Raw genomic sequence first — 55840 nt, forward strand, 5'->3', positions numbered from 1 at the left:
TGATGCGGCAGCGGCTGAACCAACGAGGTGTGCACTGCAAGCAGGGGATCGAACAAATAAGCCAGATGGATGCGCATCGCCTCGGAGACCAGCCGAAAAGCGTGGCCATCGCCGTCGAAGCTCCAGGGCCGCCCCTCCTCGGCGATTTCCAGTCGGGGCTCATCGTGCCGATACAGGAGCTCGTTGGCGACCTTGCCGGCTTGATCCTTGTAGGTCAGTTCGAGCGCCTCGGAGCCATACCATTGCACGCTCACCACCGTGACCATGCTGGTCGGAAGCACACCGCGAACGGCGGCATTCGGCTTGAGGTCCTCAAGCGCGGCCATTCGAGACTCCAATGTCGAGATTCTCTAATTCTGCCAAACCAAGTGTCCCGGAGTGACGAGCGTGTGCGGCGGCAGCCAACGATTGGCTCATATCACTATCGTTGCGAAGGCAGGGAAGCGGCGATCGAATTTCGGCGGAAGGCGGTAGTTGCGAATTTTGGGTGGTCCTCCCTTAGCATCGGGCGCGCATAATGCCCGGGCCACGCGCTATGGTCGACTCCTTCTTTTGGCGCAAGCGGGAGGAAACCTCATCAGGGTTGGTAGATATCCACAATTTGACGTGCATTAACGAGGAAAACGGAACCCAAGCCTGCGTGAGTGGCGCTGGTAGACGGCGTGCCTTCCATACCGTTGCTATCTCTCTTTACGCTCTTGACAGAGCCAGAGCGCTCCGCCCCGACGGAGCTCTTACGGGCGCGTGCTGGCGAGCGCCGCTTCAAGGCTGTCCGTTCCCGTCAGGCGCAGAATCTCTGCCTCGTATCTCGGCGAGAGTGGCGTTTGGATGCCGTACTTCTTCGCGTTTATCAAATAGCTGATCCCATCTTTGCCGTCGTGCAGGGCGCGCGCGCTATTGACAGCAAGTTCGGCGAGTTTGGTTGCCGTAGGCCCTTCTATGTTCGGACCTATCTTTGTGTAGAGCACGGTTTCTACGCCCTCGATGGATCGGAGACTTTCGACGACAACCGTGTTCAGCGTTGCTGCTTTGGGAGGAGCATACAAAATATTCAAATCAGCTTTTCGGGTTTCGCGGCGATAGAGCCGGTTGGTCGCCTCCTTGAGCGATAGATCGACCACCAAGATTTGCGCTGCGACCTCCGAACCGTCCTTACAGGGCACGAGAGTTGGTCCGCCCTTCCGCGTTCTGCTCGTGCGAGCGAATTCCACTTTGAATGGCGTGAGGCAAGAAATTCGGTGCGTAATATGCGGCTCGATCTCGGTGCCGGGATCGCCGATCAATGAGCCGTATGCGAGTATCCCAACCGTATCCGCCATCGTGCACCCTCTTAGGTTATTGTCCTTCAACGATAAGCGACCTAGCGCTCAACTGGCGTGTGTCGCCGCGTTCAGCGCCTCGCAACACCCTGAACGAAAGTCCCGAAAATCTGCATCATTTGCTGTTGGTTGGCTTGGCTAATGCGAGCTTGGTTGGCCTTTTGCAGCTCTGACTCATATCCTCTTTGAGCACCCGAATGCCCCAACTCTGCCGCTCGTTTTAATAAGGCCAGCTTCGTTTGCTCTGGATTAGGATTCGAAATAAGCCCCTTGTCGATCAAATCGACAAGGCTCACCATCGAGTCGGCATCGCCAAGTTCGCTGCCGCGCTTGAATAGTCGGATTGCAGTGGGGGTATCATTACGGCCATAGTACATTCCTCCGAGATTGTCGAACGCCGCAGCATAATTTGCCTGCACCAGTCGCGTGAAAATCTCGAACGCTTGCTTCTTGTCCTTGAACTGTGCCGCGCGGCCGAGCTGATATTGATATCGCAGTTCCGAGGGAAAGGTCTGCACCGCCTGCGAGCACGACTCGAATGCCTGATCCGCTTGGCTCTTTAACAGATCGAACGGCACCCCTTCACTTGCCTTCCTTGTGTCAGTAGGATTGGCGGCGAGCCGATCACATTCGTTTGCGCTTTGCTGGTGTCTTTGGAGAGCTGCTGCGGCAGCCTCCCTCGCCAACCGGTCCCGCTCCGCTGCTTCCCGAGCCTGTTGGGCCTGGCGCTCAGCGCGCTCGCGAGCTTCGGCTGCGGCAGCCTCTGTCGCAAGCCGGTCACGCTCCGCTGCTTCTCGAGCCTTTTGGGCCACGCCTTCAGCGCGGTCGCGATCTTCTCGTTCCTTTTGCTCCTGTTCCGCTCGCGTCTTAGCGGCAGCAATTTCCAGCTGCTGGCGCCAGTCGGCGATTACTTCTCGCGTAATGACCTTAAATTGATCCCCGGTGCGAGCGTGATAGCCCGGTCCATCATAGAACTCATATTCGCTGGCTTCGCTGCGCCAATACCACACTTTTGCAGCGCCCGTGACCGGATCAAAAAAGCCGAATTTGTCAGGATCGGGTACTCGGTCGGGTGTGCGCCGAACCACCTTTTCGCTCTGCGTCTTCCAATCGTCGGCGACCTGCTTTGTAACGGGAGTCAGTTCCGCGCCGGTTTTCGGGTGGAAGCCCATCAAATCGAACAGTTCAATTTGTCCCTGATCGTTTTTCGAATACCAAATGACCGGCTCACCGGTTACGACATCGAAAAACTTCGGATCATTCGACGTGAATTGAGTAGGACGATGTCCGTTTCTGTACTCTTCCAGCTTCTCTACGATCTGAGGCGTAAGGGGTCGACAGTCGAGCCCCGTGTCCGGATCGATCCCAACGCGGTTCAGTGTCTTTATTGTTGTCCGGGTCATTACATAGCATTTTTCGGCAGTCCCGTTGCGGAAGTTTGAATCAATCCTTCCAAGCAAAAGCGAGTGTCCGATGACAAGCGAGAGGAGACCGACATATCCTATTCGGCGTTTTTGTTTGGAGAACGAAAACGTCAAGCCAGCAAGGACGACTACGGTCGCGAAGCTGGCCCACAAAATGCCCCGCGTGACGCCTCGGTTTAAGTCGTAAGCGTCCGCCAGCTCTTGGGTATAGCTGCGGGCAATGAAAAAATAGACCAGCTCGCTGCAAAGCCAGAAAATAAGCCCGCCAGCCACCAGGCACGTCAACAGGATGACCGCGATCCGGCCCAAGAGTCTTAGTTGCCCGAGCGATTGTCCAACCCTGCTGCGTAATTTCTCAACCAACTGCACTGCAGCCTCCTGCATCCGATTGCGGATGAATGATGTTTCTTACGGCGATCTAAAAAGCACTGCGCCACCAAACGGAGCCTGTTCGCTTTGGCGGTAATCCGACGAAGGTCCGCCCGAGGAAAGATGGTGTAATGCCTGCATCGCCAGCGCAATGATGATCCGGTTGCGGTCCATATTCGCGGGCGAAAACGAGGTGCCCTGCGACATCCACGTGCAATCCGGACCACCGTTGGAATCCGAATTCACGCATTGCTTGCGTGGATTGCTTTACGAGAGTGCAGTGGATGATAGGTTGATCGCATCAGCGATCATCGTAGGATGTCCTGCTGATACCACATCGCGGTGATGCTCTAAACCCAGGATTGTTGTCGGTGCGGGCCAGAATGTTGTGATTTCGAGCCAGGCAGGGGGCGGGTGCGAAAAAATAGGACCGGCAGCATTTCCGAGCGCGGAGCCGGTCGGAATATGTTAGAATTGGGTAAGAACATTCGCGAGGGAAATTGGTGGCCAAAAAACCTCCGACGCTCACGGTGATCGACTCGGCATCGAAGCCAGACTCGCTGGCTCCGCCTGTTTGCTTGGGCGAGGCTGGCCGCAAGTTGTGGGGTGACCTTCACCATGATTACGTAATCGACGATGCCGCTGGCCAGCAAATGTTGCTTCGAATCTGTCAGGCCGCCGACAACCTCGCCGGCTATGATCAACAAATCAAGAGCGATGGCCCGACGATCCGCACTGCTTCCGGTCTTCGTGAGCATCCTCTGTTAAAAATTCGATTGGGCACTCAGAGCTTTATTCTGCGAAGTTTGCACCGGCTGAATCTCGATGTCATCCCCGGACGGAGTGAGGCTGGAAGGCCGAGCGGCGGCGGAGCCTATCGAGGAGAAAGCAGATGAGCACGGTTAGGCGGCGTCGGCGTTTATCGCGCATGAACCTGGGCCCTTATCGGAGGCACGAACTGCTGGGCGGCGTGGCTGCCTACCCGGTGCAGGGCTATGACGGCTATGGCGATGGTGGCGACACCGACATGAGGAAATTCGTCTCCGACGAGATGCGCCGCGACTGGGCCACCAATCGCACGGCGCTGTTGGAATTCTGGAAATCTGGAAAGTCGGATGCCGAAGCTTTTCCGAACGATGCGTTGCCGTGGCTTTGCACGTACATTGCTGCTTGCGATTTACCGTGGGCATGTCGGCATCTGGACTAGGCACGGCAGCCGGTCGGGCAATGCCGGTGCCCGATCCGTTTGAGGCGATTTCAGAATGCCGAGGCCGGGCGAAGGGCGATGTCCGCTTTGGTGCGAATAATGGACTCAAAGTCGGACAGCGCGGCATGTCCGCTAAGTGCCAACGAATTATGCACGCAGGTTACTTCCAACTCCCCCCTTCTCTGGACGACCCCAGGGCGCTTCCTTGTTGGTCGTCACCGTAACGGCCGTCACGCCCGCGAACCCGGCGTTGCCGAAATGGAACGCGCGTTCAGAGCGATCGGCGCCGTGGTGGACAATCGGCGTGGCCGCTGGGTCACTGCTTCAGCCTAGCTGCCGCGCATGAGGTTGTGATGTTTCCTACTTCAAGGAGCCATGTTCTCCCAGCACAAGACCCATATACATTGGGAAAGAAGACCCCGCAACGAACTGGCACCAGTCGGTTCCTTGGAATTCGTCACGGTTACTGTCTGCCCGAGCGACAGCCTTGTTCAGGGTCCCGCGGTCGATACTGTCCACTGCTCCATCCGCCCACGTCTGCAGATCAGTCGGAACTTGCCCATCACAGTTTCTCGCGTACAGGCTTATGACGCTGATGAAATAGGCTCGCTTAAAGTTGCGGTCGTCATCTTTATGCTTTTTGCGCGTCGTCTCATATTCACTTTCCTGCCGGTCGTGCGCAGCGACTTCCTGTTTCATCCAATCGGAATTACCGGCGGCGACACTGCAGGTCGTCGGAGTTGGTTTCCGCTCGGAGGCTAGTTTGTAGTACTCCATGAAGTACTTCTTCATCTTCGGATTGTTGCGGTACTTGGCATCCAGCTTGGCCCGCAATCTCGGATTGGTCACGGTCATGCCGGGACACGCTTCGAAAGCCGCAGTGTCGTAGCCGTGGTTACATGCGTTTTCCTTTTCCTCGCTATACGGACCATCAGTGCACCCGGCGCTGGCCTTGGTGATCATGGCGAGAGCGATAGCGGCGGAGGCTAGTAGGCGTTTCATTGTCGATCTCCCGTTGACAGATGTTTCTGCCAGCTCAACCCGCATCGCCTTTTGCCGGCTTTAGTTCATTGTTGTGCCGATGCTGCAGGTAACTTCGTCGGTCTTGTCGATTTGCAGACCCATCACCGCGAGCGGCTTGGTTTTGCCTGGGTACAGGTTGGCAATGATGCCACCACCGCTGCCGACCTGTTCGCCCTTGTAGTGGAAAGCGCAGTCAACATTGACGAACGACCACTTACCGCGGCCATTGTTGGTGATGGTAAGGTTCTGGCTGATGCCGATGCCGTACGCGTTACTGCGCTTGCCGAGCTTGATCTTAAAGCCGTCGACGCCCTGATCCTCGCTCGCGTCCATCTTGGCCAAGGCGATTGCAGTTTCCTTGCGACTCTCGGCTGCCCTGGTCGACCATTCTTCGGCTTCGGTGGTGCACACCAGCGTCTTCAAACCAGGCTTCGGATTGCTAGTGAGTTCGCCAGTAGTCTTGGCAGCTTGGTGTTTTCCTTCGCTGTCAGTGTACGGATTGACGCAAATCTCCGCGATCTTGTCGGCGGTTATATTGGCCGGGACAACCGATATGATGGCGCCAGTGCCGTCTTCCATTTCAACGGAAAACTCCTTACCCCCGTCATAGTCGAACGAACGACCAGGCACCTTGTCGAGATAAGGGTTGATCATCTTGCCAAACATAGCCTTGGCGGACTTGATCTGCGCGGAGCTCAAGGGGTCGGCAGTTGCGCCGTTAGTCAAAGCAACGCTGACAGCGATGGTGGCGAGCAGGCGTTCCATTTAATGTCTCCTTCTCGGGTTTTCCTGCTACCGCCTTTGGTGGGGCGGGCACAGAACCGGCCTCGCGGTTCAACGCAACGAGTGGCTTGATTTAGATCAAAGCCGACCCCCGACCGCCGCTAACGATGACGCATGGCATGCGATCCACAACGGACTTCATCCAGGAAGCGGCGAGGATTGCGGCTGCGTCACGGAATCCGAGCGTGGTTTCGAGAAGCTTCCGGCATTTTATTACAGTCAAAAGCGCGATGACCTTTTGAGCGCTGCTGCGGCCGCATCCTTGGCATTTCAAAAGCGATACGATAATGACCCAGTTGGCGCATGTGATCAGGCTCGTTCGCGGCATGGAATTGCTTTTGAGTAACGCCACAAAGGCCGAAGGCCGGAGGCCGGATCGCCTTTGAACATGCCGCTGAAAACTTCGTGGATGATCAGCATGGCCGTGCTCTTCATCAAACACGCGAGCGGCTTCGTCGGCCGCCCAGTTTCTGGGGTAACCGCGCGTTAAAAGCGTTAAATGTTTCAATGGGGGTTTATGGTCACCCCCGCGACCTTAAGCATTTGGAATTGCGGGCCTGTTTGTGAACTGCCGGGCCCACCAGCCTTTGAATGAGAGGGGATTGCGTCTCGCATCGCTATCTCTCCAGCTATCTTCGAAAGAGTTGACGGGCGCTTTGACAGCAATAGTGACCCGGGAGACCTTCCGTCTCGGCAGGCGTTTGTGCACCGCGTCGAACGAGCGGCGATGTGCTGCTGCACGCTCCTCGGGGAAGCCCCAAAGCCGATTCCGTCTATATCCCTGCGCGAGAAAATTCGTTGTTTACGTAACGGCTGCTAGCGAGAGACACAGATCTAAAACAGGGGAATACGCCTTTTGCATAAGGAGAGAGGGGCAAGAGATCGGATACACTAACCAAAGATTCGCGCATTGATTGCGGTACCGAAGCGCAATCTTTGAGCCGAAGCGGAGGGGGGTCATGGAAGGATTCGATCTGGGGCGGCTGAACCCCATCTCGTTTGAACGACTTGTGCGAGCTCTTTGCTTTGCAAAACTAGGACCCGCAGGTACGGTTTACTCTTCAGGGCCTGACGCCGGTCGAGACTTCACATATGAAGGTTCAATTGCTGGCTATGAAGGCAAGAAGTGGGACGGGTATCTTGTCATCCAGGCGAAGTTCAAAGACCCGATGTTGTCGCAAACAGACGACATCAAGTGGTTAGCCACGCAGCTGAGTGATGAGTTCGAGAAATACACACGTGGTGGCTCGGCACTACGGAAGCCCCAGTACTACATTCTCGCAACCAACGTTCGACTATCAGGCGCCGATGGCGCTGCTAAGAAAAAAGCGGGACGCCAGCGAAAAGGAGGCATGACCAAGGTCTTGGAGCTATTTGGCCCGTGGAAGCAAAAGCTAAAGCTGAAGGATGTCGATGTTTGGCCTCATGACAAAATCGTTGATCTACTTGTTGGTAATCCAGATATCCGAGAAGCGTATGCTCAATGGGTTACCTCAGGAGACGTTCTGAGCAAAGCACTCCAGCAATTCAAATCAAGACAGCCAAACTTTGCTGAAGTAACAAGTCGCGCGCTCAAGAACTCGCTACAGCGTGATCAGTTTGTTCGCCTTAAGGATGCTGGCAGTGTCGGCGACTTACAGATACGCACCAGCCAAGTGATCGTCGACCTCCCGCTCGCCAACAATGAGACTACTGGTCGATTTAGAGCGATATCCGAGCTAAGTGAAGAAGTTCATTATAAATACCTTGACGACGAGTCCGAGATACCGCCCGATAATGCTATTGCAGAACTTGTCGAACGCACGAGAGAAAAACTAGACCCAGAAACGCTGCTGGAGGACGACGAGGACCGGCAACCGTCCCGAAGCAGAATTGTGCTACTGGGGGGGCCGGGACAGGGAAAGTCGACCATAAGCCTCTTCCTTGCCCAGTTATTTCGGGCTGCCATACTAAAACGGCAATCAACGCTGCGGCGCGATCAGACTGTCACTCGACTTGTCGCGGAAATTTTGAAGCGAGCGGAGAGTGAACGGATCTCGACATCTTTTCCATCGCGTTTTCCATGTCACGTTTCGCTTCCAAGATTCGCCGACGTAGTCAGCGCCGCTCGCCAACGAAGTATCCTTCCCCCCTCGCTTCTCACTCATATTGCGAGCGAGATCGGTTCTGCCGGAGATGATGATGTCGATCGTGGCGACCTGCGGAACTGGCTCAGAAACTACCCTTGGCTATTAGTGCTTGATGGGTTGGATGAAGTCCCGCCGACCGGCGAGCGCCCTGCAGTTCTGGAAGCTATCAACTCATTTTTGACCGAAGTTAACGAGTTGAACGCAGATATCCTGGTCCTCGTTACAACGCGACCGCAAGGCTACAACAAGGACCTAGATGAGAAGATCTGGGAACACTGGCGGCTAGCAGACTTGCAGCCTGAGCAGGCCCTTCGATATGCGAAGGCCTTCGGCGAAGCTCGCTATCCGGACGATTCTTTGAGGCGGGCGGACGTTCATTCTTCGCTTGCTGTAGCAGCGGGCCAGGCAGCTACCGCGAGGCTTATGACTTCGCCGCTCCAAGTTACGATCCTACACTTCATAGTCGACACTGGTGGCGGGGTCCCTACCGCGCGATGGACGCTATTCCACGAATATTTTGAAGTACTCAAGAAACGCGAGAAAGCGAAGGGCGGAGAACTTCAGAAAGTTTTAGAACGGCACTGGGGCCATTTGGGTCCAATACATCACCGCGCCGGGCTCGTTCTGCAAACTGACAGCGAACACGGTGGCGGCGCGGGAAGCCGCTTCACGCAGGAAAGGCTTCGCCTCCTGATCCATAATTATCTGCACTCGGAAGGCTTTGCAGGTGCTGAGCTATCTCACCGAGTGGAAGAGCTAATGAAGCTGGCGATAAATCGCCTCGTTCTACTGTCGCAACAGATTGAGGGCACGGTTAGCTTTGACGTTCGGTCCCTGCAGGAATTTATGGCTGCAGCAGCCATCACCTCAGGCGACCAGGCGGAAATGGACAAACGCCTGTCACATATCGCAGGCCATTCGCATTGGCGTCACGTCTTCCAAATTGCTGCCAGCCGCTGCTTCGCAGATGACACTCATCATTACCGACGGTCGATCATTACTCAAATAGCTAGACAAATGGACACGACTGAACCTGACATGGTGTCCAGAAATGGAGCGCGCCTTGCTTTGGATTTGTTGGCGGACGGCGTTGCGTTGGACCACCCGAACTTCAGGCGCCCCTTACTTCAGCATGCACTTGAACAACTTGATTTGGGGAAGGACGTCATAGACGATTATCGGTTGGCCACTGTCTGTGATGACAGCATGGCCGAGCTTTTGCGTGACGACCTCGCTCGTCGAATAGTGGAAGGCAGCCGAGCAACAGCACTGTCCACTTGGAAGCTGGTTTTTCAAATCAGCCAACACGGTAAGGATTGGGCAGATGATCTCATAATTCAACTATGGCCTACTGACGGAACAATCGACGTTGACGCCTGGGACGAGATTGCCTTTCCTCTTGGAAGTCAACGTGTGACTGATCATCTGACTCTGGGTCTCTCAAACGCTGGCCCAACTTTGGGGCTGCTGCTACATGGATTTTCAAGTCGGTTGACGCGACAAAAGCGAGATGAGCGCCTTGACTACACTCGTCTCCGCAAGATGAATTTTGCGGATCGCGTTTTTACGGGTGAGAAAACACCGCCCTGGCGGGGTATCCGGTTGCTGGACACCGAATTTCCAAAAGCGTGCGACTTGCGATTCGTTCCTATTCACAGTCCGATTGGAGCGTTTGACGGCAATGATTTCGCTAATCCCGCATGGGAGGCAATGCGACTTGCCGCGCAATTCGCGAGTTCCCCGGGCAAGCAAAGCTTGGCGGTTTGTATAAGGGCGTTCGCCGACAGTAAGGTAAGGTCGGTCCGCACGTTGTCTCGCATTTTGCCGTGGCCTATTTCGACGCTGCTTCGGGAGGCTGCGGGAACGACAGATCATCTTCGCAAGCTTGCTTCTGAAGTTGAGGCAGGATCAAGGGGTGATGTGGATCAGTGGACCGCCGCGGAAAGGCGTTGGAAAACGATTGGGCTTGTCGAGAATGATTTTTGCTGTGCGACAGATATAGGTTGGTTCGGAACTGAGATCGCCGAGCGAGGAGCACCTCTATGGCTCGACGGGGTCGACCGGCCTAACGCCGTCCCGTTGGCCATGATTAAGCGGCTAATTGCTATCTCTGGGAAGGTAGAGAACGGCAAAATGCGTGCCGCACTTCGTGACACAGGAGCGTTCTTAAGTACGTTTGGGCCTCGCCGAGATATTCCGTCGGAAAGTGACGCAGAATTTATATTGGATCTTCTGGATGGTAGCAGGTACCGATATTCCCAAGTTGCAGTTGGTTTTGCGATAGGAATGGACCAGCAGATGTGGAGCCTGCCCAAAATCGCAAATAAGCTGGGAAATCTGCTTTCGCTAACTGAAAGCTATGAGACCGGCCATCCCGCAATTCGTGACGCGCTTTTGAGAGCAGTTGAAGAAAATCCAAACCTTGAAGGATTGCTCTATCCGGCAGCCCTCGCCCTATGTAGCGAAGATCTCACCGGAAGCGCTAGACTATTGCAACTCTTCTCAAGAGTCGGTCCATTGAGCGAAGGGAGTAGTCTCAATGCGCGGCTCGCCTTAGCTATTGTTAGGCTCCTGGATTGTCCCAATCTAGATGATTGCATCGACGATGTATTGGGCATCTCCGACCACTCAGCATTATTCAATGCGCTCTTATCCGGAGAGCTGCTCGAAGTCGAGCGTCGGTTGGATATTCTAACAATGGTAATAAAGAAGCTGAGGCAAAGTAACTCGTCAAAATGGAGGGACTATATTGCACCCGCGCGGAAGGCACTTGATGCGCGCAAGTCGGAGCTTACCAACGCAACCGTTTGGAAGGCTTTGGAGCTACCACAGGAGAGCTTCGAGGTGCTATTACCTGTGGTCTCGACAGGTCATTAGCTTGCGCCGCGTCCCGGCGAATGAGTGCAGAGAACGTACAGCATCATGTTTTTTTATCGGATGTCGCATGCACAGAGCGCGCAGATTGAACGTGCAATAAACCGGCGCTTCCTGACTACAAGCCAATCTACAGATACAACGAACGTTTCCTCGGGACACCGTGCACGTTCTATAAGCGCCCCCGTCAGCCTTGCGGGATCGAGTCGTTCTCGAAGGAAAAACGGGGCGATTGCGACACGCGATGTCCGCGAGCGCATCCGGCGGCGGATGTGTGGCGCCGCTCCGGCCTCTCTCATTTCAGGACTGATGATGCGAAAGCTTCTGGCGATTTTGGTGATCTCGTGCTGGGCCGGTTTGGCTTACGCACAAAAGGCCGACCTCGTTGTCACGAATGCAAAGCTCGTGACCCTGGATCCCGCATCGACGATCGCGCAGGCTCTCGCGGTCCGCGACGGCAGGATCATCGCGATTGGCGGCAACGATGCCATGGAAGGCCTGATCGGGCCCGCGACGCGCCGTGTCGACGCGGGTGGACGCACACTCATTCCGGGATTGATCGATTCCCATATTCACGCCGTGCGCGCCGGCCTCACCTACGCGACCGAGGTCAACTGGATCGGCGCAAAGACTATCCCCGAGGCCATGGAACGCTTGCGCCAGGCGGCAAAGGCACGCCCGGCGTCCTGGATCATCGTGGCCGGTGGCTGGAGCGAATTGCAATTTGCGGAGAAGCGGCGGCCAACGCTCGCCGAAGTGATGTCGGCCGTTCCCGACAATCCGGGCTACATCCAGCTTTTCTATTCGGCGGTGCTGATGACGCCCAAAGCGCAACAAGCCCTCGGGATCTCCGCGGATCAGCTGCCGGCCGGTATCACTGCCGCGTCGGGCGACGCCACGGGCTGGCTCAACGGCTCCATTGTCAGCATCTCCGCGCTGTTCGATCGGCTGCCGAGGCCGAATTTCGACGAGAATGTCGCGGGGACCCGGCAGTTCTTCACGGAGCTCAATCGTCTTGGCGTGACCGGGATCGTGGATCCCGGCGGCTTCAGCATCTATCCCAGCCATTACGCCGCCCTGCAAAAGCTCTGGCGTGACAAATCGCTGTCGGTTCGGGTTGCCTACAGCCTGTTCGCCCAGAATGTCGGGGCGGAATTCGAGGAGTACAAGTCTCTGACGCCGTTCCTGCCGATGGGATTCGGCGACGACATGCTGCGGTTCAACGGACTAGGCGAGCGGATCACCGGCGCCATGTACAACAACAATGCGCCCGACGCGGCCGCCAAGGACAAGTTCCGCGAGATCATTCGCTGGGCGGCCAAACAAGGGCTGACCGTCACCATCCACTGGCAGGAGGACAAATCCGTCCATCACCTCCTGGACCTCTATGACGAGGTCAACAAGGAGACGCCGCTCGCGCCGTTGCGCTGGTCCATCGCCCATCTCGACAACACCTCGCCCGAGACGCTGGCGCGCATGAAAGCCCTTGGCGTCGGCTGGACCATGCAGGACGCGATGTATCTCGGAGGCGACCGTATCGTGGCGCAGGTGGGCGAAGCCGCGCGCAGCATGCCGCCCATCGTCACGGCGTTGCGCATGGGGGTCCATGTCGGGGCCGGCACGGATGCGCATCGGGTCGCATCCTACAATCCGTTCGTGGCGCTGCAATGGATGCTCGACGGCAAGACCGTCGGCGGACTCTCGACGCGCGGCCCGGACGAAACACCCAGCCGCGAAGAGGCCTTGCGCCTCTACACCGTGGGAAGCGCGTGGTTCTGCTTCGACGAGACGCGGCGCGGCACGCTGGAGACCGGCAAGCTCGCCGACTTCGCGATTCTCGACCGGGATTTCATGTCCGTCCCCGTCGAGCAAATTGGCGCCGCATCGTCTCTGCTGACGGTCGTGGGCGGTAAGGTCGTCTACGCAGCGGATGCTTTCTCGGGCGCAAAATAGGAGCTGGAGGGCGACCGTGCTGCTCTCACGAAATCCCGGCCTGTTGTCCATTGCAGCGACATGCTCTCGGCCCACACATGCAGCTTCGGCGGCCGAGCCGGATGGCATACCAATCTCGCCGCCTGCTATCCCTGCGGCATCGATATGGTGATTGTGCACTCAGTGAGCCCGCCCCCTTTTGGGCTACGAAGACTTTGAATTAAGTGCACTGTCACCGTAATCCTTTATTGCAGACGCGAATGAGAATCTACGCACCACGACGAGACGTGCTCACCTCGTGCGCGGCTGCCTTTTTGAAGCTGTGACGGCGAGACCATCGCCGAAAACGCACATAGACCCCCGCGGCATACCGGCCCATATTACCCAGGCATCACTTTGTTCGACGAGCAAGGGAGCCACCGCATGTACGCCAACATTCTCTTGAGCACGGACGGATCGGACGTCGCGACGAAGGTTGTTGAGCATGGCATTGCCCTGGCGAAGGCCTTGAACGCCAGGCTGACGATCATCACTGTGACGGAAGCACTGCCGATCGACTATGGGGGCGGACACGACTCGGGATGGATTCCGACGCAGGACGAGATCGATAGCTTTGACGCGGCCTGCAAGGTCCGCGCGGGCAAGGTGCTCGATCAAGCGCGCGCGATGTCGGAGCAGATCGGCGCGCCTGCAGAATTCTTGCACGTTCCGAATGCGCACCCGGCGACTGCGATCATTGAAACAGCCAAGCTCGGGGGATACGACCTGATCGTCATGGCCTCTCATGGACGACGCGGCCTCAGGAAGCTGTTTTTGGGCAGCCAGACATCCGAGGTCCTGGTGGACGGCAGCGTCCCGGTGCTGGTGGTGCCGAAGCCGGCATCAGTGTAGGGATTATTGGCACCACTCAGCTGATCCGCTGAACGACCGCACAAGACCGCTCTCCCGCGGCAGGAGCCATCCATGACCAGTGAAAAAGGCCCGAACATCAAGAAGAAGCAGAAATGCAAGAACTGCGAAGGCAAAGGCCTGCTCAAGAAGGGCGACAAGGTGGTGAAGTGCCAGCGCTGCAAGGGCACGGGCGTGCGGTGATGGCCTCCCCGCCGCGCTAATTCGCGCGGACCCCGCCGGCGAAGTGCTTCTCGACGATGTACTTCGAATGCACCACGATCGGCTCGACCAGTTCGAAGTCGGTGGCGCCGCCGACATAGAACGTCCGGTCGGCGCCCTGCATGCGGGCAAGGTCGGCGTAGATGCCGGTCTTGATCTGGTCCGGCGTGAAGTGCTGGAAGTAGGTGAACTCGTCGAAGGTGTGCCAGCGCGGCTGGCTGGTGTCGATGGTGCCGCCGAGAAGCTTGGTCAGGCGCTTGACCTCCCCGATGACCTCTTCGCCGGTCTGCTTGTCCCTCGGGCGCGTGTAGAACTGCGTGAACATGTTGCCGCTGTCCTGGAACTGCCGCGCGACCGCCCACGGCGTGCCCTGCTCGGTGAGCGGCAGCACCGGCGCGACCGGCGCATCCATCGTCATGTCGATCCAGAACGTCGTCATGCAGTACGGATTGAACTTGATCTCGTGATTCACTTTCTGCTCCGCGGCATTCGGAGCAAGGCCGAGCTGCGTGAACACGTCCTTTGTCAACGGACAGGCGAGCACCAGATAATCATAGAGCTTGCTGTCCTTGACGATCTTGAGCTCGTTCAGATCCTGCTCGGGATATTCCATGTCGATCCGGACGCCGGCCGCCGAGCGCTCGATTTTGGTAATGTTGACGTTGAGCCGGACGTTGAGGCGCCACGACACCCGCTCCCACAGCCGCTGAAAGCCGTCGGTGAAGCGCCGCGGCCAGCTCCCGATGATCCAGTTGACCGGGCCGAGCCCGAACACCATCGGAAAGAACGTCCGAACCGACATGTAGCGCAGCGCGTAGGGCGTCGCGATGTCGTCGAGCTGGCCGTAGCCCATGATCGTGATCGGAAACTGGAACAGCGTTGCCAGCGGCATCAGATCCTGTTTTGCAAGCCAGGACTTGAAGTCGACGCAGAGCTCGGGGCGCTCGTGGATCTTGTCGAGATAGTCCGGCGCGTCGATGACGCCGCTGAGCTGCCAGCGGATATAGAGATATCGAACCGCCGCCCAGAGGAAGGTCCACAACGAGATCGTGGATTTGGTGTAGGGGTCGTAGAGCACGGCGTCCCTGAGCGATCGGTAGGTGAAGCTGTTGCCATCAGGCGCGATGTCGATCGAGGTGTAGGGCTCCTCGGCATAGGTGGTCGCGCCGACCTCTGCCGCGATCTCCAGCGTCTCCTGGTAGGCCCAGGTGACGTAGTTGGCACCGAGGTCATAGCTCATGCCGTCGACGGTGAGGCTCTTGCAGAGCCCGCCGATCTGGCCGAGCTTCTCCAGCACCGTGACGTTGTGAAACCCGTTCTTCGACAGGAACCATGCGGTCGACAGGCCCGCCGGGCCCGCGCCGATGACGGCAATGGTCGCGTGGCAGTCGACTGCGTCGATGCGGGTCATGAGGTTTCCTGGATGAAGCGCGGATGTGTCGGGCCGATCCCGGGACGATGACGCCGTGATGCGGCGGCATCGTTCAACTTGAGATCGACCATGAGCCGACATGCATACTGCTGGTTTTCCAGCGGTCGCGCAAGCTCTGGTTGTGATCAATTCCGCCGTCCCGCAAGTGGGGCCGTCTCGGCGAGTGCAACCTCGATTGGCACTTCCTGCGGCAAGGCGCGTTGCGGTCTTTTCGAGGGAGCTGCAGATGACCAACACCGACGCGCAAGGCGCCAAGACCGGGACATCGACCGGGACATCGCCGACGGGTCCGGCAGCGCTCAACCCCGGCGATGAAGCCGCACCGGGAACGACGGGCACGGGCGAAGATGTGTGCCCCGATTGCCATGGCAAGGGGCGGATCGACGGCGCGCCCTGCGCGACGTGCGGAGGCAGCGGGACCGTGATCCGGGCCGTCGGCGGGGCCTGAGCAAAGCGCGGGGCGCGCGCGGCGCTTGAGCCAGGCTGTGGCTTTCGATCGCAGCTTCATTGTTCCAGCAACGAACAGCCTGCATCCGTGTTTTCCGGGATGCGAGAAACAATGAGGCGCGCCATGACCAGGGATCCCGGACTGAAGCCCGACGATTTTCCCATCGAAGCCGACAAGGACAAGCTCAGGACTCACAAGGGCGAGCCGGTCGCCTCGGCCGAGTCGGACAAGATCGCGGATCAGCTCGCCGAACGGCTGAACGAGCATGCCCACCAGGAAGAGCAGGATCGTTGGTCGGCCTAGACGCTTCGCCTTTTCCGGCACCAATCCGGAATTAACAACGGCCGATAGGAACGGCTTTGGGCCATTGCGTATTGGGCCGCGCCGGGTCCTTGCGATTCCGGCAATGGCGGCTCGAAGCCCCGCCCCCGGGCCACAGGCCGGGGCCGCCTGATGGAGGACTGCGCGAGAGACCATGGAGGCGCCCACACCAGGGATGCAAAACCCGCTTCGACAGGCGCGGCTCTACGGCTACCTGATCGAACGCGAGGGCGCGCTGTTTCATCCCGGCGGCAGCCATCCGCTGTGCAGCGCGGGCATGACGCGACGCATGATCGAGGCGGGCTGGCTGGTGAAAGCCGGCGACCGCTACGAGCTGACGCCGGAAGCGCAGCAACGGATCGCCCCGGGCGCGATGAGTCCGGGGTGACTTGATCGTCGCTGGTGCGGCATTTCCGCTCCCGCGCAGGAACAGGTGCATCCCCAAATCTTTGCCCCGGCACGGCATGTGACGACGTCAAGCAAAGGAGCGGACATGAAAAAGCTGGTTCTCGCAGGGCTCGTTGCGGCTCTCGCACTTCCCCCTGCCGCATTCGCGCAAGGCGGCACGGGTGCGTCCAGGACCGGGTCGAGCATCGACTCCTCCAGCACCGGCGGCGCGACGGGAGCGGGAGCCTCCAGCCTCAACACGTCATCGGACAACAACGGCGGCGGCGCGAACGCGCCGGCCAAATCGTCGACGACGCGGCCAGGCGACAACGATACAAGGCAAACTCAGGGCGGCCAGCAGGCCATGCCGGGTTCCGGCTCCACGGGAGCAAACCGCAAATAGGCGCGCCGCGAACGCGCATCCAGTGGATTGTCCTCACGCAAAAGGCCCGGACCATCGTCCGGGCCTTGTCTCGTCACCACCAGGGATCCCAATAGGGCGGTGGAGCGTAGGCATAAGGCACATAATAGGCCCGCCGCACGACGCGCGGCCCGTAGTAGCCGTAGGGCGGGCCATAGTAGCGCGGGCCATAATAGGCGTCGGCCGCGAGCCCCGCCGCAAGCGCACCGGCAACAAGACCGAAGCCGATACCGGGGCCTCCCCAATGGCCGTGCCAGCCGCCGCGCCAGCCATGGGCTTCCGCCGGCGAAGCGGCCGCCACGAACAGGGCCGAGATCAACGTCAGGACTAAAGCAAGTTTCTTCATGTGCGACTCCCAGAACTTGGAAACCGACCGCAAAACGCCAGACCGGAATTGAAGTTTCCGAGCGGTCCGGAAAATTTTGCCAGCAAGACGACGGACGCGAATGCGCGCGCCGGCCGGAAAGCGGGCGAGAGCGCTGGCTCCCGCCCGCGTCATGCTTACTTGCCGTTGATCGCGATGCGCTTCACCTTCTGTTGTGCCGCCGGTGACTTCGGCAGGGTGACGGTGAGAACGCCGTTGTTGAAGGAAGCCGCGACCTTGTCCTGGTCGACGTCATCGACCGGAATGCGCCGCTCGAAACGGCCATAGTAGCGCTCGCTGAAGAGACGCTCCTTGTCTTCCGTTTCGCTCTTCTTCTCGCCGCTGATCGTCAGCACGCCGTTTGCAAGCTCGACGATGACGTCCTTCTGTTCGAGACCGGGAAGCTCGGCGACAACCTTAACTTCCTTGTCGCTCTCGTCGAGTTCGACGTTCGGCCAGCCCATTGCGGTCGAGGAGCCGAGCGGACCGAGATCAAAGCTGCGGAAGGCGTCGTCGAACAGCCGGTTCATCTCGCGATGAAGCGCAAGCAGCGGGTTGCCGGCTTCGCCGCGCTGAACGGCCATGTTGCGTGAGCCGTTGTTCCACGGGATGAGATCGCGTAGTGCCATTGTCGTTTCTCCTTCTCTCTTCTCTCGATTGGCGCAGCTCAGCGCGCGGCGAAGGCCACGCAGCGGCGCTGCAAAGCCTGGACGATCAACTCGTCAGGCCGCCTGCTTGTGCTCGATGTTTCGGTCGGGGTTGCCAAAAGAATTAGGAGGCGGCGATTTGGTTTCAAGAGGCGGCTGCCAGGCGTCGCCCGATGGCAGCCCGAACCTTTTCGAACGCGCGCATTTCGATCTGCCGCACCCGCTCGCGTGAAACGCCATACCGTGCCGCGAGCTGCTCGAGTCTCAGCGGCGGCTCGGACAGCCAGCGCGCCTCGAGAATGTCGCGCTCGCGCGGCTTGAGGACGTCCAGCGCGCCGGCGAGGGCTTCACGCCTCCGTCTGGTTTCTTCCTGCTCGGCGTACGCAGCTTCAGGACTGGACGCGGGGTCGACGAGCCAGTCCTGGACTTCGCCGCCGTCGGCGTCGCGCACCAAAGCATTGAGCGACAGGTCGCCGCCGAGGCGGCGGTTCATCTCGATCACGTCGTTCTCCTGCACGCCGAGCCGCCGCGCGATCTGGCTGGCGTGCTCGGGGCGGAGATCACCATCCTCGAGGGCGGAGATTTCCGCCTTGGTCCGGCGAAGCTTGAAGAACAGCTTCTTCTGCGCGCCGCTGTTGGCAATCTTGACCAGCGACCAGGACCGCAGGATGTATTCCTGGATCGACGCCTTGATCCACCACATCGCGTAGGTCGCAAGCCGAAAGCCCCGCTCCGGCTCGAAGCGCTTGACGGCGTGCATCAGGCCGACGTTTCCTTCGGAAATGATGTCCGCAACCGGCAGGCCGTAGCCGCGATATCCCATCGCAATCCTGGCAACGAGCCGCAGATGGCTTGTGACCAGATGATAGGCTGCCTCACGGTCGCCGTGCTCGCGCCATCGCTTGGCGTAGGCGATTTCCTGGTCGGGCCGCAGCATCGGAAACTTGCGAATTTCCGCCAGGTAATGTGTCAATCCGCCCTCAGGCGACAGCATCGGAACAGTTGCAGTGCTTCCCATTGCCCACCTCTTCGAGTTGGCCTGCTTACGCTCCAAAATCGACATGACAAAAAATGACTTCGGCCGATGATGTTACGACTGGTGGCGCCGGCGCGTGAGTTTGCGGCGGCTCTGGCCGCGTCACGAGATAGAGCTCGCCCGCCACCAATAGGAGGGCAGCGACGGCCAGGGCCAACATGCCGAGCACCAGATCGCTGTCATCATCCATGCGCGTTCGAGACGTGTGTCGATGTCGAAGATCGGCAGCCATTGCCATTGGCTATCCGCGACATCGAACGTCGTCACCGGAATTTTGTTCCGGCCTTTTACGCCTCGCCGACGCGCCCCCTCACCCCTCCAGCGACTTCCTCGTCGCGCGAAGAATATCATCCGACAGCTTGGGATCGTCCACGGCGCGGGCGAGCACGAGGGCGCCGACCATTGAGGCGGCCGCTGCGAGCGCCTTGTCCTCGCGCTGACGCGGCTTCAGCGTGGTGGCCATCCGGCTGCTCAGCAGGGCGATCGTGCCGCGCACGCCGGCGGTGAAGCGCTGCCTCAGGCCGCTGCCTTGACGTGACACCTCACAAGCGAGCGCAGCGAAGGGGCAGCCGGCGGCGGGATCGTCGCGATGCCCCGGCGAGAGATATTCCGAAAGATAGTCCTCAAGCGCGAAGGCCTCGGGCAATTCCTGCCCTTTGGCCTTGATCGCATGGGCCACGGCTTCCTCGACCAGCCGCTCCTTCGAGCCGAACTGACTGTAAAGGCTGCCGTGCGTCATCCCGGCCGCCTCGGCGAGCGCGTCGACACCGACGCCCGCGATGCCGCGCTCCCGCAGCAGCCGCGAGGCGGTCTCGAGAATATGCTCGCGGTTTTTGGCGGCCTGTTCCTTTGAGACGCGCATGGGACTGATCCTCGGGCACGGGGCTTGACTTTTATAATTACGGTCGTCATGTATATCAATAGTTACGATCGTAATCAAACGATTTCAGGCCCTGTAGTGGCGTCGGAGAGGCATTATGAACAGGATTACACCGAAGATCGCGCTGGTGACCGGCGCCTCCTCAGGCATCGGCCAGGCCACGGCGGAACGGCTCGCCAATGCCGGCTATAAGGTGTTCGGCACCAGCAGGCGGGGCGCGCAGGCGGGCAAGCAAGCCTTCGAGATGCTGGCTCTCGACGTCACCAGCGATGCATCGGTGGAAGCCGCCGTCGGCGAGTTGATCCGGCGCGAGGGCCGCATCGAACTGCTGGTGAACAACGCCGGCTTCGGCGTTGCGCCTGCCGGCGCGGAAGAGAGCTCGATGGAGCAGGCGCGCGCGATTTTCGAGACGAACTTCTTCGGCCTGATCCGGATGACGCGCGCCGTCGTGCCGCACATGCGCCGCCAGGGCAATGGCCGCATCATCAACATCGGCTCGGTGCTTGGCTTTCTGCCGATGCCCTATGGCGCGCTCTATGCCGCGACCAAGCACGCGGTGGCGGGCTATTCGGAATCGCTCGACCATGAACTGCGCACGCGGGGCATCCGGGTCTCCGTGGTCGAGCCCGCCTACACCAAGACGCCGTTCGACGCGAACTTCATGGAGCCCGACGCCACGCTCGAGGAATATCGCGAGGCGCGCGCCGGCGTGACCAAGCGAGTGAACGAGGTGATGGCGACGGCCGAGCAGCCCGGCGTGGTGGCCGAGACCGTGCTGAAGGCCGCGAGCGCGGCGCGCCCGCAACTCAAATACGCGGCCGGCAGCCTTGCGAAGCGCCTGCGATTTCTACGCAGGTTTGCGCCCGCAGCCCTGGTGGATGCCGGGCTTCGAAAGGATTTGCGGCTCGACGCGGCGGCGGCGCCGCAGCCCGCCCGCACCGCGCGGGCTTTCTGAGGGCGTGCGACCGGCCGCAAGCTTGCTGTTGCGAAGAACCTTCGGATCGAGAGGAAAAATGAAAGCACTCGTCTTCAAGCGCTACGGCAAGCCGGACCAGATCGCGTTGGCCGACATCCCCCGGCCGACGCTCAAGCCGAACGAAATCCTGGTCCAGGTTCACGCCGCGGGCTTGAACCCGATCGACAACATGATTCCGAAAGGGACGTTCAAGCCGATCCTCAAGTTTCAGCTGCCGGCCACGCTCGGCAGCGACCTCGCGGGCGTCGTCGTCGAGGTCGGAAGCCGCGTGACCCGCTTCAAGCCGGGCGACGCCGTCTTTGCCAGCATCTTCGATCTCGGCACCGGCGCTCTCGCCGAATTCGCGATCGTGCCGGAGGATGCCGCCGCGCTCAAGCCGCCAAACCTGGACTTCGTACAGGCGGCCTCGATTCCGATGGTCGGTCTGACATCGTGGCAAGCGCTCAGAGAGCGCATAGGCCTCAAGCCCGGCCAGAAGGTGTTCATCCCCGCGGGCGCCGGCGGGATCGGCACGTTCGCGATCCAGCTCGCGAAATATCTCGGAGCAAAAGTGGGGACGACGACCAGCACCGGCAATATTGATCTGGTGCGCAGCCTCGGCGCCGATGAGGTGATCGATTACAAGACGCAGCAATTCGCAGCGGTGCTGCGGGACTACGACGCGGTGCTGGGCACGCTCAGGGGCGATGCGCTCGAGACATCGCTTCAAATCCTGAAGCGGGGGAGCAGGATTGCTTCGCTGGTCGGGCCGCCGGACGCCGCGTTCGCGCGGGGCCGGGGCATGAACTTCGTCATGGTGTTCCTGTTCGGATGGCTGAGCCGCAAGATCATTCGCCACGCCGGCAAGATCGGCGCCTCATATTCGTTCGTGTTCGTGCATCCCGACGGCAGCCAGCTCGCTGAGATCGGCGAGCTTCTCAAGGCCGAGCGCATCCGACCGGTGATCGACAAGGTATTTCCGTTCGAACAGGCGAAACAGGCGCTGGCCTATCTCGAAAAGGGGCGGGCCAAGGGCAAGGTCGTCGTCCAGATGAGATGATGGCGTTGACGCGCGCTCACGCGCAATCGCCTCAGCCCTCCACCCGCCACAGCCGCCAGCGCTCCGGGACGCCCTTGAGCTGATGCACGCCGTGATCCCTGAAGCGGATCTCGGACTGCGGCGCCAGCAGCTCCTTGACCGCGCTGGAGACCAAGACTTCACCGGCGCGCGCCTTTGCGGCGACGCGGGTGCCGATATGGAAGGCGAGGCCGACCGCCTCGGTGCCGCTCACGGTGTATTCGCCGGCATGCAGGCCGACCCTGACCTCGAGGCCGAGCGTACGCACGGCCTTCTGGATCGCGGCCGCGCAATTGATTCCCGCAGCCGGCGTCTTGAACGTCGCCAGCACGCCGTCGCCGGTCGTCGTGACTTCCTTGCCGCGCGAGCTCTTCAGCTCCTTGCGGACCGCCGCGTAATAATGGCCCATGATTTTGGTCCAGCGGACATCGCCGAGCTTTGCGGCTTTTGCGGTGGAGCCGACGATATCGACGATCAGGATCGTGGCGAGGGCTCGCTTGAGCTCGGTGTTGCCCGCGGCCGGTCGGCGCCGGAGCACGATGGCGCCGGTCAGCGGTTCATAGCGATGGTTGCGGCGCCGCGCGATCGCGGCCTTGGCGTAATCCTGGGCACGCTGCGCGCTGCCGCAGCGAATGGTCTTCTCCTGCGGCAGACGGGTCCAGTAGACCTTTCGTCCGTCACCGGCGCCCTGGACCTCCACGGCGCCCCATTTCAGGAGGATCGCCGTGCCCACGCGCCGGACGCACCACGCCTTCGACGTGTAACCCGATACGTTCGACTGATGGATTCCGATTCGGAGGAATTTTGGCATGAACGTGCGGCCGATCGAATGACACGCTTGGATGAAACGCTCGGGCGGCGTCGCCCCAGAGCGTAGTCACACAATCCTGCGTTGGCAACAGGACTCGGAGCTCGCCCGCTGCGTAGCCCCGGGGGCGTCCGTCATCTTCAAAACGCAAAAAGCTCGATCGGATCGCTGAAGCCGCGCACCTCATATTTGCCGACATGCTCCAGCTCGAACTCTCGCTCGACCAGTTCGGCGAAGTCGCGTGACAGCAGCACCTTCTTTCCCAATTGCTTGGTCAAGGCTTCGAGTCGCGAGGCCATGTTGACGGCGGGACCGATCACGGTGAAATCGAGCCGGGTGGACGATCCGATATTGCCGTACATGACGTCGCCGACATGGACGCCGATGCCGTAGTTCAGCGGCGCGCGGCCGGTGCCGTCGTTGCGCGCATTCAACGCAATCATGGCCTGACGGGCTTCGGTCACGGCATGCAGCAGGTTTGCGCAGGCCTTGGGCTCGCTCAGTGGAAAGATGGCGAGCAGGCCGTCACCGATGAATTTCAGGATCTCACCGCCATGTCGCGCGATCGGCTCCGACATCGCGTCGAAATAGTCGTTGAGCAGATCGATGACGTCGTCGCGCGGCCAATTGTCGGAAATCTTGGTGAAGTCGCGCAGATCGCAGATCATGATCGCGGCGCGCACCGTCGTGCCGGTGCCGCGCCGCGTGGCGCCGGCGAGGATGAGCTCGCCGGCGTGGGAGCCGACATAGGTCTCGAGCAGCGTCCGCGCCAGCCGGTTCTTAATGCGAATCTCGCTGACCAGCGCCAGCACCGGCAATATGTTCTTGAGGGCGGCGACGTGCGCGTCGTCGAAGCCGCCGGGCCGGTTGGTCGCGAAGGTGACGAGATGGCGCTTGCCGAGCGTGTGATAGAGCGGCCAGGCCGCATAGTCGGTGAGGCCCTGCGCGCGCATCTCGCGGTAGAGAGCGTGCTTGCGGCCGAGCGCGGGGTCCTGCTCGAGATTTTCGCGCAACTCGGTCGCGCCGTCGAACATTTCGTTGGCGGGACTGCCGATGAACTCGGACCGCTCGCGGACGTCATGGTCGACCCGTGCAATCTCCGCCTCGCGCATGCCGTCGGACCACATGAAGCGGGCCCCCAGCCATTGCGGATGGTGGATCAGCACGTGAAGCGTCGACCGCGCCAGCGGAATGCCGGCCTGCTGAAGCCGGATGCACATCTCGGCAAAGATATTGTCGATGAAGCGCTCGTCGCGCGTTCCGTTGATCAGCCAATCGACGACGCCGTCGGACAGCGTGGCGGATTTCTTCTCTGGCGTGGTCATATCTGCCCGTTCATATCGTGGCCACCCACATCGTGCTTTGGGCGGCGGTCTGCATCAGGGCAGATATTGTGCTCCGGCGCGACGGCGTCAACCTAGCCAGTTGCACGGATTGTACGCATCGCCTGATGGGCGGGAACGCCGTTCAGCCGACGATCTGGATGGAGCCCAGCACGGCCAGCCCCGAGACGAGCGCAAGCATCGACGCCCCCGTCAGTTCGACCTTCAACGTGTTTTCGTGCGAAACCGTAAAATCCGTGCCGTCGAGACGGATGCTGCAGTCGCCGCGCGCCGCATAAATTAGATGCGTGCCGGCGGACAATCGCCGCTCACCGGGCTCCCTGAGCGCTTCGAGCTCAAGCGCGACCGCACCGCGCCGACCCATCAAATTCACGACTTCGACCGGCCCTTCTTCGAGCTCGGTGACGATATCGAGCTCGCCGGTGAAACGCACCGTCGTGAACGGCTCGCGCTCGTCGAATTCCTGGGTGGGCGATTTCAGCACCAGCCCGCGTCCGCCGACCACCATCTGCAAGCGGTCGATGCCGAGCATATGGGAGAACGGCCCGGGCGCCACGATCGGCGTGGCCGCGAAGCGCCACAGCAGGCTGTCCCAATCCTTCACTGGGGAACCAGCGCGATGGGCGTCCGCGATATCGGTGAAGATGCCGCCGCCGTTCTTCCAGGGCGAGCGGGTGTAGTCTTCGGATTTCAGCAGTGTGGTTTTCATGTCTCGAGGTGGTCCGGGAGCGCAAGAGGGCGGGTGTCAGTTGCGTATCATGCAGACATGATCGTAGCCAGCTCGCTTCCGGCAGCACGCCAATCTTTGGCGACTACTTCGTCGTCAGTGCCGCGACCGGACGCCACGCGACATCAGGCGTGCTCTCAAGCAACTGCCGGCAGCGGTCGCGCATCAGTTCAGCCGGGCGATCCGGGCCGCGCATATTCAGCACGGCTTCGAAATCGGCGAGTGCGGCCGCAAACCGGCGCGCGCGATAGTTGGCGAGGCCCTGTTCGTAGCGGACGATCCAATCAAGCGTCTGGCCGCCGTCCTCGCCGGCGAGTCCGACCAATTCGTAAACCGCAAAACCCTCCTCGCGTCCATACACGGCGATGCTGTCGATCTCGCGCGTGACGATGGCGCCGCGTGCGAGACGTTCGGTCGCTTCGCCAATGAGGATTTGCGTGCCGTAGGATTTGTTGGCGCCCTCGAGGCGGCTCGCGACGTTCACGGCATCGCCGATTACGGTATAATTCAGGCGCAGCTCGGAGCCGATATTGCCGACCAGCATGCGGCCGGAGTTGATCCCGATCCGGATCTGGAGCGGCTGGCCGAGATCGTCGGCAAGGCCCGACGCCGCGATGGCCCTGCAACAGCCGAGCGCCGCGCGGCAGCAGCGCAGCGCGTGGTCGGCCTGCGGCTGCGGCGCGCCCCAGAACGCCATGACGGCGTCGCCGATGAACTTGTCGATGGTGCCGCCATGGGCGACGACGGCCTCGGAGGCGAGGTCGAGATAGCGCGACAACAGCGGCACGACACGGTCGCCCAGCCGCTCGGACAGCCCGGTGAAGCCGGCGATGTCGACGAACATCACGCTGAGCTCCTGCATGCTGCCACCTGGCCTAGCCTCGACGCCCTGGCGCAACAGCGAGCGGACCAGATCGGCCGGGATGAATTTGCGAAATGCCGACAGGCCGGCCGCCATCTCGGCGATCGCGCCGGACAGGCTCGCGATCTCCTTCAGCCGCGACGGATGGCGGCGGACCTGCTCCAGCGCGAAGGCTTCGACGTGACGCAGCTCGCCGACGACGCGCGACAGCGGTGCGGCGATGACGGAGCGCGCCAGCATCGCCGAGGCCAGCGCTGCGAGCACGGCGCCGATGGCAAGGCCGAGGATCAGGCGGCGCAATGTCGTCTCGACCGGACCGAGGAACTCGGCCTCGGGGATCACGGTCGCCAACGACCAGCCAGGAAACGGCAGCGGCGTCAGCGCCACCTCGTAAGCCGCGCCAACCGATGTCAGCCGGCTTCGCCAGGCTTCCTTGTGGCCATCTTCGCCCGCCTTCACGAGTGCCATCCGCGCCAGCGGTAGCAGCGTCGTATCGCTCTTCGCGGCGTGCAGCTCGTCGGCATCCTTGTCAGGTGCCGCGATCAGCTCGCCGCTGCCGTCAATAATGAAAGCCGTTCCGGTGCGGCCGACCTCGAGCTGCGACAGGAAGCGCGCGAGCCTTGTGTACTCGATGACGATGGCGAGGACGCCCTGCCGCTCCTGGTAGACGTCGATCGGACCGGCAAAGGCAATCGACGGCCGCTCGCCGGTCGGATGGTCCATGACCTTGAACCACTCCGGCTCCCCGGCCGCCAGCCCGGTCTTGAACCAGGCGCGATCGGCGACCCGAAAATCGGTCGGCTCGAAACGGCGATTGGCGAATTCGATGTCGCCGGGCACCACCTCGTATTCGTCGATGCGGCGCTGGCCGGCATGATCAGTCAGCGAGATCTCCATCATTTCGAGGCGGCGGTCGCCGAGCTTGTGCGCGGCGAAGAAGGAGCCGTCGGGCCAGCCAAAGGCGACCCAGGAGATCGTCGCCTGCGATTGTAGTTGCGACAAGAACACGAATTCGCGCTTGTCGGCGTCGCGGGTGTCGAGCACGTTCTGCAGGAACAGGGTGCGGATCGCGGTGTGGGCGGCACGCGCCTCGTCCACGATCGCGGCGACCTCCTTGCGGACAGCGGCCACGATCTGTTCGTTGATGGTCGATGCGAGCTGCCGGCTCGCCGCCTCCGCCGTGCGCCACCACAACAGGCTGGAGAGGGCGGCGGTCAAAAGGATCGCGGTCAGGACCAGCGCCGAGACGGCGAGCCGAATGCTGACCGTCAGCTTCGCGATCGCGCGCAGATGCCGTCCGGGATCAACATTCATCGCTGTTTCCGTTCTCCGGCAAAGCGGCGACTGGCCACCTCCTGTTACCGCTCTACGCAGCGCGTATGCATTCGTTACCTGTGGCAGCCACCGCGCCCCGCCGCCAATGCTCTCCGGCTAAGGTCTCGATAGAGACTAGGCATTGGATTGACCGGCCAGTCACCGCTAATCCGATCCAAGCGCACAGCCCGTGCGCCCATCTAACCGCCTCACAAACTCGTGACCTACTTGATTGGTAACGCGAGCCGGGTGCGAGGCGAACCGAACAAGGCGCTGTTCGCCTGCCAGGCGATGCCATCTCGAACAGGAGAAACTTCAATGTCTGCCAAACTTGCCGTGACCACGCTCGTTCTCGCCGGCGCCATGTCGACCGCACTGGCGACTGTGGCCACTGCCGCTCCGCTGACCAAGGCCGAGGGCGACGCGGCCGTCGCGGCCAAAAAGGAAAAATGCTTCGGCGTCGCGCTAAAGGGCCAGAACGATTGCGCCGCCGGACCGGGCACGACCTGCCAGGGCACCTCGACCGCCGACTTCCAGGGCAATGCCTGGAAATTCGTCCAGGGCGGCACCTGCACCAGCATCGAGCTGCCGGGCGGCAAGAAGGGCTCGCTCAAGCCGGTCTGACGCGCTGGCTCGCGACCACCACAACACGGAAGAGCGGAGAGAAACCATGACGACGGCAATCGCGCCTGACATGTCTGCGGTGCCCCTCCGCTATTCCGCCCCCATCGGCGACGTCGCCGGGACGAGCTTCAAGCCTGAACATCTTCAGGCGATCCTGGGCGCGAAACCACAGCGCGGCTTCTTCGAGGTCCACGCCGAGAACTATATGGGCGCAGGCGGACCGCCGCATCGCGCGTTGGAAGCCATCCGCCGCGACCATCCGCTGTCGCTGCACGGCGTGTGCATGTCGATCGGCGGACCGCAGCCGCTCGACAAGGCGCATCTGGCCCGTTTTCGCGAACTGGTGGCGCGTTACCAGCCCGCGCTGGTATCCGAGCATCTCGCCTGGTCGACGCATGAGACCAGCTTCTTCAACGATCTGTTGCCGCTACCTTACACCGCAGCCACGCTCCGAAACGTCTGCGATCACATCGATCAGGTGCAGGACGCGATCCGCCGCCCGCTGCTGCTGGAAAACCCGTCGACCTATGTCGCCTTCCGCGAATCGTCGATGAGTGAGACGGATTTCATCCGCGCCGTTGCCGAACGGACCGGTTGCGGGCTGCTGCTCGATATCAACAATGTATTCGTATCCGCGACCAATCACGGATTCTCCGCGCTCGACTACCTCGCGGGCTTTCCGCTGGCGCGCGTCGGGGAGATCCATCTCGCCGGCCATGCCGAGCAGACCGACGACGAAGGCGATCTGCTGCTGATCGACAGCCATGACGGCCCGGTCGCGGACGCCGTGTGGAAGCTGTACGAGATCGTCGTCCAGCGCCGCGGTGGCGTGCCGACGCTGATCGAGTGGGACAGCAACATCCCGGATTGGCCGGTCCTGCAGGCGGAAGCCGCCGCCGCGCAGGCTATCCTCGATCGTTGCCGCACGGTCGGATTGACGGGAGATCGTCATGCCGCCTGAGCCTGACCTTTGCTTTGCCGCAGCCTTTGCACCGGCGCTGCTCGACCCGGCGCGCCCCGCGCCTGAGATCGTGGCTGGTCCGAACGGCAAGGCACCCGGCAAGCGCTACGATATCTACCGCAACAACGTCACGGTCAGCCTGATCGACGCGCTCGCTGCGATCTATCCGGCGGTGCAGCGCATCACCGGCACCGACTTCTTCCGCGCCATGGCGCGCTTCCATGTTCGCCAGACGCCCCCGATCTCACCGCTGCTGTTCGACTATGGCCGCGACTTCCCGGCCTTCATCGCGCAATATGAACATGCGCAGATGATGCCATGGCTCGCAGATGTCGCCCGCATCGAGCGGGCCTGGCTCGATGCCTATCACGCCGCCGACGCGGCACCGCTATCGCCGGCGCAGCTTGAAGCGGTTGCGCCGGAGCGGCTCGGCGATCTCGTTCTCATACCGCACCCGGCGGCGGGAATCGTGCGGTCGCAATTCGCGGCGGTGACGATATTCGCCGCCAACCGCGATACGTCGCCGGTCGGGCGCATCGACGCTGCGACACCGGAGGACGCGTTGGTCACGCGCGGCGAATTCGATGTCGTGGTCCGGCACCTGCCGCCCGGCGGAGCAGCATTCGCGAGCAGCCTGATGTCGGGTCGGCCGCTCGGCGAGGCCGCCGCACGCGCGCTGGACGCGGCGGCCGAGTTCGACCTTGCTTCGAACATCACCGGCCTGATCGAGGCGGGCGCCTTCACCTCAATCGCTTTCGGAGACGTCTGATGATCACGGATCAACGCATGCAGGCGGGTGGCGGCCTGCCCTCGCTCGGGCTCCTCGTCGACAAGGCCAATCATCTGGTGCAGGCCATCGCCTCGCCGTCGGTCGTTCAGCTCGTGCTGCGCGTCGCGCTGGCGGTGCCGTTCTGGCGTTCCGGCATGCTCAAATGGGCAGGCTTCCTCAGGCTCAACGACACCGCGGTGACGTTGTTCAGCGACGAGTTCATGCTGCATCTGCCCGGCGGGCCCTATCACTATCCGGCGCCGACGGTCATGGCGTTCCTCTCCGGATGCGGAGAGATCATGTTCCCGATCCTCCTCCTGCTCGGCTTCGGCACGCGGTTTGCGGCGCTCGGACTGCTGTTCATGACCGTCATCGTCGAGCTGACCGTGCCTGACGGCTGGCCGATCCACATTACCTGGGCGGCGATGGCGCTCGGCATCATGGCCTACGGGCCCGGACGCGTCTCGCTGGACCACCTGATCTGCCAAGCGCGCGGCCCCCGGCCATAGGCGCGAGCCGCCCTCTCACATCCCGCTCAGACCGCTATCGACCGCGAGCGTCTGCGCGGTGACGTAAACGCTCTCGTCCGAGAGGAAGAACAGCACAGCATAGGCGATTTCCCAGGCGGTGGCCTGGCGGCCGAACGGGACGTGGCCCTTGCCGCGCGAGGGGCGGCCGGCGCCGGCCTCGCGGCCATTGGGTGTGTCGACGAGGCCGGGATAGACCAGGTTGGCGCGAATGCCGCGGCGCGATCCGAGATGGGCGATGTTGCGCATGAGGCCGCCGAGCGCGGCTTTCGAGGAATCATACACCGCCATCTGCGAGCCGGCCTTCAGCGCGGCGATGGAGGAGATGAAGACGATCGATCCGCCGTTGTCGAATTTCGGCAGGCCCGCGCGGCAGCACAGCATCGGACCGCGAACGTTGACGTCGTAGATCGCATTCCACTCCTCGGGGCTGACGGCGTCGAGCCCGACCTTGCCGAAGGTGCCGATGTTGAGCACCATGCCGTCGAGCCCGCCCATGGCGCGATGTGCTTCCTCGATCATGCGCTGGACGTTGGATTCAGAGGTGACATCGGCCGTGATGGCAAAGCCCTCGCCGCCTTCGTCGGTGATGTGCTTTGCGGTCTGCTGCGCGGAGGTGTGGTTGAGATCGGCGACCGCGACCTTGGCGCCCTCACGCGCGCACAGAATGCTCATGGCGCGGCCGTTGCCGATCGGATCGGTGGCGGCATCGAACACGCGCTGGCCACCGCCGACGATCAGGATGCGGCGGCCCCTAAGGCGCCCCCTGCCCGGCGCTTCGCCCAGCGATTCCGCACTCGGCGGGCGGACATAGCGGTCCGGTCTGGTCTCGGAATTCTCGGACATGCGCGCCGCCTATGTCTTGCCGCCGTCATAGACCTTCATGCCGGCTGCCGGATCGAGATCGGTCTCGGTTGCCTCGGTGACACGCGCCATCATCATATAGAAGCCGAGCGCGACGATGGATTCGACGATCTCCTGGTCGCTGAAATGCGCGCGCATGGCGGCGAAGACCGCCTCGGGAACGCGAACGTTCTCGACCACTTCCCGGCCGAATTTCAGCAGCGCGCGCTCGGCCCCGCTCAAGCCGGCGGCATCGTAATCGGTGCGCTCGACCGCATCGATCTGGGCTTGCGTGCAGCCGATCCCGAGCGCGATCGGCACGTGCTGGCGCCATTCATAGGCGCCGCCTTCGAGCTGGGCTGCCTGGAGGATCAGGAGCTCGCGATTGACCGCACTGAGCTTCTGCTTGTGCAGGATCGAATTGCCGAGCCGCATCGCCGGGATCATGTTGGCCTCAGCATGGGCCATCATGCGGAAAATATTCAGCTTGACCGGCATGCGGTCGAACGAGGCGCGGATGTCGCCGCTGGTCGTCTCCGGATCAATCAGGGGCAGCCTTGCCACGATTCTCTCCCTTGGCTTTTCGTTTCTTGTTGTCCCGCGTCCCGCCATCCGCCGCGATCAGCGACAGGAAGAAGGCGAGATAGCGATCGATCGCCTCGATCACCTTTGGCCGCGGCGACGGTGCCGCGCCCATCACGTAATGCTCGAGACGGATGTAGATCAGCCCGGCCGCGAACAGCCGCGCGGTCTCGCGCGGGTCCGGCGTCGAGACCAGACCGGCGAGTGCAAAACCGCGAAAATAATCCGTCATCATGCTCTGCTCGCGCGCATAAAAATGATCGGCGAATTTGGCGCGGATGCCGGGCACGCGGTTGCGCTCGGCGGTGATGACTTTCTGGAACTGGTGCTCGCGCGGATCGGACCATTGCTCGACGAGGTCCAATGCAAACTGCCGGCAGAACGCGGCGGGCTGGCGCGCGAGCTGCTTGTAGCGCGGCTCTTCCAGCCGGCTCGCCGAGCTGGCCGGACCGTGCTCGCTGACGATCGCCTCGAGGATCGCGGCCTTGCCGGCGAAGTGATTGTAGAGACTGCTCTCACGGATGCCGACGCGACGCGCGAGCTCGCGCATCGAGGCGCCGCCATAGCCGCTCTGCGCGAACAGATCGAGCGCCTCGGCGAGGATGCGATCGCGGGTCGTGGGCGCAGCCGCTTCCGCCGCGCTGGTGGTGTGAACAGCCATGCGGCTTGACTAACGAACGATCGTTCGCTAGTCAACCGTCGGCGCGATCGCTCGTTCGGTCTTGCGCTTCAACTCCGCTCTCAAAAGAAGCGGAGAGCAATCTGGGAGACTTGGTCATGGCGCGCTTCGTCCATTTTCGTCTGCTGCGCGCTGCAACATTGTCATTGGTCGTAGCGTCCTCGGCAATGCTGCCTGCGCGCGCCGAGGACCCAGCCGCCTATCCCACGCACAAGATCAGGATGCTGCTGCCTTATGCGGCCGGTGGCGGCGGCGACGTGATCGGGCGGCTGCTCGGCGACAGGATGGGCAAGACGCTCGGACAGAGCGTCTATATCGAGAACCACACCGGGGCTGCCGGCACGCTCGGCACGCAGATGGTCGCGGCATCAGCGAATGACGGCTACACCATCACCGTCGGCGGCATGACCACGCATGTGCTGGCGCCGGCGATCTATCCGAAACTGCCTTACGATTCGATCAAGGATTTCACCACGATCGGGCGCATCGGCACGTCCTCGATCATGCTGGTGGCGACCAAGGATTTTGCCGCCAACGACATCAAGGGCCTGATTGCGCTGAGCAAGAAGGGCGAACCGATCCAGTACGGAAGCTGGGGCGTGGGCTCGACCGGACAATTCTGCGCGGAAATCCTGATGCAACAGACCGGAATCAAGATGGACCACGTGCCGTTCAATGGCATCGCCAAATTGGCCGGCGATCTGCTCGGCGGCCATATCTCGCTCGCGACACTCGACATGGCGACCGCGACGCCGCTGGTGAAGGACGGCTCGATCAAGGCGCTGGCCGCCTGCGGCGAGCGTTCGCCGAGCCTGCCGGATGTCGCAAGCTACAAGGAACAGGGCGTGCCGTTCGATCGCAGCCTGTCCTGGGCGATGTATGCGCCTGCGGGCCTCGCCGAGCCGATCGCAAGAAAGCTGTCGGCGGCACTCAAGGACGCGCTCGCCGATGCCGAGGTGAAGGAGAAGCTTCTGGGGCTCGGCATCACGCCGCAATTCGTGCCCGGCGACGAGCAGCGGGACATCAACGCCCGCGACATCGCGGCCTGGAAGCAGGTTGCCAAGGACGCGGGCATTGAAGTGAAGTGAGCCAAGTGACGAGGAGGACGCTGGCATGAGCCGCATCTTCGGCGCGGTGCGCCAGAACGGATATGTGGTGCGGGACATTCACGCCGCGATGAAGCACTGGATCGAGGTGATGGGCGTCGGTCCCTGGTACTACATGGACCGCGTCAAGACCGACTGGTTTCGCCATCGCGGCGAAAACTCCGCCGTCGAGATGAGCATCGCGCTGGCCAATTCCGGCGATCTCCAGATCGAGCTGATCCAGCAGCGCAACGACGCGCCCTCGTTGTACAGGGAATTCCTCGAGTCCGGCCACGAAGGCCTCCAGCACATGTCCTACTGGAGCCACGACTACCAGGCGCTCTATGACAGGGCGCTCGGGCTCGGCTACAGGATCGGCCATGAGGGCCAGATCGGCGGCGACAGGGGGCGCTTTGCCTATTTCGACACCCAGGCCCATCCGGGCACCGTGATCGAAATCTCCGACATCAGCGGTACCAAGGGGCCGTTCTTCGAGAAGGTTCGGCAGGCGGCAGCCAACTGGGATGGCACGCGGCCGATCCGAGAGGTCGGCGGGAGCCGATGACGCCGGCGGCCGGCAAGGCGATGCAACAACCGGCCGGGTTCACCGCGCTGCTGGCGCGGGAGACGGCAATCCATGGTAACGTGAGCTTCGTGTCCGAACCTTCAGCGAGGCAAGCATGTCCAACACTGACAAGGTTTTCGCCGGCTCGATCCCGAAACTCTACGACGACTATCTGGTGCCGCTGATCTTCGCCGTTTACGCCGAGGACATCGCAAGACGTGTCGCGGCCCGCTCGCCCTCCGTGCTGCTCGAGATCGCGGCGGGCACCGGCGCCGTGACGCGCGCTGTCGCGGCGGCGCTGCCGCGCGGCGTCCGTTATGTCGCGACCGACCTCAACGAGCCCATGCTCGCTGTCGCGGCGCAGCGTCAGGCAGACGACGATCGCATCTCGTGGCGCCAGGCCGACGGATCGGCCCTGCCCTTCGACGATGCCGAATTCGACGTGGTCTGCTGCCAGTTCGGCGCCATGTTCTTTCCGGACCGTGTCAAGGCTTACGGGGAAGTGAAGCGCGTCCTGAAGGACGACGGCACGTTCGTGTTCAACGTCTGGGATCGCATCGAGGACAATGTGCTGACGCATGAAGCCACGGTCGCGCTCGAAAAGCTGTTTCCCGACGACCCGCCTCGTTTCATGGCCCGGACGCCGCACGGCTATCACGACAAGGCGGTCATCAGAACCGACCTCGAACGCGCAGGCTTCCGTGACATATCGATCGAAACGCGAGCTGAAATAAGCCGCGCGCCGTCGCCCGAGCACGTCGCGATCGCGCTCTGCCAGGGCACGCCGCTGCGCAGCGAGATCGAGGCACGCGATGCCAGCAAGCTTCAGGCCGCGACCGACATCGTTGCCAAGGCGATCCGAATGCGCCATGGGGCCGGGCCGATCGAAGGCAAGATTCAGGCTATCGTGATCGAGGCGCGACGGTAGTCGCGGGAGCCGCTACACCAGATCGGCGAGCAAATCAGCCGCCGCTTTGACATCTGCCGTCGCAAAGCCCTCTGAAAAGCTGCCGTAGACGTCTTGAAGCAGTGCCCTGGCGCTCGCCCGACGGTCCGTTTCGACCATGAGCGCAGCCAGGTCTGTTGCCGCCCGCAGCTCCCAGGATCGGGCGCCCTGAGCGCGCGCCAGATCGATGGATTGGCGGAAACAGCCTTCCCCCTCGTCGCCGCTCGATCGCGGCATCGCGCCGAGCAGCTTGCCCTTCACACGCAGCAGCTCGGGCATCTGGAACAGCTCACCGCTTCCATTGACCCGGTCGATCGCCTCGTTGACGAGGATCAGGCCATCCCCGGCCTGCCCGAGAGCAAGCAAGCCCAGCGCGAGTTCCATGTTGAACTCGGTGGTGAGCAATTCGTGGCGTGCGGCGTGAATGGGTTTGAGACCGGCCCGCAAATCGTCGACCCCCAGCCTCACGTCTCCGCGGCGGATCATCAGTTCGGCCTTGCGGCACCGGCCGATCGCCATCAGCGGACCCATGGCGTTTGCTTCGGCCAGGGAATAGGAGCGATCGATGTACTGCTGGGCGGCGTCGAGATCGCCGCGCCAGAGATAGACCGTTCCCGCGCCGGCCAGCACCAGCGCCAGCGCTGCCGAATGTCCCATGGCCTCCGACGCCTTGACTGCCTCTCTTGCCCGGTCCGCAGCCTGGTCCGGATAGCCGTGCAACCAGAGTGTCCGAGCGAGAGCGACGATCGACCGATAATGCGGATCGTAGCCCAGCAGGACGGAGCCTTGCTGGGCGTACGACAGGATTTCCATCAAGGATTCGAGTTCGCGGCGCGAGCCGGCGAGATCACCTGAAAACTGCAACGCCATGCCGAGGGCCGAATGAGCCAGGGTTCTGATCGCGAGATCACCGGATCTTTCGGCAAGCCCGCGACATCGCTGGGCGTATTCCAGCAGAATTCTGAAATGCCCGCTGCGGCCGTGGAAGATGTATTGCATGTTGAGCAATCCGGCTTCGTAGGCCGTATCGCCTCTCGCATTGGCGATCGCGAGGCTCCTGTTCAGGGCGTCGTTGACGGCATCGCTCTCGCCGTACATCTGGGATGCGGAAACCCCGAGGCCCGCCTGGATCCGCATCTCATCCGAGCTCCCGACAGTGGCCGCGTCGAGCGCGATCAGCGCCCGCTGCGACCAGCGATGACACTCCGCAAGCAAGGACATGGCCAGGAAGACATCAACGGCGGCCGCCGCGAGCTGAATGCCGAGCCCGCCATCTCTACCCTCGCCAAAACACCATTCGAGCGCGGCGCGCACGTTGTTCATGCTCGCGAAATGTAACGTTCGCTCCGCCCCGCTCGCAAAGGTGGACCAGTCGCGCCCTCGCTGTTCCAGCCAGTTGCGGTAGTAAGTCGCATGCCGGACGGCGAGGTCGTGGGCTTCGTCTTCGGCGATCCGGATGTCCCGCGCGTAGGCACGCGTGGTGTCCAGGAGACGATAGCTCACCATGGGTCCGGCCGGACGGGTCGCGACCATCGATTTCGCGATCAGGCTGTCGATCGCGCCGAGAATGTCCCTCTCGCTGATATCGCGTCCGCAGACGGAAATCACAGCGTCGAGCGTGAAGTGTCCGACGAAGATCGCGAGCCGGCAGAGCACGACCCGCTCGGTATCGGAGAGAAGGCCGAAGCTCCAGTCCAGCGTCGCGTGCAGCGTTCTCTGGCGCGGCGGCGCGCTCCTGGAGCCGGGCCAGGACAATCCGAGCCGCTGATCAAGCAACTCCGCTGTTCCGTGCACGCCGTAGCTCTCGACACGCCTGGCGGCGAGTTCGATTGCCAGCGCAACGCCGTCGAGCTTGCGACACATATTCGCGACAATGGGAGCCTCCTCGTCACTGAAATACAGCTGGGCGCCGCTTGCGCGGGCGCGCTCGACGAAGAGCTGGATAGCCGGAAATGCCTGGACAGCTTCGGCCGTCAGCTCTGTGCCCTCGGGCGGGCATGCCAGCGTGTCCAACCGATAGACGTTTTCGCCATCGGTCTGCAGTGCTTCGCGACTCGTCGCCAGAATGTGGACGTTCGGCGCGGCCGCAAACACCGATGACGCGAATGCGGCGACAGCCTCAACCATATGTTCGCAGGTGTCGAGGATCAGCAATGTCCGCTTGTCCCGGAGATAGGCGAAGATGCTCGGCGTCGCGTCGCTGGATTGCACCGAAAGGCCGAGCAGCGATGCCACGACCGTTCCCACCAGGGCCGGATCGTTGACCATGCTGAAGTCGACGAAGAGCACGGCGCCTTCAAAACTTTGCATCAACCGGTGGCCGACAGCAATCGCGAGCGTCGTCTTACCGACGCCGCCGGCTCCCACGATGGTCACGAAACGTGTCGCCTCCAGCCGCGCGGGGATTTCCTCGATTTCGACCTCGCGGTCAATCATCGGAAGACGCACAGGCAGATTGGCTTGCCGAAAAGACGGCGCGGCGATTGCTTCCGGTTCTCGACCGACCGAGCGAGAAATTTGCGCAACGAACGTGTAACCCCGCCCCGAGGAGGTCACGATGTACCGGTTGCCCTCGCCGCTCTCGCCAAGCGCCCTGCGAAGGTTCGTCATGTGGAAACGCAAGGCGCCTTCTTCGACGATTAGACCAGGCCAGACCTGCCGCAGCAACTCGGCTTTGCTGACCAATTCGTTTGGGCGCGACAACAGCGCCACCAGGAGATCGTAAGCTCGTCCCCGGAGCTCCACCTGCTCGCTGTTCCTGGTCAGCACGCGCTCGGCCAAATTCAAACTGAAGGGACCAAACGAAATGATACCGGATTTCTGCGCTGTGGGCATTGATTTGCGTTTGTTGTTACCGTCGTGCGCTACAATCCGGGTGATCTCGAAATAGGCACGAAGACCGTCATCTTGCCGATCGTGATATCTGATCTCCGGGCCACAGAGTAGTGCAGCGGGGCGATATCCGACATGACGGTCGGCCTTGTTGCGCAGCAGTACTGCCAGGATTTTCACCTTGAAAGCCAATGGCTTGTGAGTTGACGCGGTAACCTCTTGTGGTGGTCCGGCCGAGGTAGCCGAGGTTGCGGCATCCAGCAACCGCCCCGCCTTAACAGAATCTCGCAGCCTCTAACGCGTGGCCTTGCAATCGCATGGAGGCCGCGGGGACTGCGCTTGCGCGGGCTTTTCGCGGTCCTCGCGGAGACTAACGATCCATAACAATCCATAACGGGCAAAATTCGCCCGTCCGCGCCAATGTATCTGCAGGACGAACGGCCAGTCGGACTAGCCCGTTCGGAAGATCCGCGATGGCGTCGCGCGGATCGCTACATGAGACCGTGAAGTCTCGATCACGTCAACGGCGCAACGCAACGAGGAGACCGAGAGATGACCCGCAACCAGATCGTCGATTCCAGCTTCACCGCCATCATCAATGCGCCGAAGGACAAGATCGACATCCCTGAATGGTGCTTCAACCTGTCCGAGCGCGACTATCAGGGCTGTTCGCCGGCGCATATCGCCGCGGGCTTCACGACGGCGCCGGACGGCAAGCGGATGTCCATCAACGTGGAAACTATCGGCGGCAGCCTTATGGTCCAGCACTATGTTGAAACGCTCGGCGAGAAAGATCATTTGATTCTCGATTCAACCTCCGACGTCTTCACCCCCACCGGACGCACGACCATTCACGTGACCTGGGAATTGAGCGTCAAGGAAATCGAGCCCGGCAAGTGCGAGTTCACCAATCGCGTCAGGTCGCACGCCACCGACGAGTTCATGGCATTCATCGGCAAGCAGGGCATTCCATTCGATTTGTTCCGCGCCCAGCGCCAGCCCGCCTCGATCGCCCACAATCAAAGCGAAACGCCGGAATTCGCCGCCAGCATCGAGCGCGCGGCGCTCAGGAACAACTGAGGGGCACGGCACCGGCGCAACGGAGAGTCCCATGACTAACCTTTCTTATGACAAGAACTCCACCGCCCTCCTGGTGGTTGACCCTTACAACGACTTCATCTCGGAGGGTGGCAAGATCTGGCCACGGATCAAGGCCGTGGCCGAAGCCAACAATTGCGTTCCTCACATGCAACAGGTTCTGCAAGCCGCACGCGCTTCGAAGCTTCGGGTGTTCTATGCCATGCATCACCGCTACCGCCCCGGCGATTACGAATCCTGGAAGTACGTGGCGCCGGTCCAGCGGAGGGCGTGGCAGGCCAAGAGCTTCGAATTCGGCACTTGGCGCGGCGAATTCCGTGCCGAGTTCGTGCCGGAGCCCGGCGACATTGTCGCCAGCGAACACTGGTGCTCCAGCGGCTTCGCCAACACCGACCTCGATCTCCAGCTCAAGCGGCACGGCATCCAGCGGCTCATAGTCATCGGGCTGATCGCGCACACCTGCATCGAAGCGACCGTCCGCTTTGCCGCCGAACTTGGTTACGACGTCACCGTCGTCAAAGACGCCGTTGCCGACTACTCGGACCAGATGATGCATGCGGCGCTCGAAATCAACATGCCGAACTACGCCAGCGCCATCGTGCACACGAAGGAGATCGTCAATGCGCTCTCCCTCGCCTCGTTTGCAACAGACGCCGCATAGCCGGTCCTATTCGATACCAAGGATCCGGGCGGACTCTTGCGAGATCCGACCGGATATGGCGAGGCAAGTCTCGACCGGAAGAAGGCAATACTTCCAGGCAGCACCGAACATGGAGGCTCGACCATGAGACGCCGCGATCTTCTTGGAGCATTCGCCGGATTTGCGTTGTGGCCTTCTTTCGTGACGGAGGAGCACCACAAGCCCGTGATCGGCTTTCTGAGCAGCCGCACCGCCGAAGATTCGGCTCGCATCCTCGCCGCCTTTCGTAAAGGGCTTGCCGAAGCCGGCTACCTCGAGGGCAAGGACGCGACGATCGCTTACCGATGGGCCGAAGGCGACTATGAGAGGCTTCCGGCGCTCGCGGCCGAGATCGTCAGACTCAATCCGTCCGTGCTGATCGCGGCCGGCGGCGAGCCCTCCGCGCTCGCGGCCAAGGTCGCGTCGACTGAAATCCCAACCGTGTTCTCCGTCGGAGGCGATCCCGTGAAGATCGGCCTCGTCAACAGTCTGAACCGGCCGGGCAGCAATATGACGGGCGTGAGCCTGCTGGCCACTGAGCTGGAGGCCAAGCGGTTCGGAATCCTGCGTGAGGTACTGCCTCGCGCCAAAGTGCTCGGCGTTCTCGTCGATCGCGACTTTGAGGAAGCTGAGACACAGGTCATCGAAGTTACGCGGGCGGCGCAAGACATCGAGCAGCCCGTCGAGATCGTATACGCGGCCGGCGACAACGAGCTCGCCAATGCCTTTGAGCGACTGAGGACGGTGGACGCAGAAGGCCTGCTCGTTTGCGCGTCTCCATTTTTCGACACGCGAAGAGAGCTCATCGTTGCCTTCGAGGCGCAACAACGGCTTCCGGCGATCCACCAGACTCGCGAGTACGCGGTTCAGGGCGCCTTGATGAGCTACGGCGTCTGCCCGCCCGAGGGCTACCGCCAAATTGGACTTTATGCCGGCCGGATTCTCAAGGGAGCCTTGCCGTCAGACCTGCCTGTCGTCCAACCGACGACGTTCGAATTCGTTATCAACGCAAAGACCGCCGGCGCGACGGAGCTCGACATCCCTCCGAGCCTGCTCGCACGCGCCGACGAGGTGATCCAGTGAATCCGACAACAAAGGAGACTTCAATGACCCGACAGATTGACATCGACAAGCCCTCGCCGGGACTGTGGACTGCGACATTCAACAATCCTCCGATCAATCTGATCGACCCGGACACCATCGGCGAACTTCAGGAACTGCTGACGGCGCTGGAAAGCGATGCGGAGGTCAAAGTGGTGGTGTTTCGCAGCGCGGATCCGGATTTCTTCATGGCGCACTGGGATGTACTCGCCGACAAGACGAAAGTTGCCGCAATGCCGCATGGTCCGACCGGCATGCATCCATGGATCGACGTGCTGGTGCGGTTGTCACGCGCGCCAGTCGCATCGATCGCCGACATACGCGGCCGCGCGCGCGGCGCGGGAAGCGAGTTCGCGCTGGCCTGCGACATGCGCTTCGCCAGCCGCGAGCGGGCAATTCTGGGGCAGTTCGAGGTCGGCCTCGGCTCGGTCCCGGGCGGAAACCCGATGGCGCGGCTTGCCGGCCTGATGGGCCGCGGGCGCGGGCTCGAAGTGATTTTGGGCGCCGACGATTTCTCGGCAGACCTCGCCGAGCGCTACGGCTACGTGAATCGCGCGCTGCCCGACGCGGAGATCGAGACGTTCGTCGATGCCTTTGCCCGCCGCCTCGCCTCGTTCGAGAAGCATGCGCTGGTCGGCGCCAAGGCGCTCATGAACGACGTCACACTGCCGGCCGACAGCGTCTTTCCGCCCGCGCTATCGGCCTTCTTCACGTCGGCGGCTCACCCCGGCACACGGGCGCGCGCGGCATCGCTGCTGCAGCGCGGTCTACAGCGCCGCTCAGATACCGAGTTGCGGCTTGGCCAGGCCGTGGCGGAGAACTGATTGAAGGCCCGGATGACGCACAGAGCCTCCTACCAGAAGCCCCGCTGCATCGGCTGTGCCGGCTGGTAATATTGATACTGGCCGCGCCGGCGGGGATTGACGGGCTGCGGGTTCGGATCGCGCTGGAAGAAGAAGCCGAAACCGTTGCCGCCATTGTCCCAGCCGTCATCGCTCGCCATCGCCATCGGAGGCGCGGTCGGCTTGCGCGTGATGAAACCGCCCTGGGGCTGGTTGCTCAGCACCGCGACGAACTCGGTGCGGTAGTTGGTCTCGCTGCTCAGCGGCTCGTCCGAGATGATGATCGAGGACCGCGGCAACGCGGTCGGCTCGATGCGGTCGAGCACCTCCTGCGGGATAGTGATGCGGTCGAGCGCGTTCCTGGCGTTGTCGCTGTCTTCGATCGTGACCACGCTCCAGCGCAGACCCGTGTCGTTCTTCGCCATCGCCGTGAAGATGTGCGTGCCGAGCGGCTGATCCGGATTGCGGATCGTGACGGGCACCTCGATGCTGGTATCGAACACCTCGCCGCCGCCGTCCGGTGCCGGCTTGTGCGTGTTCCGCCGCACATAGAGCTTCTGCGTCGCGCGGCTGATGTAGACCGAGACCGGTTCGAGCGCGAGCTTTGCGTCGGTCGCGGCCTTCACGGCGTCGGCCTTCCTGGCCGCTGCCGCCTTGGCCGCCTCTTTCGTGGCAGCGACCGCATCGCGCTTCGGCTGTGCGGCGGCCTTGGCGGCATCGAGCTGCGTCGCCGCGTCGGCAGCCTTGATGGCGGCCTTCTGCTTCAGCTCCTCGGCCTTGGCGCGGGCCTGATCGGTCTTGGCCGCCGCGAGCTGCTTGTCGGCAAAGGCGAACTCGGCGTCAGCGCGGGTCTTCTGCTGCTCCAGCTTGCGCAGCAAGGCCGGCAGCGATGCAGCCTCTTTCGCGGCCAAAGTCGCGGCCTTCTTGGCCTCGTCGGCCGCCCTTGTGGCCTCCTCGGCCTCGCCGGAGAGCTTGCCGATCTGGCCCGGCGCCGCCGCAATGGCTTCCCGCTTCGGCATGAACAATGCGGGATGAACGATGTCGATCGGAGCTGCGTCGTTCGGCGAGATGATCACCCGCATCCCGATGTTGGTCTTGTCGAACAGGCCCTCCGCGAAGCCGAACGGCATCCGTACGCAGCCATGCGAAGCGGCATAGCCGGGCAGCGGCCCGCCATGCAGCGCGATGCCGTTCCAGGTGATGCGCTGCATGTTCGGCATCCAGGCATCGTCATACATGGTCGAGTGGTGGTCCTTGTCCTTCTCGACGATGGCGAAGACGCCGGCCGGCGTCTCGCGTCCCGTGGTGCCGGTGGATACCGGCGCGCGAAAAATCCAGCCCTCGGCGTCGTAGAAGGTGACCTGCTGGCTTTTGATCGACACGATCGCCATGATCGGTTCGCCGGCCTCGCGCGGCGCCACCGCCTCGGCCGGCTGACGCGCCTGCTTGGCCGCATTGGCCGGGGCCACGGCCACAGCCGCAAAGGCGAGCATTGCCGCCAAGGTCACAATTCCGGGAGGCCCCCAACGCCGCATCGCCACGGTAGATTGCGCCGTTGTCATCAGGTTTCTCATGCCATCCTCGGTCGAAATGCCAGTCCGCCGGTCATTGATCAGATTGCGATCTTCGAATTAAGAAACTGCAGCCGCCTTACGTTCCGTCTGTGGCGACATTCGGCACGTTCCGGCGATAAACCTCATATACGACGGTTGGCGCAGGCGGAAGGGCGGCGTGCGGCCGAAGCTGGCGGTCAATCGCTGCGGCAGAATGTCCGGGGGGCGGACGCTGAACGCCCGTCGCCTTCGGATCGACGGCTCGCACAGAACCCAGCTACCGCACGCGCGGATTAACGGCAGTCGGCAGCCGCGCGGGGGCGGCGTAAGCTGCCTTGCCAAACAAGGCGGCCTCTCCAAAAGAGACCAGCCGCTGCCGCTCCTCGTCCCACAAGGTCAGCCGCACGGTCCGCAAACTCTGGAGCAGCGTAATCCGCCCGACACCAGCGAACTGTGGATGGTCGCGCAACACGTCCTGCAAGCGATAGTAGGGAATTCGACTGGACAAATGATGGATGTGGTGGACGCCAATATTTGCCGTGAACCATCGCAAGACAGCCGGCAGTTGGTAGTGAGAGCTGCCGTGCAGCGCGGCGTCGTGAAAATTCCAGGTTTCGTCGTGGGCCCAGTGCGTGTGCTCGAACTGATGCTGGACGTAGAACAGCCACACACCGATCGACGCTGCCAGGACCACGATCGGCAGATGCACAAGCAGGAACGGCCCATAGCCGACCAGCTGGATCATCGTGACGGCGAGAATCGCGAGGGCGGTGTTCGTGCCCATCGTGCTCAGCCAGGGTTTCCAGCCGCGACGCATCATCCCGACCGGCAACCGGTGCTTCAAGATGAACAAATAACTGGGACCGACGCCAAACATCACGAGGGGATGGCGATACAGACGGTATAGCGTCCGACGCCATCGCGACCGCCCGAGAAATTCGCGCGTGGTCAACGTGTCGATGTCGCCTAAGCCCCTTTGATCGAGATTGCCGGAGTTCGCATGATGGCCTGCATGGTTGCGCCGCCAGTAGCCGTATGGCGTCAGTGTCATCACGCCGAGGGCACGGCCGACCCAATCGTTCGCAAGGCGGCCGCGGAAGAAAGAGCCGTGTCCGCAATCATGTTGGATCATGAAGAGGCGGACCAGCAAACCCGCGGCGGGCACCTCCAGCAGGAGGGCAAACCAATAGCCCTGGTCAAGAGCGGCCCAAATCAGAGCCCAGATGACGACGAACGGTATCGCCGTAATCGCCAGTTCGAGGACACCCCGCGCATTGTCGGGCTCGCGATAGCGGGCGAGCAACTGCGCCGATGCGCGGATTTCCGGTATTCCTTGGCTCATATCTGCTCTGCTCCCGACATGCCGCCCAAGAAGCACGGTTATGGCCACCGACGCAACAAAATCGCCCTACGCCTGGACCCGGGCGGCTGTGCGCTCCGGCCGGAACCGAGCCATCGCCAAGCCAGGCGGCGCTTTCAGAGCTTCAGACGAAGAGGCCGAGTCTCGTCAGAGACCGCGGCTAAACGCCCAGCGCCTTGCGATTGAAGGTTCGCAGGAAACGCAGCGACAGCGTCCGGACATTTGCGACGTTCAGCAACCACCCGGCGGCGACATAAGCGAGGCCGCCCGCAAGGCTCACGACCATGAGCGCAACGAGGCCGATGCCATTGACCTGGGATCGTGCAACGAGAATCGCAGCCGCCATCGCCGCGGCGGAGACGGCAACGCCGGCGAGGCGGTGGAGGTCGAAAGGCACCGGATGGGCGCGATGCATCAGGACGACGGCAACGAGGAAGCCGATCGCTTCGGTCGCAAGCGTCGCCAGCGCCGCGCCGTAGAGGCCATGGCCGGCCACCAGCACGAACATCAACGCCACGCTGACGACCAGCGTCAGGAACGACTGCGCCGCCAGCATGAACGGCCGCTCGGCAAGCTGGAAGCTGATCTGCACGTAGAATTGATTGGCGATACCGAACAAGCGCGCGAGCACCAGGGTCGGCAGCAATGCCGACACCCCGGCGCGGAAGTCGACGCCGACGAGCGTGCCGGCAACCTGGTCGGCTGCGAGCGCGAGCCAGACGGCGACGGGCGCGACCACGACGAGCAGAAGTTCGAGGCTCTCGGTCAGCCGCTCCCGCGTCGTCTCGTTGTTTTTCTCCGACAATGACCGGAACACCAGCGGCACGGTTGCCGCGGCGACGCTGGAGGCGATCATGACCATGAACTGTCGCGGCAGATCGGCGGCGACGCCAAAGATGCCGGCGGCGTCCTTGCCGAGCAAATATGCCACGATGAGGCGGTCGCAGGCCGAGTAGACCGCGACGGACAATCCGGCCAGCGTCAGCGGCAGGCCGTAGCGCGCGAGCTGCACGAACTGGCTGCGCTGAAAGCGAGCAATCCGGGTGCGGTCACCGACGAGGTTCAGGATGATCCCGGCGAGCGAACCCAGGCCGAATGCGGCAAGCAGTCCCAGTCCACCCCAGCCCAGCCAGATACCGAGCAGGCCGAAACCGACGCTCGACACGCTACGCACGATCGAGATCGCCGCGAATCTGTAAGGGCGCAGTTTTGCGCGCTCGAACTCCTGGCCGACATCGACGGCATTCGCCATGATCGCGACGAACATGCTGGCAAGCAACAGCCCGACGCTGAGATCGCTGCGGAACAGGAAGACCAGCGGCGTGGTGGCGCAGAGGACGGCAACGGTGAGCGCGAAGGCGACCATCGCCGTGCCGCGAAAATCCACCTCGGCCGACATCGCCTGATAGCGCGACACCGAGAGCTTGATCCAGGCGAAGAAGATCGCGCCCAGAATGCCCGCCAGGCTGATGCCGACAACATAGACGCCGTACTCCGCCGGCGTCAGCAGCCGGGTGTAGGCCGTGACGGCGAAGAAGCCCACCGCCGCAGGCAGGATGTAGGCGACGAGATAAATCGAGAAATGGCGGTTCAGCATGCGAGCACGGGACCGGCAACGTTGTTGCGAGTGTGACGGCCGTTCATCAATTGGACCATGGCGGGGCGAACGAATTGCGCCGCAGCATCTCTCAAGAATGTCACATAAGTCTGGAGATCGGGCGGCGAATGCGGCTTTGAGGCCGCTTTCGCGGGTTAGCGTTAAATTTGCCCTTCCCTGGTGGGAGCACGACCACTGGAAAGGAACCGAGATTCGCAGATAGCAAAGTTAACCCAACGAGGGGAAACCCCGGCGTTGCAAGGCGCCGCTTGGTACGATGGCGCGTTGGCTCGACAAGGAACGCCGTGACCAGGCTCGACAGACGCGAATTTCTCCTCGGCAGCGCCGCAGCACTCGCGGCAGCCGCATCGGCGTCCGCAGCGCCGGCGTCGAAACTGGCGCAGCGCCGTCCGGGTTTCGGTGCCGCGGCCACGCTCTGGGATCTGCAAGCCGATCCCAGGCTCGGCGAAGCCATCAGCACCTATTGCACGCAGGTGGTTCCGGTGCTCGAGCTGAAATGGCCGATGCTGCGTCCGGACGCGCACACCTTTGCCTTCGAACGTGCCGACGCGATCCTGGATTTCGCGCGGCAGAACGACCTGACGATGCGCGGCCACGCGCTCGCCTGGTATCACGACATTCCGGACTGGACCAAGCAGATCAAGGACGCCAAGGGCGTCGAGCGCGCCTATCTCGACCACATCGGCACCGTCGTCTCCTATTACAAGGACAAGCTGACGTCGTGGGACGTCGTCAACGAGCCGATTCCGGACAATCCACGCAGTCCAAGAGACCGGCGCGATTCGTTCTGGACGCAGCACCTGGGCAATCGCTGGATTCCGCTGGCGTTCCGCACGGCGGCCGCGGCCGACCCCTTAGTCAAGCTCGCGATCAACGAATACGACATCGAGTCGGCAAAGGACACGTTCATTGCGAAGCGCGCGGCCTACCGCAATCTCATCATGGACCTGCTCGACCAGGGCGTGCCGTTGCATGCCGTGGGACTGCAATCGCATCTGCATGCCGAACTCGAGATCGACACCCATGGGCTCGCCGAGTTCGTCACCGAGCTGCGCGCCTGGGGTCTCGAGGTGTACGTCACCGAACTCGATGTCGACGACCAGAAGCTGACGGGGACGCCGGCGGAGCGCGATGCCATCGTCGCCAAGCGCGTCGACGATCTCCTGACCGCGATCTCGACCAGCGGACCAGTGCGCTCGATCCTGACCTGGGGCCTCTCGGACCGCTACAGCTGGATCAACGGCACCTTTGCGCGGGCGGACAAGCAGCCGAACCGTCCCTTGCCGCTCGACGGCGAGTTCAAGCCGAAGCCGTTCATGAACGTGATCAGTAAGTTCACGAAGGACGCGTGAAGGCGCCGGGTCTCAGCGCGTCTTCGGAGCCTCGAACTGAACCTCGTCCCCCATGTCCTCCGGAGACAGGCTCGGACTGCGACGGTCGCGCGAGCTGAGGCGGAACACGTCGCGGATGTCGTCGATCGAGGTCGACGAATAGGACTGGATGCACAGCGCCACCTGGTCGGGCGAAGCGGCGCGCATCATCGATTCGATAGCCGGGCGGTCGAGGCGGGTGTCATCCCAATGCGAGACCGCGATGCTGTCCTCGGTGATCCGATGGGTGGCCAGATGCGCGGGCGCGTTCGCGACGAAATGGCCGTACATGAGATATTCCGAGAACTTCTTCTTCCGGCACAGTGCCAGAACCCAGTTCAATCCCGTCGCCGACTTGATCGCGTCGGTCATCGCACGCGCGGTGTCCTTGTCCCAGACCAGCGCGTTGCCGACATAGTCGTCGGCGGGGAAGGACCGGTCCTTGATGCCAAGGAGCTGATCGACGGTGCGGAGCCACAGGACATGCAAGGGGTGGGCGGCGTCGATCCCGTTGCGCGTGACGAACAGCGGCGTCTTCTCGGCGCCAGCATACTGGCCGACGTCGAATTCGCGGAAGAACAGATTGTCCGAATCCAGGATGCAGACGCGCTGTTCGGGCACGTTGAGGACGCCGGCGATCTTGAGGATCTGCTGGATATGCCAGCCATGAACGGGCGACGACAGCAGCGACAGCCAGACGCGCCGTTTGCTGATGAATTGGAGGGCCGGCGGCAGCGCCCACAGCCATTTCGGCAAATAGCGGGAGGCCGGAACGATGACGCGCTTGTCGGAAGCGAACCGCGCGAACAGCGGCAGATCCTCATCGTTAACGAGAACATAATGCCGCGTGTAGCCCGTCAACCAGGTGTCGATGCTCTCGCTGAGCAGCGAAAAGCGCTCGATATCCTTGGCGTAGCTGGCGGTCAGCAGGGCAACGGAATGCATGGCGCGCGCTCGTATGGCGATCAGGCCGCAGTCATAGCGGCGCCGAGACGCGTTGGATACTTACATTCGCAATCAAGGTAAAATGAAACGAAGCATTAGGCATCCGACGGCAGCCCCTGCTCGATGCAGCGAAAGCGCTCGGCGGCCATTCGCTGCTGGCGGGCCAGGCGATGGCGCGCGTCGCTCGGGCGCTCGGCGTGTCGCTGCCGATCAAGACCATCTTCGAGGCACCGACGATCGACGAGATTGCCCGACGGGTCGACGAGGCCGTCGCGGCAAAGCCACACAAGCCGGCCGCAAGTCTAGCGAGGCTGGCTGGAGCGAGCCTGATCGAAAGCAGCCCTCCCACGCTTTCGATCGCGCAGGAGCAGATGCTGCGGATCGAGCAGAATCTTCAGGGACTGCCGCTGTTCAACCTGCGTTTCGCCTTCCGTCTCCAGGGGCCGCTCAATCTGGCCGCCCTGGCGCAGGCGATCGACGACATCGTGCGCCGGCACGAATCGGTGCGGACCCATTTCGGCTGGAGCGGCGGGGAGCCCATCAGCCGCGTCGCCGCGCCCGGCGCCCTCGACCGTGTCCTGACCGTCGAGACGATCGGCGACGGTCAGCTCCACAACAACAAGCGGCGCACGGCGCTGGAACTCCGCAAGATCAATCTCCTGATCGAACAGGAGACCTATGTCCCGATCGACACCACCCGCGCGCCGCTGCTACGCGCCCGGCTGTTGCGACTCCACGATTGCGATCACGTGTTGCTGCTGATGCTGCACCACGCCGTCGTCGACGGCTGGTCGATCGGCGTGCTGTTCGAGCAGGAAGGGTCAATCCAGCCTCGCTGCTCCAGGTCTACTTCACCCTGCAAAATTCGCTGCGCCAGCCGCTCGATCTGCCTGACCTCACGACAGGATCGATCGGCAACGTCGCCCGCGAAGGCCAGCCGGTGCTGCCGATCGACCAGACCTGGCTGTGCTGATGCTCAAGGAGCGGCCGACGGGAATCACCGGTTCATGCAAATACAAGAGCGAGCTGCTCGACGGCGCTACCGTCGGCCAGTGGATGGAGGATCTCGTCGCGGCGCCACTCGGCCGATTGCTCAATCGCAGGGCGGCATGACCGGCCGCAGAGCACGTGCGAATACGGGGTCACTCGTCAAAGCTGTGAATGACCAAGTTGCATCTTGATTCTTTGGCGCCATCGCGCAAGATTATTCTCGCGTTTTGATTTGGACGAGTATTTTCAACCGGGGAGTTCGTTATGGGTTTCATCAAATTTACCAAGGGCACCTCGTTGAGCGACAAGGACCGCAAGGCCCTGCAGTAGTTGCTCGCCGCCGAGAAGAAGAAGCTGCAGTCCGCGCTGAAGGACGTCGACGCCAGCATTTCGATGTTGGGCGGCTCCAAGAAGTCCAAGAAGAAGACGTAAGACTCGTCGGCCGGGACGCTGTACGAATCTTCAGGCTTCAGTTTTCGGGCTTCAGTTTTCAGATTTGGCCGCTCGCGTGTCGAGTTGGGGTCTCGCACAAGCTTGCGCCCGTAAACCGGCCAGCAATCGACAAGGATTCGCCCGAGTGGACTGCTAGAAGCGGTCCGCTTAGTGGATTTTTGCTCAGTTGATTCTTCCGTTATGGCAGGGGATTTGGCCCCGGCCTGACGCCATGGGCCCAATTGATGGCAGACGACAGAATTGAACTGTTTGTCGGACTGATCGAGACTTTTGACGCGCCGGATGCGGTTGATACCTGCCGGCGCCTGCTTTCGGTCGACGAACGGGTACGTGCCGACCGCTTCGTGTTCGAGCGGCACCAGCGACAGTATATTTTCGCGCACGCGATGTTGCGCCTTGCGCTCTCGCACGTCGCACCTGAGGTCGCACCGACCGACTGGTCATTTGCGCCCGGGCGTTACGGGCGGCCGTTCGTCGTATCGCCCAAGACCTCGAGCGCGCTGCATTTCAGCCTGTCGCACGCCGACGGCTGCGTCGCCTGCGTCGTGTCAGGGCATGAGACCGTCGGCGTCGACGTCGAGACCGTGTCGCGTCGAGTGGCGCCGCTGTCGACTGCGCTTCGGTTCTTCGCGCCGGAAGAGGTTGAAACGCTACGCGGGCTGCCGGAGCCCGCTGCGACCGAGCGCTTCTTCGACTACTGGACGCTGAAAGAAGCCTATCTGAAGGCCAGGGGTTTCGGCCTCAATTTGCCGCTCGACGCTTTCGCGATGCAAGTATCGCGCGAAGCCATCGAGATCAGCTTCACGCCCGATATCGCCGATGATCCGCACGGGTGGCGATTTCAGCTGATCTCGCCGTCGCCCTCGCATCGTCTCGCGATCGCCGACGGCTCCCGCGCCACCGGCGGCCTTCCCATCACCCGCAATGCATGGCCGCTGCAGGAGGCGGCTGAATGACGCCGTGGCGGCTGCGCGTCTTTCCCGCGATTTCGCGCAACCGCGCCCCCAAGAAATATATCGGCGAGTTGATGCGGGTGGCGCAGTTCGCCGACCGTAACGGCTTCGAAGGCATCCTGCTGTTCGAAGGCAACGACGTGTTCGTCGAGCCCTGGGCGATGGCCCAGCACATCATCGGCGAGACGACGAGGTCCTCACCGCTGATCGCGGTCAATCCGGTCTACATGCACCCGTTCACGGCGGCAAAATTCGTCTCGTCCTTCGCAGCTCCACGGCCGCAAGGTCTATCTCAACATGATCACGGGGACGGCGGTCAGCGATTTGCAGGGGCTCGGCGACGAGCTGTCGCATGCGGAATTTCTGGTCGCGGGCCAGTCCGAGCCGGCACGGCGCGTAGCGAAGGAGACCGGCTGCATTCAAGATGCAGATGCTGCCACCCGATCTCGACCGCGACCTCGATGCGCCGGGGTAAATTTTGGAATCTTCGCCCGCGTGGGACGCGACGAGGCACGGCAGGCCGCAAAGGCGCGTTTCCGCGATAATGCCGATGATCGCGAGCTGCTCGTGCTCACCGTGGAGAACAGCGATTCCGTGTGGAAACGGCGCCTCTACGAGAGGCCAGAGCGGCGAGCTCGCGGACAATGGCTATTGGCTGCTTCCGTCCCTGACCTTCCAGGCCGACTGCCCCTACCTCGTCGGCAGCTACGCGGAGATCGGCGCGAAGCTGAAGGAATTTGCCGCGAAGGGGCTGACCACGATCATGCTCGACATGGTCGCGGACGAGACCGAGATGCAGCACGTCTGCAAGGCGCTCACGGCAAGCGGGATGTTTTGAGTTGTGGATGAAGTCGACCTATCCATCCACATCGTCATTGCGCGCGTAGCGAAGCAATCCGGAGCCCCTCCGCGGAAAGATTCTGGATTGCTTCGCTCCGCGCGCAACGACGGAGAATGATGGGCTACTCGGCGAAAATCACCGCGCCTCTTCGAATCCCGCCAGCACCGAGGTCAGGTTCGCGCCGAGGATATCCGAGAGGTAGCCGCCCTCCTGCACGAACACGGTCGGCAGCCCCATCTTTGCGATGGCCTGGCCGATGCGGCGGAAGCCGGGCGTGGTGACGGCGAGGCCCTTCAGCGGATCGTGCTCGGAGGCGTCGAGGCCGAGTGCGATGACGAGGGCGCCGGGCGCAAAGGATTCGATCGCCTTGCGCGCGACCTCCATCGCCTGGATGTAGCCGTCATCGCCGGTGCCGATCGCCAGGGGGATGTTGAGATTGGCGCCGAGGCCGGGACCTTCGCCGCGCTCATGCGCATAGCCCCACACGTAAGGATAATACGCGACGGGATCGGCATGGATCGAGACCGTGTAGACGTCCGGGCGCGCATAAAAGATTCCTTGCGTGCCGTTGCCGTGATGGACGTCGACGTCGAGGATCACGACACGCTCGTGCTTCTGCCGCAGATGCGCCGCCGCGATCGCGCTGTTGTTGAGGAAGCAGAAGCCCCCGGCCATGTCGCGATAGGCGTGATGGCCGGGCGGCCGGCAGAGCGCATAAGTCGCATCCTCGCCGTCCATCACCATCTGTGCCGCGGTGACCGCGACGTCGGTCGCAGCGCAGGCCGCGGCCCAGGTGCCCGGGCCGATCGGCGCCGCGGTGTCGGCGGTGTGCCAGCCGAGCTTGCCGGTGATATGGGTGGGATAAGTCGCGGCATGACGCACCGGATGGATATTGCCGATCATCTCCGGACCGGAATCGCCGAGCGCGGTCCAGGCCTCCCAGGCCTCGCTCAGGAACGATAGATATTCCGGACTGTGGATGCGCGCACGCGGCCCCTGCCCGAATGATGTCGGCTCGACCAGTTGGTGCTTGCCGTCCTTGAGCCCTTTGAGCAGGCGGTCGGCACGCTCGGGCTGCTCGGTGGTACGCTTGACGACACCGCGAACCAGGAAGAATTGCGGATCGTGGCTGCGATGCAGCTCGGTATGGACGGCTTTCACTCGAACACTCCTGGTCGCTTTGAGGGTGCCACAGATGTCTAAATCCCCGCGGCGGCGAGATGCAAGCAAGAAGAATGCCGCCCCTGTCGCACCGCCCTGCGCCTGAAGCAGATCGCTCGTGAAGCTCAGCAACGCCCGCGCTGGAGGCAGTGCTCGCGACCCTGCTGGTCGGTGCGGAAGGACTCGACGAAGCCGCCCTGACGCTGGGTGACGAAGATCGTCTTGCCGTCGTGGCCTCCGAAGGCAAGATTGGTCGGCTCCTTGGCCCTCAGCGCGATCTCCCGCTCGACCGCGCCATTGGCCTTCATCAACGTGATCGTGCCCTTGAGGATGCGCGCGACATAGAGGCGGCCGGCCATGTCGGTGCGCAGGCCGTCGACGGTGTCGGGCTGAAACGCCTTGACGAGTTTTGGACTGGTGAGTTCGTTGCCGCCGACCATGTAGGACCAGATCTGACCGCTACTAGATTCCCCGACATAGAGCGTCTTGTCATCGGGGCTGAGATCGATGCCGTTGGTGGTGCCCATCGCGCGCGGCGCCGACATGAGCTGTCCCTGCACCGTTCCGTCGGCTCCCTTCGCGATGCGCCAGATATGGCCTTCGCGACCTTTCCAGTTCGGATCGCTCGCGTAGATCGTGCCGTCACGGGCGATGGTGATGTCGTTGGGCTGGTTCATCTCGTCGGAGTGAAACCAGATGGCGGGCTCGGTCGATCCCTTCGGGATCGCGAAGATGTTGTGCTTCTTGTAGTCGGCGATGAACATGGTGCCGTCGCGCGCGAAGCGGATGGCGTTGCCGACGCTGCCCTCGGGCAGTGCCGTGAACGGCTCGGACGCTGCGCCGCCGACAGGCAGCTTGCCGATGGTGCCGGGCTTGCCGAAATTGACGACGAAGAGATTGCCGTCGAGATCGGCGGCCGGCCCTTCGATGCCAAAGGTGTATTCGCCTGACGGCGTCACCTGCACGCTTTCGAACAGTTTCGTTTCCGCTCGTGCCGGTGCCGTCGCAAGGACGAGAACAACGCTACTGCACAGGCACCAGAAATTCCTGCCGGATGTAATAGCCATCGCCGTCGCTGCACTCGCCATTCAGATAGGGATCGGCCGGCCGGAAGAAGCGGCTGAAGCCGGGTTTGTCTACAGCGTTCCTTTGTGTCACGACGACGACCTTGGCGGCCGGTATTTCGCCGCATTCCTTGTTGGTTTTGCCAAAGAACTTGCGCTGCGGCGGGCCGGACTTGGTCCGCATCCGGATGCCTGGAACCATTTTTGACACCAGCAGATCCGCCGTATCGAGCAGGCGCGTGTAACCAGGCTCGGCCTTCGGCAGGCCTTCGCCACCCGGCGGCATCAGCTTCTCCGCGCCTAACCCACGAAGCCGCGTGCGCAACTTGCCGGAGTCGGGATCACCAGGATAGATCCAGCCATCCTGCGACAGCATGAAGCGAAGCACCGTCGCGTCCTTCTGAGCGTCAGATTGGCCCGGCTTCAAGCCGAAATCCGAGTGACAGCCGACGCAATGTTTTTCGACGAGGCCCTTGCGCAAGCTGGTGAGCCGGGCGCTGTTCTGAGCATCCCTGGCCACGAAGGCCGCGAGCTGGTCGATCAGCGCCTGGCTCCGCATGTCGCAGGGCAACGGCAGCGGCTCATCGCCCCCGGCGCGGTCGATCCGGATCACCGTCTGGTTCTTGTCCTCGACCAGCCAGATTGCGCCGTCCTCCGCGACCGTCATGCCGACGGGCGCACCTTGCGGCCGCGCGCCGTTGACGCGGTGCCAGCCTGCGACCAGTTCCTCGAACGGCGCGGCGGCGACCTCGCCGGCCTCGGTCTGAAAGCTGTGGGTCGGATCGGCCGCGCAACTGACATGATAGGGCACCGGCGCCGGGGCGGGCTTCGGGAAGCCGTGGTCGTCGACGTCATAGACGATGACCCGGCTGCCGGTCGGACGATAGCCATGCAGACCGACCAGCAGCTTGCCCTCGAGCTCCGGAAATTTCGCTCCGTGATAATAGAGCATCGCAAGCGGCGCGCCGTGCGGCGGCAGCAGCGAGAACGGCGCCTTGTAGAGAGCGTTCGCGGTGCACAGCGATTTGTAGACCCCCGACTGCAAGACGATCCTGAATTCGGGACTCGGCGTCGACAGATCGTAGCAATAAGGCCAGCCGTAATGCCTGCCCTGCTCGATCGCGTTGATCTCCTCGTTCGGCTTGAAAATGTCGGGCAGGTCGCGGCCGTTCTCGCCTTGCAGGAAGGCATAGCCCGCATCGGGAAAGCTCGGATGCAGCGCCAGCGCCATCGAGTTGCGCAGGCCGCGCGCATAGACGCCGTGCGGCGGGTCGGGTTCGCCTGGCTTCAACGCCGGGAAGATACCGCCCGGGGGCGGCGTGAACAGCCAGATCGACGCCATCGCAGAAGCGCCCTCGGCCGCCGCGCAAGGTCTCGTGATCGGCGCCGGCGTGATGCAGTCGTCGCTGTGCGAGCCGATGTTGACGAACAGCCGGCCGTTCTTATCAAAGACAAACTGCTTGAGTGGATGCGCGCTCTCGTCGACCCTGGTCCCATCGGGCAATGTGATCCGGCGGCCGGGCATATGACGGACGATGGTCTCGACCGTGTCGCGCGGATTGTCGGCGAGCGGATCGAACCGAAAGATCGTCTCCGCGCTCGAGGCATAGAGCTTCTTGTCCGGACCGATCACGAGACCGAACGGATATTCGATTGCAGTCAGCAGCTCCTTGAACCGCTGTCCCTGGGGCGCGCGCGGGTCGAGCAACAGCAGCCGGCCATCGGTATGGCCCCAGCCCGCCATGTCGGCGACCACGAACAGGTCACGACCGGGCACCTGGATGATCGCGCGCGGGAATTTCAGCCGATCTTCCTCGCTGGCGACGAGGCCAGCGCAAAATCCCGCCTTCATGTCGATCTGGATTTTTGGAAAAGCCAGATCGGCACTGCCGCAGGTCTCCGTTCCGATCGCATAGCCGCTCTTGCGGACCGGTTCTGATGAGCCTACCGAGGCGAGGGTCAGGAGCACCACCAAGGCGCCCGCGCATGCGCGCAGGCTTCGGCTTTCACGCCAAAAGGTGAGATGGTTCACGGCGCCTCCCGGACTTTCCGTCCAGGGTTGTTCCATGCCGTGGGAATGCCGTCCAGTTGATCAACACCCCCTTGTGATCAAACCGGCAGGGGACTTGGCGCCGACCAATCTCCGTAGATTCCCTTACCGGGCTCGACCCGAATGTTTCGCGAAGGCTTGGAATGGTATCGGTTT

The 55840-nt window shown here is 62.3% G+C and carries 52 protein-coding genes and 2 pseudogenes (1 of these 54 cut by a window edge); 27 read left to right on the forward strand and 27 right to left on the reverse strand.

Annotated features, from left to right (window positions below; all coding sequences use genetic code 11):
- From AC0L3C_RS11430 to AC0L3C_RS11445, 4 genes are all read right to left on the reverse strand, one after another.
- Positions 1-326 carry the start of a helicase-related protein gene (locus tag AC0L3C_RS11430; protein ID WP_473408028.1) on the reverse strand. It extends 3271 nt beyond the left edge of the window, so only the first 326 of its 3597 coding nucleotides appear in the window; its start codon is at positions 324-326; its stop codon lies beyond the left edge, outside the window.
- A gap of 408 nt (positions 327-734) precedes the next feature.
- Positions 735-1319 carry a hypothetical protein gene (locus AC0L3C_RS11435; RefSeq protein WP_473408029.1) on the reverse strand — a complete coding sequence of 195 codons (585 nt, stop codon included), beginning with the start codon at positions 1317-1319 and terminating at the stop codon, positions 735-737.
- A gap of 71 nt (positions 1320-1390) precedes the next feature.
- Positions 1391-3112: a tetratricopeptide repeat protein gene (locus tag AC0L3C_RS11440; RefSeq protein WP_473408030.1), complete on the reverse strand. Its 1722-nt coding sequence runs from the start codon at positions 3110-3112 to the stop codon at positions 1391-1393.
- Between the two features lie 39 nt (positions 3113-3151).
- Entirely contained in the window at positions 3152-3319 is a 168-nt protein-coding gene (locus AC0L3C_RS11445; protein WP_473408031.1) for a hypothetical protein, read from the reverse strand.
- Positions 3320-3615: 296 nt separating this feature from the next.
- On the opposite strand from AC0L3C_RS11445, the gene AC0L3C_RS11450 reads away from it, so the two are divergent.
- Both AC0L3C_RS11450 and AC0L3C_RS11455 read left to right on the forward strand, forming a co-directional pair.
- A complete protein-coding gene (locus AC0L3C_RS11450) occupies positions 3616-4008 on the forward strand; it encodes a hypothetical protein (protein ID WP_473408032.1) in 393 nt (130 codons plus the stop codon).
- The gene (locus tag AC0L3C_RS11455) at positions 4005-4319 is read left to right on the forward strand and encodes a hypothetical protein (RefSeq protein WP_473408033.1); all 315 of its coding nucleotides are present in this window, start codon (positions 4005-4007) and stop codon (positions 4317-4319) included. The genes AC0L3C_RS11450 and AC0L3C_RS11455 overlap by 4 nt, the downstream gene beginning before the upstream one ends.
- Before the next feature lie 360 nt (positions 4320-4679).
- On the opposite strand, the gene AC0L3C_RS11460 is transcribed toward AC0L3C_RS11455, so the two are convergent.
- Both AC0L3C_RS11460 and AC0L3C_RS11465 read right to left on the reverse strand, forming a co-directional pair.
- A complete protein-coding gene (locus tag AC0L3C_RS11460) occupies positions 4680-5321 on the reverse strand; it encodes a hypothetical protein (protein ID WP_473408034.1) in 642 nt (213 codons plus the stop codon).
- A 60-nt stretch (positions 5322-5381) separates the two neighbouring features.
- On the reverse strand, positions 5382-6107 hold the full coding sequence (locus AC0L3C_RS11465; protein WP_473408035.1) for a hypothetical protein: 726 nt from the start codon (positions 6105-6107) through the stop codon (positions 5382-5384).
- 977 nt (positions 6108-7084) lie between these two features.
- On the opposite strand from AC0L3C_RS11465, the gene AC0L3C_RS11470 reads away from it, so the two are divergent.
- The 4 genes from AC0L3C_RS11470 to AC0L3C_RS11485 all read left to right on the forward strand — a co-directional run bounded on the left by AC0L3C_RS11470 (position 7085) and on the right by AC0L3C_RS11485 (position 14152).
- Positions 7085-11131: an NACHT domain-containing protein gene (locus tag AC0L3C_RS11470; protein WP_473408036.1), complete on the forward strand. Its 4047-nt coding sequence runs from the start codon at positions 7085-7087 to the stop codon at positions 11129-11131.
- A gap of 309 nt (positions 11132-11440) precedes the next feature.
- Positions 11441-13081: an amidohydrolase gene (locus tag AC0L3C_RS11475; protein ID WP_473408037.1), complete on the forward strand. Its 1641-nt coding sequence runs from the start codon at positions 11441-11443 to the stop codon at positions 13079-13081.
- A gap of 402 nt (positions 13082-13483) precedes the next feature.
- On the forward strand, positions 13484-13951 hold the full coding sequence (locus tag AC0L3C_RS11480) for a universal stress protein (RefSeq protein ID WP_473408038.1): 468 nt from the start codon (positions 13484-13486) through the stop codon (positions 13949-13951).
- A 72-nt stretch (positions 13952-14023) separates the two neighbouring features.
- A complete protein-coding gene (locus AC0L3C_RS11485; RefSeq protein WP_007600646.1) occupies positions 14024-14152 on the forward strand; it encodes a hypothetical protein in 129 nt (42 codons plus the stop codon).
- Positions 14153-14168: 16 nt separating this feature from the next.
- Here the strand turns inward: AC0L3C_RS11485 and AC0L3C_RS11490 are convergent, their stop codons facing one another.
- Positions 14169-15581, reverse strand: a complete 1413-nt coding sequence (locus AC0L3C_RS11490) for an FAD-dependent oxidoreductase (protein ID WP_473408039.1) — start codon at positions 15579-15581, stop codon at positions 14169-14171.
- Between the two features lie 247 nt (positions 15582-15828).
- Between AC0L3C_RS11490 and AC0L3C_RS11495 the strand changes: the two genes are divergently transcribed.
- The 4 genes from AC0L3C_RS11495 (at position 15829) to AC0L3C_RS11510 (ending at position 17161) form a co-directional block, all read left to right on the forward strand.
- Positions 15829-16050 (forward strand): hypothetical protein, encoded by a 222-nt coding sequence (locus tag AC0L3C_RS11495; protein WP_473408040.1) that lies wholly within the window; start codon positions 15829-15831, stop codon positions 16048-16050.
- A gap of 123 nt (positions 16051-16173) precedes the next feature.
- On the forward strand, positions 16174-16353 hold the full coding sequence (locus AC0L3C_RS11500; RefSeq protein ID WP_473282209.1) for a hypothetical protein: 180 nt from the start codon (positions 16174-16176) through the stop codon (positions 16351-16353).
- Between the two features lie 193 nt (positions 16354-16546).
- The gene (locus AC0L3C_RS11505; protein ID WP_473282207.1) at positions 16547-16759 is read left to right on the forward strand and encodes a hypothetical protein; all 213 of its coding nucleotides are present in this window, start codon (positions 16547-16549) and stop codon (positions 16757-16759) included.
- A gap of 105 nt (positions 16760-16864) precedes the next feature.
- On the forward strand, positions 16865-17161 hold the full coding sequence (locus tag AC0L3C_RS11510; protein ID WP_473282205.1) for a hypothetical protein: 297 nt from the start codon (positions 16865-16867) through the stop codon (positions 17159-17161).
- Between the two features lie 73 nt (positions 17162-17234).
- Here the strand turns inward: AC0L3C_RS11510 and AC0L3C_RS11515 are convergent, their stop codons facing one another.
- The 5 genes from AC0L3C_RS11515 to AC0L3C_RS11535 all read right to left on the reverse strand — a co-directional run bounded on the left by AC0L3C_RS11515 (position 17235) and on the right by AC0L3C_RS11535 (position 20088).
- Positions 17235-17525, reverse strand: coding sequence for a hypothetical protein (locus AC0L3C_RS11515; protein WP_473263317.1), 291 nt, complete (start codon positions 17523-17525; stop codon positions 17235-17237).
- 155 nt (positions 17526-17680) lie between these two features.
- Complete coding sequence (locus tag AC0L3C_RS11520; protein ID WP_473408041.1) at positions 17681-18172, reverse strand: Hsp20/alpha crystallin family protein; 492 nt, start codon at positions 18170-18172, stop codon at positions 17681-17683.
- 163 nt (positions 18173-18335) lie between these two features.
- Positions 18336-19208: an RNA polymerase sigma factor RpoH gene (rpoH, locus tag AC0L3C_RS11525; RefSeq protein ID WP_473408042.1), complete on the reverse strand. Its 873-nt coding sequence runs from the start codon at positions 19206-19208 to the stop codon at positions 18336-18338.
- 25 nt (positions 19209-19233) lie between these two features.
- Positions 19234-19416, reverse strand: coding sequence for a hypothetical protein (locus AC0L3C_RS11530; protein WP_473408043.1), 183 nt, complete (start codon positions 19414-19416; stop codon positions 19234-19236).
- A 120-nt stretch (positions 19417-19536) separates the two neighbouring features.
- Complete coding sequence (locus AC0L3C_RS11535; RefSeq protein ID WP_473263321.1) at positions 19537-20088, reverse strand: TetR/AcrR family transcriptional regulator; 552 nt, start codon at positions 20086-20088, stop codon at positions 19537-19539.
- Between the two features lie 115 nt (positions 20089-20203).
- Here AC0L3C_RS11535 and AC0L3C_RS11540 point away from each other — a divergent pair, with 115 nt between their 5' ends.
- Entirely contained in the window at positions 20204-21061 is an 858-nt protein-coding gene (locus AC0L3C_RS11540) for an oxidoreductase (RefSeq protein ID WP_473408044.1), read from the forward strand.
- Positions 21062-21119: 58 nt separating this feature from the next.
- Positions 21120-22121 (forward strand): NADP-dependent oxidoreductase, encoded by a 1002-nt coding sequence (locus AC0L3C_RS11545; protein WP_473408045.1) that lies wholly within the window; start codon positions 21120-21122, stop codon positions 22119-22121.
- 31 nt (positions 22122-22152) lie between these two features.
- Here the strand turns inward: AC0L3C_RS11545 and AC0L3C_RS11550 are convergent, their stop codons facing one another.
- The 4 genes from AC0L3C_RS11550 to AC0L3C_RS11565 form a co-directional block, all read right to left on the reverse strand.
- Positions 22153-22950: an adenylate/guanylate cyclase domain-containing protein gene (locus AC0L3C_RS11550; RefSeq protein ID WP_473263324.1), complete on the reverse strand. Its 798-nt coding sequence runs from the start codon at positions 22948-22950 to the stop codon at positions 22153-22155.
- Positions 22951-23087: 137 nt separating this feature from the next.
- Positions 23088-24272, reverse strand: a complete 1185-nt coding sequence (locus tag AC0L3C_RS11555) for an adenylate/guanylate cyclase domain-containing protein (RefSeq protein ID WP_473263326.1) — start codon at positions 24270-24272, stop codon at positions 23088-23090.
- Positions 24273-24414: 142 nt separating this feature from the next.
- Complete coding sequence (locus AC0L3C_RS11560; RefSeq protein WP_473282188.1) at positions 24415-24999, reverse strand: HutD/Ves family protein; 585 nt, start codon at positions 24997-24999, stop codon at positions 24415-24417.
- 103 nt (positions 25000-25102) lie between these two features.
- Positions 25103-27193, reverse strand: coding sequence for an adenylate/guanylate cyclase domain-containing protein (locus AC0L3C_RS11565; RefSeq protein WP_473282185.1), 2091 nt, complete (start codon positions 27191-27193; stop codon positions 25103-25105).
- A 318-nt stretch (positions 27194-27511) separates the two neighbouring features.
- On the opposite strand from AC0L3C_RS11565, the gene AC0L3C_RS11570 reads away from it, so the two are divergent.
- From AC0L3C_RS11570 to AC0L3C_RS11585, 4 genes are read left to right on the forward strand one after another with little or no spacing between them, the layout of a single operon-like run.
- Entirely contained in the window at positions 27512-27817 is a 306-nt protein-coding gene (locus AC0L3C_RS11570; protein ID WP_473408046.1) for a BufA1 family periplasmic bufferin-type metallophore, read from the forward strand.
- Between the two features lie 46 nt (positions 27818-27863).
- Positions 27864-28778 (forward strand): MNIO family bufferin maturase, encoded by a 915-nt coding sequence (bufB, locus tag AC0L3C_RS11575; RefSeq protein ID WP_473282183.1) that lies wholly within the window; start codon positions 27864-27866, stop codon positions 28776-28778.
- Positions 28768-29547, forward strand: coding sequence for an HvfC/BufC N-terminal domain-containing protein (locus tag AC0L3C_RS11580; RefSeq protein WP_473408047.1), 780 nt, complete (start codon positions 28768-28770; stop codon positions 29545-29547). The genes bufB and AC0L3C_RS11580 overlap by 11 nt, the downstream gene beginning before the upstream one ends.
- Positions 29547-30056 carry a DoxX family protein gene (locus AC0L3C_RS11585; protein WP_473263332.1) on the forward strand — a complete coding sequence of 170 codons (510 nt, stop codon included), beginning with the start codon at positions 29547-29549 and terminating at the stop codon, positions 30054-30056. Before AC0L3C_RS11580 ends, AC0L3C_RS11585 begins: the two co-directional genes overlap by 1 nt.
- A gap of 15 nt (positions 30057-30071) precedes the next feature.
- On the opposite strand, the gene AC0L3C_RS11590 is transcribed toward AC0L3C_RS11585, so the two are convergent.
- The 3 genes from AC0L3C_RS11590 to AC0L3C_RS11600 are packed head-to-tail and all read right to left on the reverse strand — an operon-like array spanning position 30072 to position 32160.
- Positions 30072-30920 carry an SDR family NAD(P)-dependent oxidoreductase gene (locus tag AC0L3C_RS11590; protein WP_473408048.1) on the reverse strand — a complete coding sequence of 283 codons (849 nt, stop codon included), beginning with the start codon at positions 30918-30920 and terminating at the stop codon, positions 30072-30074.
- A gap of 9 nt (positions 30921-30929) precedes the next feature.
- Positions 30930-31481, reverse strand: a complete 552-nt coding sequence (locus AC0L3C_RS11595; protein ID WP_473408049.1) for a carboxymuconolactone decarboxylase family protein — start codon at positions 31479-31481, stop codon at positions 30930-30932.
- Entirely contained in the window at positions 31459-32160 is a 702-nt protein-coding gene (locus tag AC0L3C_RS11600; RefSeq protein ID WP_473408050.1) for a TetR/AcrR family transcriptional regulator, read from the reverse strand. Before AC0L3C_RS11600 ends, AC0L3C_RS11595 begins: the two co-directional genes overlap by 23 nt.
- Before the next feature lie 116 nt (positions 32161-32276).
- Here AC0L3C_RS11600 and AC0L3C_RS11605 point away from each other — a divergent pair, with 116 nt between their 5' ends.
- The 3 genes from AC0L3C_RS11605 (at position 32277) to AC0L3C_RS11615 (ending at position 34756) form a co-directional block, all read left to right on the forward strand.
- Positions 32277-33266, forward strand: a complete 990-nt coding sequence (locus AC0L3C_RS11605; RefSeq protein ID WP_473408051.1) for a Bug family tripartite tricarboxylate transporter substrate binding protein — start codon at positions 32277-32279, stop codon at positions 33264-33266.
- A gap of 25 nt (positions 33267-33291) precedes the next feature.
- Positions 33292-33828: a VOC family protein gene (locus AC0L3C_RS11610; protein WP_473408052.1), complete on the forward strand. Its 537-nt coding sequence runs from the start codon at positions 33292-33294 to the stop codon at positions 33826-33828.
- A 115-nt stretch (positions 33829-33943) separates the two neighbouring features.
- Complete coding sequence (locus AC0L3C_RS11615; RefSeq protein WP_473282170.1) at positions 33944-34756, forward strand: class I SAM-dependent methyltransferase; 813 nt, start codon at positions 33944-33946, stop codon at positions 34754-34756.
- A gap of 12 nt (positions 34757-34768) precedes the next feature.
- Here the strand turns inward: AC0L3C_RS11615 and AC0L3C_RS11620 are convergent, their stop codons facing one another.
- A complete protein-coding gene (locus tag AC0L3C_RS11620; protein WP_473408053.1) occupies positions 34769-37870 on the reverse strand; it encodes an ATP-binding protein in 3102 nt (1033 codons plus the stop codon).
- Between the two features lie 288 nt (positions 37871-38158).
- On the opposite strand from AC0L3C_RS11620, the gene AC0L3C_RS11625 reads away from it, so the two are divergent.
- The 4 genes from AC0L3C_RS11625 to AC0L3C_RS11640 all read left to right on the forward strand — a co-directional run bounded on the left by AC0L3C_RS11625 (position 38159) and on the right by AC0L3C_RS11640 (position 41308).
- Entirely contained in the window at positions 38159-38686 is a 528-nt protein-coding gene (locus tag AC0L3C_RS11625) for a hypothetical protein (RefSeq protein ID WP_473284209.1), read from the forward strand.
- A 31-nt stretch (positions 38687-38717) separates the two neighbouring features.
- Entirely contained in the window at positions 38718-39365 is a 648-nt protein-coding gene (locus tag AC0L3C_RS11630) for a cysteine hydrolase family protein (RefSeq protein ID WP_473284208.1), read from the forward strand.
- Between the two features lie 123 nt (positions 39366-39488).
- Complete coding sequence (locus tag AC0L3C_RS11635) at positions 39489-40466, forward strand: ABC transporter substrate-binding protein (RefSeq protein WP_473408054.1); 978 nt, start codon at positions 39489-39491, stop codon at positions 40464-40466.
- 23 nt (positions 40467-40489) lie between these two features.
- Entirely contained in the window at positions 40490-41308 is an 819-nt protein-coding gene (locus AC0L3C_RS11640; protein WP_473284204.1) for an enoyl-CoA hydratase/isomerase family protein, read from the forward strand.
- A 29-nt stretch (positions 41309-41337) separates the two neighbouring features.
- Here the strand turns inward: AC0L3C_RS11640 and AC0L3C_RS11645 are convergent, their stop codons facing one another.
- The 3 genes from AC0L3C_RS11645 to AC0L3C_RS11655 form a co-directional block, all read right to left on the reverse strand.
- Complete coding sequence (locus tag AC0L3C_RS11645) at positions 41338-42900, reverse strand: L,D-transpeptidase family protein (RefSeq protein WP_473408055.1); 1563 nt, start codon at positions 42898-42900, stop codon at positions 41338-41340.
- A gap of 256 nt (positions 42901-43156) precedes the next feature.
- Positions 43157-44221, reverse strand: coding sequence for a fatty acid desaturase (locus AC0L3C_RS11650; protein ID WP_473263342.1), 1065 nt, complete (start codon positions 44219-44221; stop codon positions 43157-43159).
- Positions 44222-44399: 178 nt separating this feature from the next.
- Positions 44400-45836, reverse strand: coding sequence for a lipopolysaccharide biosynthesis protein (locus AC0L3C_RS11655; protein ID WP_473263345.1), 1437 nt, complete (start codon positions 45834-45836; stop codon positions 44400-44402).
- A 305-nt stretch (positions 45837-46141) separates the two neighbouring features.
- Here AC0L3C_RS11655 and AC0L3C_RS11660 point away from each other — a divergent pair, with 305 nt between their 5' ends.
- Complete coding sequence (locus AC0L3C_RS11660; RefSeq protein WP_473408056.1) at positions 46142-47209, forward strand: endo-1,4-beta-xylanase; 1068 nt, start codon at positions 46142-46144, stop codon at positions 47207-47209.
- A gap of 12 nt (positions 47210-47221) precedes the next feature.
- On the opposite strand, the gene AC0L3C_RS11665 is transcribed toward AC0L3C_RS11660, so the two are convergent.
- The gene (locus AC0L3C_RS11665; protein WP_473263348.1) at positions 47222-48172 is read right to left on the reverse strand and encodes a DUF6492 family protein; all 951 of its coding nucleotides are present in this window, start codon (positions 48170-48172) and stop codon (positions 47222-47224) included.
- A 137-nt stretch (positions 48173-48309) separates the two neighbouring features.
- Between AC0L3C_RS11665 and AC0L3C_RS11670 the strand changes: the two are divergent.
- The 3 genes and pseudogenes from AC0L3C_RS11670 to AC0L3C_RS11680 form a co-directional block, all read left to right on the forward strand.
- Positions 48310-49285, forward strand: a pseudogene (locus AC0L3C_RS11670) (condensation domain-containing protein); the annotation flags it as partial.
- Between the two features lie 554 nt (positions 49286-49839).
- Entirely contained in the window at positions 49840-50571 is a 732-nt protein-coding gene (locus AC0L3C_RS11675; protein ID WP_473284194.1) for a 4'-phosphopantetheinyl transferase family protein, read from the forward strand.
- A pseudogene (locus AC0L3C_RS11680) lies at positions 50568-51406 on the forward strand (LLM class flavin-dependent oxidoreductase). Before AC0L3C_RS11675 ends, AC0L3C_RS11680 begins: the two are co-directional and overlap by 4 nt.
- 138 nt (positions 51407-51544) lie before the next feature.
- Here the strand turns inward: AC0L3C_RS11680 and AC0L3C_RS11685 are convergent.
- The 3 genes from AC0L3C_RS11685 to AC0L3C_RS11695 form a co-directional block, all read right to left on the reverse strand.
- Positions 51545-52570, reverse strand: a complete 1026-nt coding sequence (locus tag AC0L3C_RS11685; RefSeq protein WP_473408057.1) for a histone deacetylase family protein — start codon at positions 52568-52570, stop codon at positions 51545-51547.
- A 125-nt stretch (positions 52571-52695) separates the two neighbouring features.
- A complete protein-coding gene (locus AC0L3C_RS11690; protein WP_473284190.1) occupies positions 52696-53637 on the reverse strand; it encodes an SMP-30/gluconolactonase/LRE family protein in 942 nt (313 codons plus the stop codon).
- A complete protein-coding gene (locus AC0L3C_RS11695; protein WP_473408058.1) occupies positions 53594-55666 on the reverse strand; it encodes a PQQ-dependent sugar dehydrogenase in 2073 nt (690 codons plus the stop codon). The genes AC0L3C_RS11690 and AC0L3C_RS11695 overlap by 44 nt, the downstream gene beginning before the upstream one ends.
- Positions 55667-55840 lie beyond the last annotated feature (174 nt).

It is taken from the genome of Bradyrhizobium sp. WSM4872, from assembly GCF_055811715.1.

What these genes read in the sequence shown, in the direction of transcription:
- AC0L3C_RS11435 (WP_473408029.1), bottom strand. Translation starts at nt 1,319, where the DNA reads ATGGCGGATACGGTTGGGATACTCGCATACGGCTCATTGATCGGCGAT.
- AC0L3C_RS11445 (WP_473408031.1), bottom strand. Translation starts at nt 3,319, where the DNA reads ATGTCGCAGGGCACCTCGTTTTCGCCCGCGAATATGGACCGCAACCGG.
- AC0L3C_RS11455 (WP_473408033.1), top strand. Translation starts at nt 4,005, where the DNA reads ATGAGCACGGTTAGGCGGCGTCGGCGTTTATCGCGCATGAACCTGGGC.
- AC0L3C_RS11460 (WP_473408034.1), bottom strand. Translation starts at nt 5,321, where the DNA reads ATGAAACGCCTACTAGCCTCCGCCGCTATCGCTCTCGCCATGATCACC.
- AC0L3C_RS11465 (WP_473408035.1), bottom strand. Translation starts at nt 6,107, where the DNA reads ATGGAACGCCTGCTCGCCACCATCGCTGTCAGCGTTGCTTTGACTAAC.
- AC0L3C_RS11470 (WP_473408036.1), top strand. Translation starts at nt 7,085, where the DNA reads ATGGAAGGATTCGATCTGGGGCGGCTGAACCCCATCTCGTTTGAACGA.
- AC0L3C_RS11475 (WP_473408037.1), top strand. Translation starts at nt 11,441, where the DNA reads ATGCGAAAGCTTCTGGCGATTTTGGTGATCTCGTGCTGGGCCGGTTTG.
- AC0L3C_RS11480 (WP_473408038.1), top strand. Translation starts at nt 13,484, where the DNA reads ATGTACGCCAACATTCTCTTGAGCACGGACGGATCGGACGTCGCGACG.
- AC0L3C_RS11485 (WP_007600646.1), top strand. Translation starts at nt 14,024, where the DNA reads ATGACCAGTGAAAAAGGCCCGAACATCAAGAAGAAGCAGAAATGCAAG.
- AC0L3C_RS11490 (WP_473408039.1), bottom strand. Translation starts at nt 15,581, where the DNA reads ATGACCCGCATCGACGCAGTCGACTGCCACGCGACCATTGCCGTCATC.
- AC0L3C_RS11495 (WP_473408040.1), top strand. Translation starts at nt 15,829, where the DNA reads ATGACCAACACCGACGCGCAAGGCGCCAAGACCGGGACATCGACCGGG.
- AC0L3C_RS11500 (WP_473282209.1), top strand. Translation starts at nt 16,174, where the DNA reads ATGACCAGGGATCCCGGACTGAAGCCCGACGATTTTCCCATCGAAGCC.
- AC0L3C_RS11505 (WP_473282207.1), top strand. Translation starts at nt 16,547, where the DNA reads ATGCAAAACCCGCTTCGACAGGCGCGGCTCTACGGCTACCTGATCGAA.
- AC0L3C_RS11510 (WP_473282205.1), top strand. Translation starts at nt 16,865, where the DNA reads ATGAAAAAGCTGGTTCTCGCAGGGCTCGTTGCGGCTCTCGCACTTCCC.
- AC0L3C_RS11515 (WP_473263317.1), bottom strand. Translation starts at nt 17,525, where the DNA reads ATGAAGAAACTTGCTTTAGTCCTGACGTTGATCTCGGCCCTGTTCGTG.
- AC0L3C_RS11520 (WP_473408041.1), bottom strand. Translation starts at nt 18,172, where the DNA reads ATGGCACTACGCGATCTCATCCCGTGGAACAACGGCTCACGCAACATG.
- rpoH (WP_473408042.1), bottom strand. Translation starts at nt 19,208, where the DNA reads ATGGGAAGCACTGCAACTGTTCCGATGCTGTCGCCTGAGGGCGGATTG.
- AC0L3C_RS11530 (WP_473408043.1), bottom strand. Translation starts at nt 19,416, where the DNA reads ATGGATGATGACAGCGATCTGGTGCTCGGCATGTTGGCCCTGGCCGTC.
- AC0L3C_RS11535 (WP_473263321.1), bottom strand. Translation starts at nt 20,088, where the DNA reads ATGCGCGTCTCAAAGGAACAGGCCGCCAAAAACCGCGAGCATATTCTC.
- AC0L3C_RS11540 (WP_473408044.1), top strand. Translation starts at nt 20,204, where the DNA reads ATGAACAGGATTACACCGAAGATCGCGCTGGTGACCGGCGCCTCCTCA.
- AC0L3C_RS11545 (WP_473408045.1), top strand. Translation starts at nt 21,120, where the DNA reads ATGAAAGCACTCGTCTTCAAGCGCTACGGCAAGCCGGACCAGATCGCG.
- AC0L3C_RS11550 (WP_473263324.1), bottom strand. Translation starts at nt 22,950, where the DNA reads ATGCCAAAATTCCTCCGAATCGGAATCCATCAGTCGAACGTATCGGGT.
- AC0L3C_RS11555 (WP_473263326.1), bottom strand. Translation starts at nt 24,272, where the DNA reads ATGACCACGCCAGAGAAGAAATCCGCCACGCTGTCCGACGGCGTCGTC.
- AC0L3C_RS11560 (WP_473282188.1), bottom strand. Translation starts at nt 24,999, where the DNA reads ATGAAAACCACACTGCTGAAATCCGAAGACTACACCCGCTCGCCCTGG.
- AC0L3C_RS11565 (WP_473282185.1), bottom strand. Translation starts at nt 27,193, where the DNA reads ATGAATGTTGATCCCGGACGGCATCTGCGCGCGATCGCGAAGCTGACG.
- AC0L3C_RS11570 (WP_473408046.1), top strand. Translation starts at nt 27,512, where the DNA reads ATGTCTGCCAAACTTGCCGTGACCACGCTCGTTCTCGCCGGCGCCATG.
- bufB (WP_473282183.1), top strand. Translation starts at nt 27,864, where the DNA reads ATGACGACGGCAATCGCGCCTGACATGTCTGCGGTGCCCCTCCGCTAT.
- AC0L3C_RS11580 (WP_473408047.1), top strand. Translation starts at nt 28,768, where the DNA reads ATGCCGCCTGAGCCTGACCTTTGCTTTGCCGCAGCCTTTGCACCGGCG.
- AC0L3C_RS11585 (WP_473263332.1), top strand. Translation starts at nt 29,547, where the DNA reads ATGATCACGGATCAACGCATGCAGGCGGGTGGCGGCCTGCCCTCGCTC.
- AC0L3C_RS11590 (WP_473408048.1), bottom strand. Translation starts at nt 30,920, where the DNA reads ATGTCCGAGAATTCCGAGACCAGACCGGACCGCTATGTCCGCCCGCCG.
- AC0L3C_RS11600 (WP_473408050.1), bottom strand. Translation starts at nt 32,160, where the DNA reads ATGGCTGTTCACACCACCAGCGCGGCGGAAGCGGCTGCGCCCACGACC.
- AC0L3C_RS11605 (WP_473408051.1), top strand. Translation starts at nt 32,277, where the DNA reads ATGGCGCGCTTCGTCCATTTTCGTCTGCTGCGCGCTGCAACATTGTCA.
- AC0L3C_RS11610 (WP_473408052.1), top strand. Translation starts at nt 33,292, where the DNA reads ATGAGCCGCATCTTCGGCGCGGTGCGCCAGAACGGATATGTGGTGCGG.
- AC0L3C_RS11615 (WP_473282170.1), top strand. Translation starts at nt 33,944, where the DNA reads ATGTCCAACACTGACAAGGTTTTCGCCGGCTCGATCCCGAAACTCTAC.
- AC0L3C_RS11625 (WP_473284209.1), top strand. Translation starts at nt 38,159, where the DNA reads ATGACCCGCAACCAGATCGTCGATTCCAGCTTCACCGCCATCATCAAT.
- AC0L3C_RS11630 (WP_473284208.1), top strand. Translation starts at nt 38,718, where the DNA reads ATGACTAACCTTTCTTATGACAAGAACTCCACCGCCCTCCTGGTGGTT.
- AC0L3C_RS11635 (WP_473408054.1), top strand. Translation starts at nt 39,489, where the DNA reads ATGAGACGCCGCGATCTTCTTGGAGCATTCGCCGGATTTGCGTTGTGG.
- AC0L3C_RS11640 (WP_473284204.1), top strand. Translation starts at nt 40,490, where the DNA reads ATGACCCGACAGATTGACATCGACAAGCCCTCGCCGGGACTGTGGACT.
- AC0L3C_RS11645 (WP_473408055.1), bottom strand. Translation starts at nt 42,900, where the DNA reads ATGAGAAACCTGATGACAACGGCGCAATCTACCGTGGCGATGCGGCGT.
- AC0L3C_RS11650 (WP_473263342.1), bottom strand. Translation starts at nt 44,221, where the DNA reads ATGAGCCAAGGAATACCGGAAATCCGCGCATCGGCGCAGTTGCTCGCC.
- AC0L3C_RS11655 (WP_473263345.1), bottom strand. Translation starts at nt 45,836, where the DNA reads ATGCTGAACCGCCATTTCTCGATTTATCTCGTCGCCTACATCCTGCCT.
- AC0L3C_RS11665 (WP_473263348.1), bottom strand. Translation starts at nt 48,172, where the DNA reads ATGCATTCCGTTGCCCTGCTGACCGCCAGCTACGCCAAGGATATCGAG.
- AC0L3C_RS11675 (WP_473284194.1), top strand. Translation starts at nt 49,840, where the DNA reads ATGGCAGACGACAGAATTGAACTGTTTGTCGGACTGATCGAGACTTTT.
- AC0L3C_RS11690 (WP_473284190.1), bottom strand. Translation starts at nt 53,637, where the DNA reads ATGGCTATTACATCCGGCAGGAATTTCTGGTGCCTGTGCAGTAGCGTT.